This is a genomic window from Xanthomonas sp. NCPPB 2866 (genome assembly GCF_041475745.2).
In the GTDB taxonomy this organism is placed as follows: domain Bacteria; phylum Pseudomonadota; class Gammaproteobacteria; order Xanthomonadales; family Xanthomonadaceae; genus Xanthomonas; species Xanthomonas arboricola.
In genome coordinates, this window is the sequence record NZ_CM192975.1 from 113,671 (window position 1) to 171,341 (window position 57,671).

The window sequence follows — 57,671 nt, forward strand, 5'->3', positions numbered from 1 at the left end:
ACTTCGTTCTTCGACCCCAAGAACACCGGCACACGCTGATGCAGCTGCGTCGGCTGGAGGTCCAGGATGCGCTCGCGCCCGGTGGTGGCTGCGCCGCCGGCCTGTTCCACCAGCATGCTCATCGGGTTGGCTTCGTACATCAGGCGCAGCTTGCCCGGCTTGGATGCGTCCTTCTTGTCCCAGGGGTAGATGAAGATGCCGCCGCGGGTGAGGATGCGGTGCACGTCGGCGACCATGCTGGCGATCCAGCGCATGTTGAAGTCCTTGCCGCGGGTGCCGTCCTTGCCGGCCAGCAGGTCGCTGACATAGGACTGCATGGCCGGTTCCCAGTGGCGCTGGTTGGACATGTTGATGGCGTATTCGGCGGTGTCTTCGGGCACGCGCATGTTGGCCTGGGTCAGCAGGAAGCTGCCTTCCTCGCGCTCCAGGGTGAAGGCGTGGGTCCCGTGGCCGAGCGTGAGCACCAGCATCGTGCTGGGGCCGTAGATGCAGTAGCCGGCGGCAACCTGCTGGGTGCCCGGCTGCAGGAAGTGCTCGTCGCCGGGCTTTTCGGTGCCCTTGGGCGCGCGCAGCACCGAGAAGATGGTGCCCACCGAGACGTTGACGTCGATGTTGGAGCTGCCATCCAGCGGATCGAACAGCAGCAGGAAATCGCCGCTGGGGTACTGGTCGGGCACCGGCTGGCTGTGATCCATTTCTTCCGACGCGCACGCGGCCAGGTGGCCGCCCCAGGCGTTGGCTTCGAGCAGGATGTCGTTGCTGAGCACGTCGAGCTTCTTCTGCGCCTCGCCCTGCACGTTGCCGGTGCCGGCATCGCCGAGCACGCCGCCCAGGGCGCCCTTGCTCACGGCGATGGAAATGCGCTTGCAGGCGCGCGAGACGATGGTGATCAGCTGGCGCAATTCCGGGTCGATACGGCCGGCGTGTTGCTCTTCGATCAGGAAGCGGGTCAGCGAGGGACGCGACATGGGAGCGGGCAGCCTGTGTAGGAAGTGGTCCGCCATTGTCGCCATTGCGCCGTTAGATTTCGATCACTGGATGCGCGTTTTGCAGCAAACCTGATCGAACATGCGCGAATGTGGTGCCCAAGACTAGGGTTGCCGACATGTACCACGCGGTCTTGGCGCAGCTCTGCACATGCGCAGAGGCGGTGAATCACCCACAAAAAAAACCGGGAGGCTGGCGCGCTCCCGGTTTGCCGGCGTCGGCCGCGGTGGCCGATCGCGATGCGCTCGCTTACATGCGGCTGACGGTGGCCACGGCCTGTGCCACGTAGTCCAGGTTGCGCTGGCTCAGCGCGGCCACGCAGATACGGCCGGTGCCGACGGCGTAGATCGCGAACTCCTCGCGCAGGCGGTCCACCTGGGTCTTGGTCAGGCCCGAGTACGAGAACATGCCGGCCTGGCGCTGGATGAACGCAAACTCCGGCGCGCCCAATGTGTCCAGCTTGGCCACCAGGCCCGCGCGCAGGGCGTGGATGCGCTCGCGCATCTCGGTCAGCTCCTGCTCCCACAGATCGCGCAGCTCCGGGCTGGTCAGCACACCGGCCACCAGGGCGGCGCCGTGCGTGGACGGGCTGGAGTAGATCGTGCGGATGATGCGCTTGACCTGCGACTGCACGGCCTTGGCTTCGGCCGCGGTGGCCGAGACCACCGACAGCGCGCCCACGCGCTCGCCATACAGCGAGAACGACTTGGAGTACGAGCTGGCGACCACGTAGCTGTCGATGCCTTCGGCAGCGAGCAGGCGCACCGCGTAGGCATCGGCCTCGATGCCCTTGTCGAAGCCCTGGTAGGCGATGTCGACGAACGGGAACAGGTTGCGTTCCTTCAACAGCCCGGCAACCTGCTTCCACTGTTCCTTGCTCAGGTCCGCGCCGGTCGGGTTGTGGCAGCAGGCGTGCAGCAGCACCACCGTGCCCGGTTCGAGTTTTGCCAGGTCGGCGAGCATGCCGTCGAAGTTCAGCCCATGGCTGGCGGCATCGAAATAGGTGTAGTCCACGACCTCGAAGCCGGCCGCGCCGAACACTGCGCGATGGTTTTCCCAGCTCGGGTTGCTGATGGCGATGGTGGAGGTGGGCAGCAGCTTCTTGAGCAGGTCCGCGCCCACGCGCAAGGCGCCGCTGCCGCCGACGGTCTGCGAGGTCGCCACGCGGCCGGAGGCCACCAGCGCCGACTCGGCGCCGAACAGCAGCTCCTGGGTGGCCTTGTCGTAGGCGGCCAGGCCGTCGATGGGCAGGTAGCCGCGCGGTTTGGCGTCCAGCGCGAGCTGCTGCTCGATCTTGTGCACGGCGCGCAACAGCGGGATGCGCCCGTTTTCGTCGTAATAGATGCCCACGCCCAGGTTGACCTTGTTGGGGCGGCTGTCGGCGTTGTAGGCCTCGGTCAGGCCCAGGATGGGGTCGCCTGGAACCTGTTCCACGTTTGCAAAGAAGGACACGGCATGACTCGCTGAAGGACGAAAGAGTGAGGGACTTCCGGGATGTTCGGCCGCGGCTGGGCCAAACCACTTCATCGTAGCAGCCCATGGCCGGCGTAGCATGCTTCGTTCCGTACGCAACGATGCGGCCACAGTACGGATGAGGGACACTACGCCCATGCCCAGACTTACCTTGTTGGCCGCCGCCTGCGGCCTGTTCGCCACGAGCGCCGCGCCGCCCGTCCTGGCCGCCGATCCGGCGCCGCCCGCCTCCACGCCGATCCAGCGATTGCCCACCGTGCAGGTGGACGCCGCGCGTGTGCGCGGGGTGGACGACTTCGACCTGCCGGCCTCCTTCACCGTGGCGGCGGCCGATGCCGACAACCGCCGCGGCGCGCAGGTGTCCGAGCTGCTGGACGGCATCCCCGGCCTGGTGGCGCGCGATCGCCAGAACTACGCGCAGGATACCCAGCTGTCGATCCGCGGCTTCGGCGCGCGTTCCACCTTCGGCGTGCGCGGCGTGCGCCTGCTGGTCGACGGCATCCCGGCCAGCATGCCCGATGGCCAGGGCCAGCTCTCGCATTTCAACGTGCTGGGCGCCGAGCGGGTGGAAGTGCTGCGCGGGCCGTTTTCGGCGCTGTACGGCAACTCCTCCGGCGGCGTGCTGCAGCTGTGGAGCGCCGACGGCAAGCCGGGCGACCCGTGGCGGCTGCGCGCCACCTACGGCAGCAATGCCACCGTCAACGTGGGTGCGCAATTGCTCGGCCAGCAGGGCGCGGTGCACTACAACCTGGCCGCCAATCATTTCGAAACCGACGGCTTCCGCGCCCATAGCCGCGCAAAGCGCGATTCGGTCAATGCCAAGCTCGGCTTCGATCTGGCCGAGGGGCGCCGGCTGGACCTGGTGCTCAACTATCTGGACGCACCCGACGCGCAGGACCCGCTCGGCCTGACCCGCGCGCAGTTCAATGCCGACCCGGCGCAGGCCACGGCGGTGGCCACCCAGTTCAACACCCGCAAGTCGGTGCGCCAGTCGCAGGCCGGCGCCATCTTCACCCAGCAGTTCGACAGCCAGACGCTGCGGCTGATGGCCTACGGCGGGCAGCGCAGCGTGGAGCAGTTCCTGGCGATCCCGGTGGCGGTGCAGCGCAACCCGCTGCATTCGGGCGGGGTGATCGATCTGGACAGCAATTACGAAGGTGCCGATGCGCGCTGGGCCTGGCAAGGCGAGGCGCTGGGCCGGCCGTTGCAGCTGACCGTGGGCGCGAACGTCGATCGCCAGCGCCAGCACCGCACCGGTTACGAAAACTTCGTCGGCGACACGCTGGGCGTCAAGGGCGCGCTGCGCCGCAACCAGCGCGACCAGGTCGAGAACGTGGACCAGTTTGCGCAGGCGTGGTGGCAGTGGAGCGCGCGCTGGTCGGCTTTGTTGGGCGTGCGGCATAGCCAGGTGCGCTTCGACTCGGACGATCACTACATCCTCGGGCGCAATCCCGATGACAGCGGCCGGCGCGATTATTCGGCAACCACGCCGGTGGCCGGCATCGTGTTCCGTGCCGCCGAAGACCTGCGTTTCTACGCCTCGGTCGGGCGCGGCTTCGAAACGCCCACCTTCAACGAGCTCGGTTATCGCAGCGATGGCGGCGCCGGCCTGGCGCTGGATCTGGGCGCGGCGACCAGCCGCAATTATGAGATCGGCAGCAAGTGGCGCGCGCAGAGCGGCGCAGCGGTGGAAGTGGCGCTGTTCCGCGCCGACACCGACGACGAACTGGCCGTGGCCAGCAACACCAATGGGCGCAGCACCTATCGCAACATCGGCGCCACCCGCCGCCAGGGCGCGGAGCTGAGCTGGAATCAACCGGTGGGCACCACCCAGCAGCTGCAGCTGGCCTACACCTTCGTCGATGCCACCGTGCGCGATGGCTACCTCACCTGCGCCAGCAGTGGCTGCGCCACGCCCACCGCACCGGTGGCCAGCGGCGCGCGCCTGCCGGGCGTGCCGCGCCAGCAGCTGTTCGCGCGCTGGCAGTGGCAGCCGCTGCAATGGCAGTTCGCCGCCGAAACGGTGGCCTCCGACGCCACCGTGGTCAACGACCTGGCCAGCGAGCGTGCACCCGGCTACGCGCTGGTCAACCTGGAAGCCTCCCGGCGCTGGACCACCACGCTGGGCGGGCTGCGCACCTTCGCCCGCATCGACAATGCGCTGGACCGGCACTACATCGGCTCGGTGATCGTCAACGACGGCAACGGGCGCTATTACGAACCCGGTCCGGACCGCACCTACACGGTCGGCCTGCAGTGGGATTTCGGCGGCTGATCCGGCCGCAGGCGGTGCGCATTCAACAACACGCACCGCCCGTAGGAGCGCCCCCGGGCGCGACAAGGCCGTCCCGCCAATGCGCGCGTCGCCACGGCGATGCATCTCCAACAAACGCTCGGCCTGCAGCGTGCTTTCGGCGGCTGATCCGGCCGCAGGCGGTGCGCATTCAACAACGCGCACCGCCCGTAGGAGCGCCCCCGGGCGCGACAAAGCCATCCCGCCAACGCACGGTCTGCCATCGACACGCCACTGACCACCACACCAGGCCCCACCATGATCGTCATCGATCACGCCCCCGCAGACTGGTTTCTGCTGCGTGCGGACAATCGCTACTGGCTGGACATCAACTGCACGATCTCGGCCACCGGCTTCTCGCTTCTGCTGGCGTTGAACGCAAAAGAGCAGGCCGACGTGCTGGCAGACGGGCATGCCGCCTGCGCACGGCTGGCCGCACAGGTGCAATGGCGGCCGCACGATTTTGCCGCGCGTGATGCCAGCGCCAGCCACGGTGCGCAGGTCATCGCAGCGGTGCGGGCGTGGCGCGCGTCAGACGCCCGCAACGCGCGCGCATGAACCCATCGCGCCGGGCAAACCGCTTGCGCTGTTCGCCACGCGCGGCTGCAATGCGCCGCGTTGATGCAGCGGTGACTGCCGGTGATGCGATGCACTAAGCTTGCAAGCGCACTCCCTGCACAAGGATGTTTCCGTTGAACACGCGCTACGCCCCGATCGATTTCAGCGACAAGCTCGCCCTGCTGTCGCAGCACTGGTCCCCGCGTGTCGTCGCGGAAATGAACGACTACCAGTTCAAACTGGTCAAGCTGCAAGGTGCGTTCGTGTGGCATCAGCATGCGGACACGGACGAGGTGTTCATCGTGCTGGACGGCAACATGACCATCGAGTTTCGCGACGGCGTGGTGGCGCTGTCGGCCGGGCAGATGCACGTGGTGCCCAAGGGGGTCGAACACCGCCCGGCGGCGGAGCACGAATGCAGCGTGCTGCTGGTCGAGCCGCGCGGTGTGGTCAATACCGGCGATGCGGGCGGCGCATACACCGCAGACAACGACGTCTGGATTTGATGGTTGTGCAATGCGTGCTGGTGCACGGCGGCCGATCCGGCGCCTGGTTGCGGAGCCCTTGCCGCGTGCACGCGGATGATGCGCTGCAGCGCAACGTCCACCACGGCGCGGGGAAACACGGCTGCGCTGCAATGACGCAGCGCAACAGCGCATGACATGACATTGCGCTAGCGCTCGCGCGGGTATACACGTGCGCATCGGACCACCTCCGCAGGAGACCATGATGAACGCGCTTGCCTCTGCAAAACCGCTCAACACCGACCCGCAGTCCATCTTCAAACCGCGTTATGACAACTTCATCGGCGGCCAGTGGGTGGCGCCGCACAGCGGCCAGTACTTCGACAACACCACGCCGATCAACGGCAAGGTGTTCACCTCGATCGCGCGCTCCAACGCGCAGGACATCGAAGCCGCACTGGATGCGGCGCATGCGGCCAAGGACGCCTGGGGCAAGACTTCCACCACCGAGCGCTCCAATGTGCTGCTCAGGATCGCCGACCGCATCGAACAGAATCTGGAGCTGCTCGCCTATGCCGAGACCTGGGACAACGGCAAGCCTGTGCGCGAGACGCTCAATGCCGATGTGCCGCTGTGCGTGGATCACTTCCGCTATTTCGCCGGCGCCATCCGCGCGCAGGAAGGTGGCATCTCCGAGATCGACAGCGACACCATCGCCTATCACTTCCACGAACCGCTCGGCGTGGTCGGGCAGATCATCCCGTGGAACTTCCCGCTGCTGATGGCGTGCTGGAAGCTGGCACCGGCGCTGGCCGCCGGCAACTGCGTGGTGATGAAGCCGGCCGAGCAGACCCCGGCCTCGATCCTGGTGTTGATGGAAGTCATCGGCGACCTGTTGCCGCCGGGCGTGCTCAACGTGGTCAACGGCTTCGGGCTCGAGGCCGGCAAGCCGCTGGCCAGCAACCCGCGTATTGCCAAGATCGCCTTCACCGGCGAAACCACCACCGGCAGGCTGATCATGCAATACGCCAGCCAGAACCTGATCCCGGTGACGCTGGAGCTGGGCGGCAAGTCGCCGAACATCTTCTTTGCCGATGTCATGGCCGAAGACGACGATTTTCTCGACAAGGCGGTGGAAGGCTTCGTGCTGTTCGCCTTCAACCAGGGCGAGGTGTGCACCTGCCCCTCGCGCGCGCTGATCCAGGAATCGATCTACGACAGGTTCATGGAAAAGGCGCTGGCACGCGTGGCCGCGATCAAGCAGGGCAACCCGCTCGATCCCAACACCATGGTCGGCGCGCAGGCCTCCAGCGAGCAGCTGGAAAAGATCCTGTCCTATATCGACATCGGCAAGCAGGAAGGCGCGCAGGTGTTGATCGGCGGCGAGCGCAATACGCTCGATGGCGAGCTGGCCGAGGGCTTCTACGTCAAGCCGACGGTGTTCAAGGGCCACAACAAGATGCGCGTGTTCCAGGAAGAAATCTTCGGGCCGGTGGTATCGGTGACCACCTTCAAGGACGAGGCCGAGGCGCTGGCGATCGCCAACGACACGTTGTACGGCCTGGGTGCCGGTGTGTGGAGCCGCGATGCGTCGCGTCTGTACCGCATGGGCCGCGCGATCCAGGCCGGGCGCGTGTGGACCAACTGCTACCACGCCTATCCGGCGCATGCCGCGTTCGGCGGCTACAAGCAGTCGGGCATCGGCCGCGAGAATCACAAGATGATGCTCGACCATTACCAACAGACCAAGAACCTGCTGGTGAGCTATTCGCCGAAGGCGCTAGGGTTTTTCTGATGCGTAGGCCTGCTACTGCTCGACTGCAATGCGTGATGGATCGGGCACAGGAACGCCGGGCCGCTGCACCGGCTGTTCATGAACCGCGCACGCGCGAATTGACCTCGATCAAGGCACGGCGTCCTCAAGGCGCCTAGGGTCGGCCGCACTATCAGTGCGGAGTGCAGCATGGACACGACAATGAAAGCGGCGGTGGTGCGCCAGTTCGGCGCACCACTGGTGATCGAGGAAGTGCAGGTGCCACGGCCCCAGGCCGGCGATCTGCTGGTCAAAATCCAGGCCTGCGGGGTCTGCCACACCGATCTGCACGCCGCGCAGGGGGACTGGCCGGTCAAGCCGAATCCTCCGTTCATCCCCGGCCATGAAGGCGTGGGCTATGTGGTGGCGGTGGGTGCGGGCGTGCGCCACGTCAAGGAAGGCGACCGGGTGGGGATTCCCTGGCTGTACTCGGCCTGCGGGCATTGCGAGCACTGCCTGGGCGGCTGGGAAACCCTGTGCGAGGCGCAGCAGAACAGCGGCTACTCGGTCAATGGCGGCTTCGCGCAGTACGCGCTGGCCAATGCCGATTACGTCGGGCATCTGCCCGCCACCCTGGGGTTTGTCGAGGTCGCGCCGATCCTGTGCGCGGGTGTCACCGTCTACAAGGGCCTGAAGGTCACCGATACCAAGCCGGGCCAGTGGGTGGTGATTTCCGGCATCGGCGGGCTCGGCCACATGGCAGTGCAATATGCCAAGGCGATGGGACTGAACGTGGCCGCCGTGGATGTGGACGACGCCAAGCTGGCGCTGGCCAGGCGCCTGGGCGCCACGGTGACGGTCAATGCGCGCACCACCGATCCGGTGGCCTACCTCAAGAAGGAAATCGGCGGCGCACACGGCGCGTTGGTCACCGCGGTATCGCCCAAGGCGTTCGAGCAGGCGATCGGCATGGTGCGGCGTGGCGGCACGGTGTCGCTCAACGGCCTGCCACCGGGCCAGTTCCCGCTGGACATCTTCGGCATGGTGCTCAATGGCGTGACCGTGCGCGGCTCGATCGTCGGCACCCGGCTGGACCTGCAGGAGTCGCTGGCCTTCGCCGAGCAGGGCAAGGTCGCGGCGACCGTGGCCACCGATACCCTGGACAACATCAACGAGGTGTTCGCGCGCATGCACGCCGGAACGATCGAGGGGCGTATCGTGCTCGACATGGCGGCCTGACCGCGCCGCAGGAGGCAGACGATGCAGGACACCACCACGCAGACAGACCCGCCGTTGCAGGTGATGGCCACGCTGGCGGCGTTGCAGTTGATCGACACGCTGCGCGCACGCCACGGCGATGTGCTGTTCCATCAATCCGGCGGCTGCTGCGATGGCTCCTCGCCGATGTGTTTCCCGGTGGGCGACTTCATCGTCGGCGACCGCGACGTGCTGCTGGGCGAGATCGGCGGCGCGCCGTTCTACATCAGCCCCTCGCAGTTCGAATACTGGAAGCACACCCAGCTGATCATCGATGTGGTGCCGGGGCGCGGTGGCATGTTCTCGCTGGAAAACGGCGAGGGCGTGCGCTTTCTGGTGCGCTCGCGTCTGTTTGCCGATGAGGAATTTGCCCAGCTGCAGCGGGCAGGCCGGGCCTAACCCTCGCCCGCCTGGCGGTGCTGCCGGGCGGGGAATCAGCCGGCTGGTTTCAGCGGTCTGCCACGGTCGACGGTGCGGTGCCGGGCTTCTTGGCCGGGGTGTCGCCATCGGCAGGAACCAGCGTGTCGGGCGCATCGCCGGCGCCGCGGTCTTCATAGTGTTCGGCATCGCGCTTGCCGTGCTGTTCGCCCGGCTGGGTCGGTTGGTCGCGCAGTGGGTCGCGGGACATGCGGTGCTCCTGGTCATGGGATGGATGCGCAGTTCACCGCGCGCGTAGTGAAGGGGACGCAGTGGCTGCTGCAGACGCACGGCTCACGCATGGATCACGGTGGCCGCGCTACAGCTATGGGTCAACTCATACAACACCCGGAGTCACACGCCGATGGCACGACCGATCTGGACCGGAACGCTCTCGTTCGGCTTGCTCAATGTGCCGGTGTCGTTGATGTCGGGCGAGCGCAAGGTGGATCTGCATTTCCGCATGCTCGATTCGCGCGACAAGAAGCCGATCCGCTTCGAGCGCGTCAACGCCGACACCGGCGATGAGGTGCCCTGGAAGGAGATCGTCAAGGCGTTCGAGTACGACAAGGGCAGCTATGTCATCGTCGAGGAGCAGGACATCCGCTCGGCCTCGCCGGAAAGCCATGAGACGGTGGAAGTGGAAACCTTTGTCGACGCCGCCGATATCGACCCGCGTTATTTCGAAAAGCCCTACATCCTGGTGCCGGGCAAGAAGGCCGAAAAAGGCTATGTGCTGCTGCGCGAGACGCTGCGCGACACCGGCAAGGTGGGCATTGCCAAGGTGGTCATCCGCACGCGCGAATACCTGGCCGCGGTGATGCCGCAGGGCGATGCGTTGATCCTGCTGCTGCTGCGCTACCAGCAGGAAGTGGTGGACCCGCAGGACTTCAAGCTGCCGGCCGGCGCGGTGGGCGAGTACCGCATCACGCCCAAGGAACAGGAGATGGCCAAGCAGCTGATCGAGTCGATGTCCGGCACCTGGCAGCCGGAGGATTACCACGACGAGTTCCGCGGCAAGCTCGAGCAGATCCTGCGCAAGCGCATCCAGGCCAAGGGTGGCACCACCACCGTGGATGTCGAGCCACCGCAGCACGAAGACGCCAGCACCAACGTGGTCGACTTCATGTCGCTGCTGCAGAAGAGCCTGCAGGCCAACACGCGCACGCCGGCCAAGAAGAGCAGCGCGCCGGCAACCGGGTCGGCCAAAAAGACCGCCATCAAGAAAGTGGCCAAGAAGGCCACCAAGAAGACCGCGGCCAAGGCCACCAAGGCCACCAAGACCACCGCCAGCAAGGCGGCGCCGCGCCGCAAGGCCGGCTAGGCCCCGCCCATGTCATTGCACGATTACAACGCCAAGCGCCGCTTCGACCAGACCCCGGAGCCGGCCGGCGACACGCCGGCGCGCGCCAGCAAGCAGCCGATCTTTGTCGTGCAGTTGCACCACGCCAGCTCGCGCCATTACGACTTCCGTCTGGAAGCCGATGGTGTGCTCAAGAGTTGGGCCGTGCCGAAGGGCCCATCGTTGCGCGTGGGCGAAAAGCGCCTGGCGGTTCAGGTGGAGGACCACCCGCTGTCGTACGCCAGCTTCCAGGGCGACATTCCGCAGGGCCATTACGGCGCCGGGCATGTGGACGTGTTCGACCACGGGCATTGGCAGTGCGAAGGCGATGCGTTGGCGGCACTGGAAGCCGGCAAGCTGGAATTCGAACTGCAGGGCACGCTGCTGCGCGGCGGTTTTGCATTGGTGCGCACGCAGATGCGCGGCGGCAAACCGCAATGGCTGCTGTTCAAGCGCAGCGATGCGTACGCCGCAGATCTGGATGCCGATGCGCTGGTGGCGCAGCAGGCCGCTGGCGCATCGGCTGCAGTGGCGCCGGCAACCCGTGCCAAGGCTAGCCGGGCGCGGCGTGCGCCGGCAGCAACGGCGAGCGCCGGGACGACTGCAGCTGGCAAACGCGCGCGCCCGGCGCGTGCGGACGCCCGGCAATGGCGTACCCGCGCCCTGGCGCTGGACGGCGCGCGCGATGCGCCATGCCCAACCGAGCTGCGCGCGCAACTGACCTTGCTGCGCGAGCAGGCGCCGGATGGCGAGCGCTGGTTGCACGAGATCAAATGGGACGGCTACCGCCTGCTGGCCGACATGGTCGATGGCCAGGTGCAGCTGCGCTCGCGCAACGACCAGGCCTGGACGCAGCGCTTCCCGGACGTGGTGCGCGCAGTGCAGGCCCTGCCGGTGCGCGATGCGCGCCTGGATGGCGAGCTGGTGGTGCTGGATGCGCAGGGGCGCAGCGACTTCTCGGCATTGCAACGCGCGCTCGATGGCAGCGTCACGCAGCCGCTGCGCTACATCGTGTTCGACCTGCTCGGCGTGGCCGGGGTGGATCTGCGCGACACCCCGCTGCTGCAACGCAAGCAGTTGCTGCACGACGTGCTGGGCGATGTGCCGGGCACGCTGGCGTTTAGCGACCATGTGATCGGCCACGGCCCGGAGGTCTTTGCGGCCAGCGCCGGCACCGGCTGGGAAGGCATCGTCAGCAAGCTCGCCGATGCGCGGTATCGCGAAGGGCGCAGCGCCGATTGGGTCAAGACCAAGCACGAAGACAGCGACGAGTTCGTGGTGGTGGGCTACACCGACCCGAAGGGCGCGCGCAGCGGCTTCGGCGCCTTGCTGATGGCGCAGCGCGAGGGCAAGACGCTGCGTTACGTCGGGCGTGTGGGCACCGGCTTCGACGATGCCTTGCTCGGCAAGATCACCGCGCTGTTGCAGGCGCTGCATAGCGACACCGCCACGCTGGAATTGCCGACGCATATCCCGGGGCGGCCACGCGATGTGCATTGGGTACGGCCGGTCTTGATCGCCGAGGTCGCCTTCCGCGGCTGGGCGAAGGAAGGCCTGCTGCGGCAGGCAGCGTTCAAGCGTCTGCGCGAGGACAAACCCATGAGCGAGTTGGGCGGTGACCGCGCCGCGCCAGGCAAGGCGCGTGCTGCGGGTAAGGGCGGTGCTGCGACCATGGTCGCTGCACCTGCGCGCAAGGCGGCGACGAAGAAAACCTCCAGAACGACGGTCGACCCATCTACCAGCACCGCCAGCAAGCGCGTGCGGTCGACGGCATCGAAGACGACTGCGACGACATCCAAAAAGGCTGCAGCGTCCACGTCCACGGTCTCCAAATCCACAACATCCAAATCCACGTCCACGTCCACGGACGGCATCACCATCACCCATCCCGAGCGGGTAGTGTTTCCTGCAGCGGGCATCAGCAAGGGCGATGTGGCCGACTATTACCGCGCCGTGGCACCGCTGGTGCTGGCAGAGATCGCGCGCCGCCCCTTGTCGCTGCTGCGCTGCCCCGATGGTGCCGGTGGCGACTGCTTCTTCCAGAAGCACGAGGGCCGCCATCTGGGCACGCATATCAAGGCGATTCCGCTGCAGCAGAAGAGCGGCACCGAGGACTACATCTACGTCGAAGATGCCGCCGGCCTGCTCGAGCTGGTGCAGATGAACACACTGGAGCTGCATCCCTGGGGCGCGCAGGTCGACGATGCGGAGCATCCGGATCGGCTGGTGTTCGACCTGGACCCGGGCGACGGGGTGTCCTGGACCGACGTGGTGGCGGCTGCGCGCGATATCCGCGCCAAGCTGCGCAGTGCCGGCCTGGAAAGCGCGGTGCGCCTGTCCGGCGGCAAGGGCCTGCATGTGGTGGTGCCGATCGTGCCGGAGGCGGACTGGGAGCAGGCGCGCGATTTCTGCGAGGCCTTCGCCCAGGCACTGGCAACGCACGCCCCGGACCGCTACGTGGCCACCATGAGCAAGGCCAAGCGCCACGGCGTGATCTTCGTCGACTGGCTGCGCAACGGGCGCGGCAATACCAGCGTGTGTTCGTGGTCGCTGCGTGCGCGCGAAAAGGCCACCGTCGCCGTGCCGCTGCGCTGGGAAGAACTCGGCAAGATCAGCGGCCCGGATGCCTTCCCGATGGACAAGGCCCTGCAACGGGCCAAGCGTCAGCGTGCAGATCCGTGGGAATCGGTGCTGGCGTTGCAGCAATACTTGCCCACCGGTGACGACAACCACTAAGAGCCAACAAGACGACTGCGCCGCCACCAGGCGGGCGCGGTCGATGCTCGGAATTGGCATGTCCCCCGCGTGCGCCGGTGCTCCTCCACGGGCCCGCACCCACCCGACGACTGCTCGCTTATGCGATCAGATACGCATCACACATACAGCCTGACCAAACCCACCGACCATCGAGACTGGTCCTTGCCCGTCCACCGTCGCGGGACCTTACGTGGCATGGATGCCGCGTAAGCGCCTACATGGACGTACTTGCGGCGTGTCCTGCGAGGGTGGGCGGGCAAGGGCCCTGCAGCCAAGTCGCAGATCACCCGCTCTCAGCTACCAACGCATCCCAAATCCCAAATCCCGAATCCCATCAAGGCGAGACCGCGTTCTCCCGCGTCACCCGGCTCAACGCATCGCTGCTGATCTCGGCAATTGAATGGGTGCCGGTCAGGGTCATCGCCACGCGCATCTCGCGCTCGATCAGGGTCAGCAGATTCTCCACGCCGGCCTGGCCGCCGGCCGCCAGCGCATAGACGAACGCGCGCCCCAGCAGCACCGCGTCGGCGCCCAGCGCCAGCATGCGCACCACGTCCAGGCCGCTGCGGATGCCCGAGTCGGCCAGGATCTTCAGTTGCCCCTTCACCGCATCGGCAATGGCCGGCAATGCGCGCGCGCTGGACAGCACGCCGTCGAGCTGGCGGCCGCCATGGTTGGACACCACGATGCCGTCGGCGCCGAAGCGCACCGCATCGCGCGCATCGTCCGGGTCCAGGATGCCCTTGATCACCATCGGCCCGGTCCAGAACTCGCGGATCCATTCCAGGTCTTTCCAGGCGATGGACGGGTCGAAGTTGGCGCCCAGCCAGCCGATGTAGTCCTGCAGGCCGGTCGGGCTGCCGCGGTAGGTCGAGATATTGCCCAGATCGTGCGGGCGACCCAGCAGGCCCACGTCCCAGGCCCAGCGCGGATGCGTCACCGCCTGCAGCATGCGCCGCAGCGACGCGTTGGGCCCGCTCATGCCCGAGTGCGCATCGCGGTAACGCGCGCCCGGCGTGGGCATGTCCACGGTGAACACCAGCGTGGTCACCCCGGCCGCCTTGGCGCGCTCCAGTGCGTTGCGCATGAAGCCGCGGTCCTTGAGCACGTACAGCTGGAACCACATCGGCCGCGTGATCGCCGGCGCCACTTCCTCGATCGGGCACACCGACACCGTGGACAACGTAAACGGGATCCCGCGTGCGGCCGCCGCGCGCGCGGCCTGCACTTCGCCGCGCCGCGCATACATGCCGGTCAGCCCGACCGGCGCCAGTGCCACCGGCATCGCCAGCGTCTCGCCGAACAGCTCGGTGCCCAGGCTCAGGTCCGACATGTTGCGCAGCACCCGCTGGCGCAGCGCGATATCGGCCAGATCCGCGACATTGCGCCGCAAGGTGTGCTCGGCGTACGCCCCGCCATCGATGTAGTGGAACAGGAACGGCGGCAGGCGCGCCTGCGCGGCGGCACGGTAGTCGGAAGCGGCGGAAATGATCATCGAAGACGAACGGCAGCGGCGGGGTAGCCGCTGAGTGTAAGACCATCGGTGTGGCCGGTGGACCGCTGCGCGATCTGCAGGACGCAAGCCCGGCAAGGCCCAGCGCAGTGGTGCTGCGCCGCTGCCTTATCAACTCTTACCACACCAGCGGCAGTAGGCGCCGGCTCTGCGCTGCATAAGCCGGGTAAGCCAGCGGAAAGGCACGCTGCAATGCGGCCTCTTCGATACGGATGCGGTGCAGAAAGACCCAGGTCACCGGCACCACGATCGCCGCCACCGACAACGCATTGCCCATGCCAAGCGCCAGCCCGTAAAAGGCCATCAGCGCGCCGGTATAGGACGGGTGACGCAGCCAGCGGTATGGGCCGCTGCGCACCAGCTGGTGATCGGGCTGGATGGTCACATCCACCGTGAACCAGCGCGCCAGCACCTGGATGGCCCACACGCGCAACACCAGCCCACTGCCGATCAAGGCGCAGCCGGCCCATTGCAGCGGCGCGCCCCAACCCTGCGGCCAGTGGGCCAGGCCGCTGTAGGCCAGTGCCACCGCAACGGCCACCGCCGCAGACAACACGCGCCACAGGTGTTGCAGGGTGCCTTGATCGTGCGCGCCACCGTCGCCGGCACGGCGGCGGCGACTGAGTAGCAGTTCGTAGCCGCCCCATAACAGATTGAGCGCAAGAAACAGACTGGAAGCGGACATGGCGTGACTCCGTGGCGATGGATGGGCTGGTGATGCCAGTGTGCGCACGCGCCGCATGGATCGCAGGAGCCGCAGGTCATCGATCGCACCTGCCGGAAGTCACTTTCTGCACGCGCACCATTGCCGAGTGGCCGCGCGGCCGTCAGCATCGCCGCATGCATTCTTCCCTAAGTCATCTCTCGCATCCGCTGCGGCTGGCCGGCGCGTTCACCATTGCGGCGGTGGCGTTGTCGTTCATGCCCGATGCGTCACCGCAGGGCGCCTGGCGCTGGGGCGTGCTGGCCGGCTTCACCGCCTTGTTCCTGCTGCACACCGTGTTGCCGTCGCTGCATGCCTTGCGCACTGCCGCCACGCTGCTGCAGGCGGTCCTGGCCCTGCTGCTGGTGTGGATGGAGCCGCGTGCCGGCACCGCCCCGGTGCTGCTGGTCATGCTGGTCGCGCAGGCGGGCATGACCTGGCCGCCGGTGCGCGTGCTGTTGCTGGCGCTGGCATTGAACGCGGGCATGTATGCGCTGCTGGTGCAGGCCGGGTTCGAGCGCCCGTGGTTGATCGTCGGCATCTACGCCGGTTTCCAGGCCTTCGCCGCGCTGACCGCGCATTACGCGCGCAGCGCCGAGCGCGCGCGCGATGCGCTGGCCTACGTCAATGCCGACCTGCTGGCCACCCGCGCGCTGCTGGCCGACAGCGCGCGCGATGCCGAGCGCCTGCGCCTGGCGCGCGAGTTGCACGATGTGGCTGGGCACAAGCTCACCGCCATGCGCATCAACCTGCGCCTGCTCGGTGCCGACCCGGTGCTGGCGCGGCGCGACGAGGTCGCGGTGGTGGAGCAGCTGTCGGCCGAACTGCTGTCGGACATCCGCAACGTGGTGCAGTCGCTGCGCGACGATCAGGGCCTGGACCTGCAGACCGCCTTGCGCGCGCTGGCCGCACCGTTCCCACGCCCGGCGCTGCGCCTGCAGATCGACCCGGCCGTGCGCATCACCGATGCCCGCGTGGCCGAGCTGCTGTTGCGGCTGGTGCAGGAGGCGCTGACCAACGCGGTGCGGCATGCCGACGCCAACGAGGTCGCGGTGCACCTGCAGTGCGCGGGCGCGCAGCTGCAGGTGGACATCTGCGACGATGGCCGCCGCGCCGAGCGCATCCGCGAAGGCAACGGCATCACCGGCATGCGCGAACGCCTGGCCGCCCTGCACGGGCAGCTTGAGCTTGGCCGCACGCCCACTGGCGGCATGCATCTGATGGCGAGGCTACCGGCATGAGTGCCCATCGCATCGCGCTGGCCGACGACCAGATCCTGGTCCGCGCGGGCCTGCGCGCGCTGTTGCAGCAACAAGGCGTGGAGGTGGTCTGCGAGGCCGACGACGGCCAGGGCCTGCTGGACGCGCTGGTCAGCACCACCGTGGACGTGGTGCTCAGCGACATCCGCATGCCCGGCGTGGACGGCATCCAGGCGCTGCAGCAACTGCGCGCCCGTGGCGACCGCACCCCGGTGCTGCTGCTGACCACCTTCGACGACAGCGACCTGCTGCTGCGCGCCACCGAGGCCGGCGCGCAGGGCTTCCTGCTCAAGGACGCCGCCCCGGAAGACCTGCGCGAGGCGATCGAGCGGGTGGCCCACGGCGAGACCCTGCTGCAGCCGGTCAGCACCGACCCGGTGCGGGCGCGTTACCAGTTCCGCGACCAGCAGCCCCCGCGCGAGACCTTCAGCGAGCGCGAGGTGGCGATCCTGCGCCTGCTCGCCGGCGGCTATTCCAACAAGGAGATCGCCCGCACGCTGTTCCTGGCCGAAGGCACGGTGAAGAACTACGTCTCCACCATTCTGGAAAAGCTCGGCACCCGCGACCGCACCAGGGCGGTGTTGAAGGCGATCACGTTGCGGGTGATTTGAGGGCGGGGATTGGGGAGTCGGGAGTGGGGATTGGTCAGAGCGGACTCAGGAATCGGGAATCGGGAATCGGGAATCGGACACGATCTCGCCAGGTTGCATGGCATTGTTTCATAAGGAATTTCCCGGATTCGGAAGGATTGGGCAACAACCGTAAGGTTGCCGTCAGGTCGTGTGGGCGGCCCGGCGGGAAGGTCGTCCGGCGGCCACCGAGGTCGCTCGGGGACGCGCCGCGCTCCGGTCCGCTGCGGAGTGCGTCATGCGCCTGGTCCGGTATCTGTTCGTGTTGATCGTCGTGCTGTCCACCAGCGCCTGGGCGGCGCCCACCCAGGCCGACTTGCCGATCGCCTGGGTCCAGGCCGCACTGCACACCCAGCCGCCAACCGAGCGCGACCTGCGTGTCGGCGTGGCGCTTTGCGACCTGACCGCGCAGGGCGCGGCGGCACGAACCTGCGACAGCTTGTCCGCCCAGACCGACCAGGGCGGTTGCAGCCCGGGCCCGGCCTGTCGGTCATGGGCAGGGCGCGGCGTTGGCAGCACCCATCGCATCGGCACCGGCATACCCGGCGCGTGGTCTAGCCGCGGCCAGTTCAAGGTGGCTTTCAGCAACGGCTCCGAGCGCGATGACCGGCGCCACCCGGTGGCACCGCATTGCATTGCCGGCCTGGCGAACGCGCCGGCCGGCATCCAGCCGCGCGCGTGGGACTGCGTGGGATAAGTAAGAACGTCGCCAGGCGACGCGGGCGACACCGCGGCGGGCCTGCCTGCCGCGATCTACGGTTGGCCGGAGCGCCCGGCAACGCGCACGCCAGCCAGCTCGCAGCGCGATATATCGCGACCGCCAGGAGTCTCCTCCGTGGCAACTGGTCCAGTGTGCAGGTCGACCTTAGGTATCTGCGGCAGTGGCTCGGCCATCGCTGGCCCAAGCCCCGCGCATGCGCACGCTGTGCCGCAACAACACACCGCCTGGCGACGAGCCGCCAGACGGTTGTCGACGCAGGGCTTACGGCCGGGGCGGGGTTTCCTGCGGGTTGATCTGCGGATCGTTGCCCACCTGGGGGTCACAGCTGAACCAGGTCTTCTTGTCCTTCCGGCTTTCGTCCTCGACGATGATGGTCAGGAAGATCAGGGTCGGGACGCTATTGGCATTGGTGACCTGCACGCTGCGGCCGTCGGGGCTGATCGTGGGTTGCCCGATCTGTTTCAAGGCATCGGAACTCAGCAGGCTCCTGATCTTGAAATGCCGGGGGACGACGTCTTCATCGAAGTAATAGTGCAGCGTCGATGCCTTGTCGTGCTTGTCCACAATCAGCAGGTCCGGGGCGAAGCTGTAGAAATACTCGCCGGCACCGGTGTTGCCGCCGAATCCCACCCGCGCCACCGTGAGCTTGATCTTGAAGTCCGTCATGAGCTGTCCTGTTCCTTGAAAAGCGGGGCATAGAGGGAGACGAATCCCGGGTGGCGGTAGCCCGCGTGATACAGCCATCCGAGCTGTTGCGTAACGGCGCTGCGCTGGCCCAGATGCACCTGTGCGCGAATCCAGGGGTCCAGCAGGTTCTTGTCGCGGCTGTTGCCGATGTCCTTGCCCAGTACGGCCACCGCGCGCTGCCACGCCGCGCGTGCGCCGGCTGCGTCGCCGGCGGCGGCCTGGTGTTCGCCCTGCCAGACCAGCGCCTGGGCCAGCGCGGCCAGGCCGAGCAGATCGTCGGGCCTGGCGCGGTGCAGGGCATCCAGTTGCGCAACGATCGGCGCCAGGCCATCGGCGTGGTTGCCCGCGCGCGTGCGCTGCACGCGCTCAAGGCGCAGCGCGATGATGGCGTCCAGCCACTGCCACTCCGGCAGCGGTTGCGCCTGTGTCAGCAACCCGGCCATGGTCTGGCGGGCGCGCTCGAGGTGCCGCACCGCCAGTTCGGGCTGCCCGTCCAGCGCGGCCATCCAGCCGATCTGGGCGTCGGCATGCGCCAGATCGCGGCGCCAGGCGACATTGTCCGGCTGCAAGGCCACCAGCGCCTGCAGCATGCGCAGGCTGTCCTGCGCATCGGTCTGCGCCTGGTGCAGCTGGCCGCGCGCCAGTGCCAGGTTGGAGACGCGGATCAGTGAGCCGGCCAGACGCCTGCGCCAGGCATGCGCGTCGGGATCGTGGTCGACCAGCACACGCAGCATGGCGATCTGCTCGCGGTAACCCTGCTCGGCGGGGGCCAGCGAGCCCTGCATTTCCTGCGTCAGGCTCAGCCAGGACAGGCTGTCCACCAGCTCGTAGCGCAGCGCCGCGTTGTCCGGTGTGCGCGCCAGCAACTGGCGCTTGAGGGCGATCGAGCGTGCAAACAAGCCGATCGCCGCGCCGGTCCGGCCTTGCTCCTTGGCCAGCGTGCCGAGGTTGTTGAGCGCGTAGGACAGTTCCAGTTGCCAGTGCGGATCCTGCGGCGCGGCGCGCACCAGGTGTTCGCAGGCGGCCAGGTACTGCGACCAGTAGCGTTGTGCCACGGGCAACTGCTTGCTCCGGTAGGCAAGATCGCCCAGCCAATACGCGGTCTGCCCGGTTTCGGCGTGCGCCTCCAGCGACGCCGGTGCACGCGCACGCGCCTGCTCGGCAGTGGCGGCGGCACGCGTGAATGCCGCCTGCGCCTCGTCCAGCTTGCCCTGGTTCATCAGCACCTCGCCGGTGGTGCGCAGCGCACGGGCGTGGTTGATCAGATCGCCTGTCTGCATGCTCGCGCTGGGCAGGTCTTCCAGGTAGCGCAGCGCGCGGCTGCCCACGCTGTCGAGCAGCTTGAGGTTGCCCACCGTGCGCAACTGCTCGGCCAGGTCGCCCAGCATGTAGCTCACCAGTTGCTGGGCCTGGTCGCGCCGTTGTTCGGCCACCTGCTGCGCTTGCCGCGCCTGCCAGCCCAGCAGCATCGAGGCGCTCGCCAGCACCACCAGCAAGGTCGCTGCCGCTGCATACAGGCCGCGGCGGCGGCGTTGCGAGCGCTCGCAGGCATGCAGGAACGCGTGATCCAGCGCGTCCAGATCCTGCGGCATGCGCCGCGCCGCCTCGCGCGCTTCGCTCAACGGGCGCCCGCTGTTGAGCAGGTGATCGCTGCGCCGGCCTTCGGCTGCCCAGCGCTGTGCGGCCAGCTGCAGCCGCTTGCGTGCCTGCAGCAGACGGCGGTTTTCGTGGATCCACTCGGCCGCGCGCGGCCATTGCCGCAGCAAGGCTTCATGCGCAACCGCAAACCCCGGCTCGCCGGCCACCAGCTCGCTGACGAACAGGCGCGCCTGCACGAAGGCATCCACCAGCACGCGCGCTGCGCCGTGCGCCGGCAGCGCCGACCACAGCGCACGCCGCGCGGTCACCGCATCGCTGTCGGGATGGATCACGCTCAGCAAGCTCAGTACCTCGCCCAGCGCCGCCTGTGCGGCAGCCGGCAGGGCACGGAAGGTGTGTTCGGCATGGTGCGCCAATGCGCCTTCCAGCCCGCCCAATGCGCGGTAGGCGGCAAAGGTCAGCAGCCCGTCGTCGCTGCGTTGCGCGTGCAGGGCATGCAGCAGGTGCTGCAGCAGCGGCAGGGCATCGGGCTGGCGCGCGGTGGCATCGCGCAGCACATCGTCCAGCCGGCTGGCGCTGTCGCGGTCCTCTTCAAAACGCAGCCCGGCCATGGCCGCCGGCACGCGGATGATCTGGCCGATCTCGCCATCGCGCGGCGCCAGCAGATCCACGTGCCCGTCGCCGCGTTTGAGTTCGACGATCTGCGGCAAGGCGTCGATCAGGCGCGGGTAGAAATCGCTGCGGGTGAGCATCAGCACCGCCACCTGCGTGCTGCTGCACAGCGCCTGCAAGGCCGCGGCCAGTGCGGCGCGGTCGGCATCGGTGATCCCGGGCGTGGCCACCAGCGCTTCTGCGTGGTCGATCACCAGCAGCAGATGGCGCTGGGTCTGTGCGCTGTCGCGCGCTGGTGGGCGTTGACGCATCGCCTCGCCAATGGCCGCATGCAGCGGGGCAGGGCGCTGCAGCCACTCGGGCAACGCCGCCATCTGCGCCGGCGAAAACACCGCGCGCCCACCCGCTTCCCAGTCACCGAGTGCGCGCGCCAGTGTGTCGAGCACATCGCCGCCACGGCATTGCGCCAGGTTGCAGTACGCCACCGCAATGGCTTCCAGCCCATCCAGCCCGCCGGGCTGTGCCAGCAACGGCACCACGCCGGCGCGCAGCAACGAGGTCTTGCCGCAGCCGCTGGCACCGCTCACCAGCACCAGCCCGCGCTGGCTGTGCAATTGCGCGCGCATCGCGCCCAGCACCTGCGCAATCGCATGGCTGCGGCCGAAGAAGACCTCGGCGTGTGCGGGATCGAACGCCTGCAGCCCCACATACGGGCTGCCGTGTCCCCACACCTGCGTGCCCATCACCGCACCGCGATAATCGTCGGGAAACACCACCTTGGGCAGCAGCCGGTATCCGCGCTTGCGGATGGTTTCGATGTAGCGCGGTTGGCGGCTGTCGTCGCCCAGCTTGCGGCGCAGTTGGGCGATGGTCTTGTGCACCGGGTTGTCGCCGTAGAAGCTGCCGTGCCACACCTCGATCAGCAACTGCTCGGCGCTGACCACCTCGCCGGCACGTTCGGCCAGCGCGATCAGCACTTCCATCATGCGCGGTTCCAGCGCGATGGTCTGGCCGTCGTCGATCAGGGCAAGCCGTTCCGGCTCGACCAGCAAGGGCCCAAGCCGAAACCGCGGGACGGAGCCCAGCTGCGTGACGCGCTCGCTTCGAAGAGACATTCGCTCGGATACCGGTCGCACGGTGGGAGGAGCCTCGACGATCGCCATCAGGCGCGGCCAGGCACGGCACGGCAGGCGCAAAAGTAGCACAGGCGCTGACGCAGGAAATCGATGGTGATCGCCGTTCGTTCGCGTCCGTGCGCGGAAGATACATGCCCGGTCGTGCGGCATGCCAGGCGCTGTAGGCGGGCTTCATGCAACGCCATACAGCGGCGTGTGGTGCGCCTCAGGCTGTTTCGCCAGCAGGCCAGCGATTAAGATGCCGCCAGCATCTTGCTGACCAGGAGTCCACGTTGATCATCCATCCCAAAGTGCGCGGCTTCATCTGCACCACCACGCATCCGCTTGGCTGCGAGCGCAATGTGCTCGAGCAGATCGCGGCCACGCGCGCGCGCGGCGTCCGCAACGACGGCCCGAAGAAGGTGCTGGTGATCGGCGCATCCAGCGGCTACGGCCTGGCCTCGCGCATCACCGCCGCGTTCGGCTTCGGTGCCGACACGCTCGGCGTGTTCTTCGAAAAACCCGGCAGCCCGAGCAAGGCCGGCACCGCCGGCTGGTACAACTCCGCCGCGTTCGACAAGCACGCCAAGGCTGCGGGCCTGTACAGCAAGTCGATCAATGGCGATGCGTTTTCCGATGCCGCACGCGAAAAGGTCATCGAGCTGATCAAGACCGAGATGGGCGGGCAGGTCGACCTGGTGGTGTATTCGCTGGCCTCTCCGGTGCGCAAGCTGCCGGGCACGGGTGAAGTGAAGCGCTCGGCGCTCAAGCCGATCGGCAACACCTACACCGCCACCGCCATCGACACCAACAAGGACACCATCATCCAGGCCTCGATCGAGCCGGCCAGCGCGCAGGAGATCGAAGACACCGTCACCGTGATGGGCGGGCAGGACTGGGAGCTGTGGATCGACGCGCTGGAAGGCGCCGGTGTGCTCGCCGATGGCGCGCGCAGCGTGGCCTTCAGCTATATCGGTACCGAGATCACCTGGCCGATCTACTGGCACGGCGCGCTGGGCAAGGCCAAGGTCGATCTGGACCACACCGCGCAGCGGTTGAACGCGCGCCTGGCCAAGCGCGGCGGCAGCGCCAACGTGGCGGTGCTCAAGTCGGTGGTCACCCAGGCCAGCGCGGCGATCCCGGTGATGCCGCTGTACATCTCCATGGTCTACAAGATCATGAAGGAAAAGGGCCTGCACGAAGGCACCATCGAGCAGCTCGACCGCCTGTTCCGCGAGCGCCTGTATCGCGAAGATGGCCAGCCCGCCGAGGTGGACGCCGAAAACCGCCTGCGCCTGGACGACTGGGAACTGCGCGACGACGTGCAGGATGCCTGCAAGGCGCTCTGGCCGCAGGTCACCACCGAGAACCTGTTCCAGCTCACCGACTACGCCGGCTACAAGCACGAGTTCCTCAAGCTGTTCGGCTTCGAGCGCGACGATGTGGACTACGACGCCGATGTGGAGACGGACGTGAAGTTCGACTGCATCGAGCTGAGCTGAGAGCAGGGATTCGGGAATCGGGATTTGGGATTTGCAAGAGCGGTGGGTGGCTGCATCGCTGATCTTCGGCGGATCCAAATGCGTTGCGGCAAGGACAATCGGCACGCGATGCCGGCTGCCCTTGCTGTTACGAATCCCCACTCCCTAATCCCAAATCCCCGCCCCCAATGGACAAACTGATCGCCTTTCTGGTGCTGGCCGTTGTGGTCAGCGTGGCCTGTGCCGTGTTGCTGCGCCTCGTCAGGTTGCACTGGTCATTGAAGGCGATCGCCAATCTGTTGATCACCACGGCCGTCGTCTGCGCCGTGGTGATGCAGGACGGCTCTGCACCGCCCTGGAACCACGCCTTGCTGATCACGCTGTTCTTCAGCGTCCCGGCGTCGCTGTGTGTGGTGCTGCTGAGCGCAGGCTTCAAATGGATCACCAACAAACGCCGCAGCCGTGCGCCCGCCTGAAACGCGTGAGCGCAGCGAACAACACCTAGCAAGCACCTGCCCGCTGCCCACGGGCGCATCAGCCCTCAGCGCACCGCGCTCCGTTAGCAACAAGCCTGGACAGAGCGCCGAAAGCCAGCGCTCTTAAGCTCTTACGATTCCCCAATCCCGATTCCCGATTCCCGTAGCGTCAGCGCCGCACATCAAACCGCGCATCCCCCACGCAGGCCTGCACATCGGCCACCGACAGCGGATTGAAATCGCCGGGAATCGAGTGCTTCAGGCAGCCGGCCGCCAGGCCGAAGCGCACCGTGTCGTCCAGCGACCAGCCTTCGATCAGGCCGTGCAGTACGCCGGCGGCAAACGCGTCGCCGCCGCCGATGCGGTCGATGATCGGGCTCAGTTCCTCGCTGGGCGCGCGCGCCACCGCGCCACTGCGCGGCACCAGCAGTGCGCCCAGGCTGTGGTGATCCACGTTATGCGCCACGCGCTGCGTGCAGGCCATCAGCTGCAGCTGCGGGAATGCGGCAAAGGCCTGCTGCGCCGCCGCTTCCACACGCGCTTCCAGCGTCTCCTGCGGGAACTCGCCGCCCAGCACCACGCCGATGTCGCGGTAGTCGGCAAACACCACGTCCGCGCAGGCGAACAGCTGGTGCAGGATGCCGCGCGCATCGCCCTGCCAGCGTTGCCAGAGCTTGGGCCGGTAATTGCCGTCGAACGAGACCTTGACCCCGGCCGCACGCGCCGCGCGTGCCGCCGCCAGCGTGGCCTGCGCCACGTCCGCACCCAGTGCCGGGCTGACCCCGGACAGATGCAGCCACTGCACCCCGTCCACCAGGGCCGGCCAGTCGTAGGCGTCGGCCGGGGCCAGCGCAAACGCCGAGTCGGCGCGGTCGTAGACCACTTCGCTGGGGCGGTGGATCGCGCCGGTGGTCAGGAAGTACAGCCCCATGCGCCCATCCACCCGCCGCACATGCCGCGTGTCCACGTCGTGGCGGCGCAACTCGCCCAGCACCGCCGCCCCCAGCGGGTTGTCCGCCACCGTGCTGACCAGGGCCACGTCATGGCCGAAATGCGCCAGCGACACGCCGACATTGGCCTCGGCCCCGCCGCAATGCACATCCAGCCGCGGTTGCTGCAGCAGCAGCTCGTGACCAGGCGCCCCCAGGCGCAGCAACAACTCTCCAAAGCACAGGATACGGGCACGACTCATGCGGCAATTACCTCGGCTGTGTGGTGCGTCACGGTGTGGGGGAACCGTCGCGCGTCAGGATGACCATCGGTGTCATTCTAGCCGGCGCCAAACGCGCCGGGCGAGGCCCATGATGCGACGCGCAGTGACCGCTTGCACCCCTTTTGGGCAAATTTGGTGACGTTTTCTGCTGCGCTGCAAGATGTTACGGGAGGATTCAGCTGGTAACGTCGTTTTGACCAGCGGTGTCATTGCCGCTCACAACCAGACTTTCATGTTGTTCATGGACCCTTGGGAGGGGAGGACATGCAATTTCGGACCACCAGCCGGAAGACACCGGTTACCTTGCTGGCGTTGTCGATCGGCCTTGCGCTGAGCGGCCACCTGGCAGCACAAGAAACCACCCAAGCGCCCGCAGAACCGGCCGTCGACCTGGACACCGTCACGGTGACCGGCTATCGCGCCTCGGTGGAAAAGGCCCTGGACATCAAGCGCGGCGAAGCCGGCGTGGTCGATGCGATTGTCGCCGAGGACATCGGCAAGTTCCCCGACCTCAACCTGGCCGAGTCGCTGCAGCGCATCCCCGGCGTGGTGATCACCCGTGAGGCCGGCGAGGGCCGCGCCATCTCGGTGCGTGGCCTGGGCCCGGAGTTCACCCGGGTGCGCATCAACGGCATGGAAGCGCTCACCACCGTCGGTGCCGGCGACCAGAGCGGCGGCACCAACCGTGGCCGCGGCTTCGACTTCAACGTGTTCGCCTCGGACCTGTTCTCGCAGCTGATCGCGCGCAAGACCGCCTCGGCCGATGTGGAAGAAGGCTCGCTCGGCGCCACCGTCGACCTGCGCACCGCCCGCCCGTTCGACTACAACGGCTTCACCTTCGCCGCCAGCGGCCAGGCCGCCTACAACGCCATGGCCGAGAAGGCCAACCCGCGCGTGGCCGCGCTGATCGCCAACACCTGGGCCGACAACACCTTCGGTGCCCTGCTGTCGGTGGCCTACACCGAGCGCGAGGTGCTGGAAGAAGGCGCAAACACCGGCCGCTGGGCCAACGGCCCCAGCAACGGCAACTTCAGTGCCGCCTCGCCGTACGCCGCGGCGCGCTCGGCCGATGTCTACCACCCGCGTTTCCCGCGCTACACCCAGCAGATCCACGACCAGGAACGCCTGGGCGTCACCGGCTCGCTGCAGTGGAAGCCCACCGACCGCACCACGCTGTCGCTGGACGCGCTGTATTCCAAGATCGACGCCAAGCGCGACGAGCACTACATCGAAGCGATCTCCTTCAGCCGCAACCGCGACGGGCTCACCCCGCGCCGGCCGGAGCGCGACGGCAAGCCGGGCACCATCGTGCGCAACGGCGAGATTCGCAACAACGCGCTGGTCTATGGCGAGTTCGACAATGTCGACATCCGCTCGGAAAACCGCCACGACGAGTGGAACACCAAGTTCACCCAGGTCAGCCTGGACCTGGAGCATCGTTTCAACGACGACTTCAGCATCAATGCCCGGGTCGGCACCTCGCGCTCGGCGCACGAGAACCCGGTGCAGACCACCATCATCATGGACAAGTACGACGTCGACGGGTACAGCTACGACTACCGTGGCAACAGCCGCGCGCCGGTGCTGAACTACGGCATCGACCCGACCAACCCCGCCGGTTGGGAACTGGCTGAAATCCGCCTGCGTCCGCAGTCGGTGGACAACGACTTCGACACCGGCCAGATCGACTTCAACTGGAACATCAGCCCCGGCTTCCGCCTCAAGGGCGGCGTGCTGGCCAAGAACTACAGCTTCAGCACCGTCGAGCTGCGCCGCGCCAACGAACTGTCCGTGCCCACCTTCGCCAACGGCAGCACCATCGTGCCGGCCGACCTGACCGAACAGGCCGGGCTCAAGGGCATCAACGGCAGCCCGTCCAGCTGGGTGGTGCCCAACCTGGATGCGGTGGCCGACCTGTTCGGCATCTACAGCAACAGCGGCACCTTCGCCGTGGCGCCGCGCGTCAACAACAGCCGCAGCGTCGAGGAAAAGGACCGCGGCGTCTGGTTGATGGGCGAGTTCTCCACCGACCTGGGCGCCATCCCGCTGTCGGGCAACTTCGGCGTGCGCTATGTGCGCACCGAGCAGGAGTCCACCGGCTATGCGCTGATCAACAACGCACCGGCGCTGACCACCGTGGGCCGCAAGTACAACAACACGCTGCCCTCGTTCAACCTGGTCGCCGAGCTGGCTCCGGACCTGCTGCTGCGCCTGGGCGCGGCCAAGGTCATGAGCCGCCCCGGCCTGGGCAGCCTCACCCCCGGCGTGACCGTGGCGGTGGCCGGTGGTGCGCGCACAGTGGCCGGCGGCAACCCGGACCTGGACCCGATCGAAGCCACCAATGTCGACCTCGGCCTGGAGTGGTACTTCAACGAAGGCGCCATGCTCGGTGTCGGCCTGTTCTACAAGGACATCGAGAGCTTCATCCAGACCGCGCGTGAAGTGCGTCCGTACTCCAGCAGCGGCCTGCCGGCCTCGTTGCTGGAGGGCACCGGCGCCACCGTCAACGACGACTTTGCCTTCAGCATCCCGCTCAATACCCCGGGCGGCGAATTGAAGGGCGTGGAAGCCAACTACACCCAGCCCTTCACCTTCCTGCCGGGCAAGTGGGCCAACCTGGGCGTGCAGCTCAACTACACCTGGGTCGATTCGCAGATCCAGTACCTGGCCAGCAGCGGCGCACCGGTGATGAAGAACGACCTGCTCGGGCTGTCGCGCTCGTCGTGGAATGCCACGCTGTTCTACGAAGGCGACTCCTTCGCCGGGCGCGTGTCGGCCACCAACCGCGACGACTACCTCACCCAGGCACCGGGTGCGGAAACCGGCTTCAACGTCGACGGCGTGCACGGCATGACCGGCACCACCATCCTCGACGCCTCGCTGCGCTACAAGATCAGCAAGCAGCTGGAGCTGAGCCTGGAAGGCATCAACCTCACCAACGAAGCCTCCGACGAATGGGTGTCCTCGCCGCGCACCGGCCAGCTGCCGCTGCAGTACGCCGAAACCGGCCGCCAGTACCTGCTGGGCCTGCGCTACAAGTTCTGACCCGCTGTCTGCCCGCTGCGCACACGCGCAGCGGGCCCCGATCCGACGCCTGATCGCTGCGCATGCGTTGCCGTTGCTGCACGCATGCGACGCGGTGGGCGTGATGTTGGAAGCGTCAGGCACCACGCAGCGGACAGTCGCCCGACGACTGCGCAGCGGTGCTGTCGGTCGCTCATGTCGACGCCGGTGGCCCGTGGGGAGGCTGAGCGCGTCATTGCAGCCAGTGCCATTGGAGTGAGTGCATCATGCAAGCCCGTTTGCGTCGTCCCGCCGCCGAGGCAGGCGTCCGCCTGTCCGCCGCACGTCTGTCGGTGGCCATCGTCCTGGCCTTGCACGGCGTGAGCGCTGCCGCGCAAACCGTCGGCCCGCCGGCCACGCCTACCGATGCGGTCGACCTGGACCGCGTGCAGGTCAAGGCCACCTACCGCGAAAGCCTGCAGCAATCGCTGGATGCCAAGCGCTACAGCGTGGAGCAGGTGGATGCCATCTATGCCGAAGACATCGGCAAGTTTCCCGATCTGAACCTGGCCGAATCGATGCAGCGCATCGCCGGCGTCTCCATCGACCGCGAGGGCGGGGAGGGCAAGCAGATCTCCGTGCGCGGCCTGGGTTCGGACTTCACCCGCGTGCGCATCAACGGACTGGAAGCGCTGGCCACCGCCGGCAGCGGCAGCGATGGCGTCAACCGCAGCCGCGGTTTCGACTTCAATACCTTTGCCTCCGAACTCTTCAGCCGCGTCACCATCAGCAAGACCCAGTCGGCGCAGATGGACGAAGGCTCATTGGGTGCCACGGTTGATCTGCGCGGCTCGCGCCCGTTCGACTTCGACGGCTTCGAAGCGGCCGCGTCCACGCAATACGGCTACAACGATCTCTCGCGCGAAAAGGACCCGCGCTTTTCCGGCCTGATCAGCAACATCTGGGCCGATGGCCGCGTCGGCGCGCTGATGTCGGTGTCCTACAGCGAGCGCCACCTGCGCGAGGAAGGCTACAACCCGGTGCGCTGGGAACACGGCAACTACCGCAACTCCAACCAGAGCACCGCCACCAACAACGGCACCTACGGCTTCTGTTCGCCGGTGGGCTACAACCCGCAGACCCCGCGCAACCCGCTGGCCAACGAAACCCCTGCCGGGGTCGGCTCGCAGGCCAACCAGGACCGCAACAATGGCTGGGGCAGCTACGGCATCAGCGCCGCCAACTGCGGCACCGGCATCGCGCGCCCGGCCAACACGCCGGAGAACATCCAGGCCTACGAAACCGCCACCAACGCCTGGATTCCGCGCTACCCGCGCTATATCCGCACCGACCACGAGATCAAGCGCCTGGGCGTCACCGGCGCGCTGCAATTCAAGGTCAGCGACGACACCCTGCTGAACTTCGACATGCTGTATTCCAAGCTGGACAAGGACCAGCGCGAAGACTCGGTCGGCGCCAACCTGCACCGCACCGCCAACTTCGGCGGCAAGACCCAGATCGCCGTGCGCGAGGCGCAGGTGGACGACCAGAATCGCCTCACCTACGGCGTGTTCGACAACGTCGACTTCCGCACCGAATCCAGCAACATCGAAGAATCCACCGAGTTCAAGCAGTTCAGCCTGGACCTGCAGCACCGCTTCAACGACCAGGTGCGCGTGAATGCATTGGTCGGCCACTCGACCTCGGACTACGAACGCCCCGAGTTTTCGATGGTGAGCTTCGACAACACCAACCTGGACGGCTTCGTGCTGGACCGGCGCGGTGGCGGCGATTACCCCAGCATGAGCTTCCCCTTCGATGCGGGCAACCCGAATAACTGGCAGTGGCTGGGCTACGGCGCGGTGCCGGTCAACAGCAACGGCACCGCGCGCGGCACCAACATCAGCGAGGTGCGGCTCAACCCGCAGTCGGTGGGCAACACCTTCGACACCGCCAAGGTGGATCTGGAATTCAACATCAGCCCCACCTTCACCTTCCGCACCGGGCTGGCCTACAAGAACTACGACATGGACACGTCGGAGTCGCGCAACATCTCCTACGGGCGACTGGCGCAGGCATTGCCGGCCGGCGTGGGCGTGGGCGATTTGAGCACCAACCTGGACGGCTTCGGCCGCAGCTTGAACGGCAGCTTCCCCACCACCTGGGTGATTCCGGATTTCCAGAAGGTCGCCGACCTGCTCAACATCAATTGCGACTGCGACACCGGCGTGCCCGGCGGCGACTACCGCCTGGCCGATGTCGGCCACTTCGGCTCGTCCAACAACAATTTCGCCGTCAACGAAAAGAGCCTGGGCACCTACCTGCAGCTGGATTTCAACACCGACCTGTGGGGCCGCGCGCTGCGCGGCAACCTGGGCGTGCGCTATGTGCAGACGCAGATCGCCGCCAGCGGCTATGCGCCATGCACGGCCACTGCGGCCGGCGCGATTTCGCCCAACTGCCAGTCGTTCTTCGGCGTGGCCAGCGCCACCGCCGCGGCCGGCGAGCGCCTGCTGGTGCCCACCACCGTCAACCACAACTACCGCGACATCCTGCCCTCGTTGAACCTGTCCTGGGATGTCAGCGACGAGGTGGTGCTGCGCTTCGGTGCGGCCAAGACCATGGCGCGCCCCACGCTGGCATACCTGTCGCCCAGCGTCAGCGGCGGCCCCACCCAGTATTTCGACGACGGGCGCTTTTTCTCGATCAACCTGGGCAACCCCAAGCTCGACCCGTTCCGCTCCACCAACTACGACCTCAGCGCCGAGTGGTATTTCCGCGAAGGCTCGCTGCTGTCGGCGGCGGTGTTCTACAAGGACATCGACAGCTACGTGCAGCGCACCCGCGTGCTCACCACCTGGGAAGCGATGGGCTACTCGCTGGACCTGCTCCCCGCTGGCTTCACGCCGGACACCATCTTCAACGTGCAGAGCTACTTCAACACGCCCGGCGGCCCGCTCAAGGGCTTCGAGCTGACCTACCAGCAGGCGTTCGACTTTTTGCCCGGCTTCTGGCGCAACTTCGGTGTGCAGCTCAACTACACCCAGGTCGATTCCAAGATCAATTACCTGTTCAGTACCGCCGGCAGCAGCAATACCAGCATCACCACCACCGCCACCGAGCGCGACCTGCTCAACCTCTCGCCGCAGTCCTACAACGCCACCGTCTATTACGACGACGGCCGCTTCAGTGCGCGCGTGTCCACCAGCTACCGCGATGGCTACATCAACAACATCCTCGCCCAGGAAGACGTCTACGACCTGGATGGCAAGCGCCTGGTCACGGCCGACGTGACCGGCAAATACAGCGTGGAAAACGTGGATTTCAACATGTCCTACAAGCTCAACGACCAGCTGTCGCTGACCTTCGAGGCCATCAACCTGCTCGACACCCCCGACCGCCGCTACGTTGATTCCACGCTGGAACTGCCCGACAAGTACACCGTCACCGGGCGCCAGTACTACATCGGCGCGCGCTACAAGTTCTGACCAGGAGAGCGACATGCAAGTACATCGCAGAACCGTCTTACGTCAGTTGGCCGCCACCGCGTTGGTGGCCGTGGCAGGCCTGTGCAGCAACGCCGCCATTGCCGCCGACCCGGTCTACACCGTGGCCAAGCAGGGCAGCGCCGGCTACCGCACCGTGCAGGCCGCCATCGACGCCGCCGTGCAGGGCGGCAAGCGCGCGCAGATCAACATCGGCGCCGGCACCTACCAGGAACTGATCGTGGTGCCGTCCAACGCACCGGCGCTCAAGCTCACCGGTGCCGGCGCCACCCAGACCGTCATCACCTACGACAACTACGCTTCACGCATCAATCCGGCCACCGGCACCGAGTACGGCACGTCCGGCTCGTCCAGCGTCATCATCGCCGGCAACGACTTCACTGCCGAGCAACTGAGCTTCGGCAATCACGCCGGCCCGGTCGGGCAGGCGGTGGCGGTGCGTGTGGATGGCGACCGCGCCGCGTTCCGCAACGTGCGTTTCCTCGGCTACCAGGACACGCTGTATCTGCGCGGCGCCAAGCTGTCGTATTTCCTCGACTGCTATGTCGAAGGCACCGTGGACTTCGTGTTCGGCGCCGGCACCGCCCTGTTCGAGAACGTGCAACTGCACTCGCTGGGCGATGGCTATCTCACTGCCGCCTCCACTCCGCAGGAGAGCGCACGCGGCTTCGTGTTCCGCAACGCGCGCGTCACCGCTGCCAGCGGTGTGACCCGGGTGTTCCTGGGCCGGCCGTGGCGCCCGTATGCCAGCGTCAGCTTCATTGGCAGCCAGCTCGGCGCGCACATCCTGCCCGAGGGCTGGAACAACTGGGGCAACACCGCCAACGAGGCCACCGCCCGCTACAGCGAATACCAGAGCAGCGGCGCCGGTGCCAACCCGTCGCGCCGCGTGAAGTGGTCGCGCCAGCTCACTGCTGCGCAAGCCGCCGCGCTGGATCGCAACACCATTCTCGGCAGCTGGAGGCCGTTCTGATGCGCAAGCTCACCACCTTCGCCCTCGCCACCGCGCTGCTGCTGGTACCGCTGTCCGCACTGGCCGACAAGATCGCCGACAACATGCTGTTGCTGCAGACCGCCTCCGGCGGCTGGTCCAAGCAGTACAAGGGCGTTGCCGTCGACTACAACCGCACCTTCACCGCTGCGGAAATCGCCGAGCTGCAGCAACCCGGGCGCAAGGACGACGCCACCATCGACAACAAGGCCACCACCTACGAGATCGGCTACCTCTCCACGCTCTACAAGACCGACAAGAACGCCAAGTACGTGGCCGCCGCCAAGCGCGGCGTGGACTATCTGCTCACCGCGCAATACGCCAACGGCGGCTGGCCGCAGTTCTACCCGGACCTGTCGTCCTACCATCACCAGATCACCTACAACGACGATGCGATGGTGCGCGTGCTCAACCTGCTGCAGGACATCAGCGAGGGCAAGGGCGACACCGGCGCGCTGCTGCGTGCCAGCCATGGTGCACGCGCGCGCCAGGCGGTGACCAAGGGGCTGGAATGCGTGCTCGCCACCCAGGTCAAGATCGGCGGCACGCTCACCATCTGGGGCGCCCAGTACGACGAGGTCACGCTCAAGCCGGCCAAGGCGCGCGCGTATGAGCTGGCCTCGCTGGCCTCCAGCGAGTCGGTCAGCATCGTGCGCTTTCTGATGCGCCAGCCCACCCCGTCCGCGCAGATCAAGGCATCGGTCGAGGCCGCTGCGCGCTGGTTCGACACCCACCGCATGCGCGACCTGGCCACCAAGAAGATCGACGACCCCACCCAGGAAACCGGCCAGGACGTGATCCTCGTCGCGCAACCGGGTGCGTCACTATGGGCACGCTTCTACGACCTGCAGAATCAACGCCCGCTCTATGCCAACCGCGACGGCAAGGCCTTGACCGAGTACATGCAGGTGCCCAACGAGCGCCGCGTCGGTTATGCCTGGCACGGCACCTGGCCGGACAAGCTGTTGAAGGACGACATTCCCAAGTGGCGTACCGCCAACGGTCTGTAAGTGCGTCGTCGCCACCGCGTGCAAGCGCGCGGTGGCTGTTTTACGTTTTGGAATTGACGAGGTGAGCGTGTCGAAGTTCTTGTTGGGAATGCTGTGCCTGATCGCGCTGCCGGTGAGCGCGGCCACCACCACCGCGCCGGAGCTGTTGTTCCGGGTGTCGGCCGACCGCGACCTGCAGGCCGATGTGGCCCGCGGCGACGGCGTGCCAAACTTCCGCGACAAGATCACGCTGGTGCCCACCGGCAAGCGTGGCAACGCCATCGAATGGGCCGACGACGGCGTGCTGTCGTGGAATGCGCCCGGCAACCTCTACACCCAGCGCGGCACGCTCGGCTTCTTCTGGCGCGCGCGCTATCCCGTGGGCGAAGCGCCGTTCGTGATCTTCCGCGTCGGCTACGCCGACCACACCAGCTGGGACATGGCCTGGCTGCGCATCGACTGGAACGGCCACGGCTTCGATGCCTTCGTCACCGACGCCAACCTCGCGCGCACCCGCGTCTCCTTCAAGCTCGACAAGGCCCCGGCCGCCGGCGACTGGACCCATATCGCGTTTGCCTGGGACGAAACCCGCGGCGTGCGCCTGTACGTGGACGGCAAGGAAGCCGCGCGCGTGGATTGCGGTGCGCCCTGCACCAACGGCGGCGCGCTCGACTTCGACGCCGCGCTGGACCAGTTCGGCCTGGCCGGCCGCGTGATGTCGCCGCACCAGGTGCAGAGCCGCTACAACTTTTTGCGCGGCAGCGACTTCGACGAGATCCGCATCTACGACCGCATGCTCGACGCCAGCGGCGCCGCCGCGCTCGCACGCCTGCAGGAGCCCGCCACCGCCGAGCCGGCCACATCTGCATCGCAACACGCCGCCTTCCTGCACCGCTTTGGCTGGGACAACGGCTACGCACCGCCGTTGCTGGACGCACCGGTCACCCGCATCCGCAAGGTGGAGTTCGCCGACGCACGCGACCTCAAGCAATGGATGTGGAAGGCCACCGACGGCATCGCCGAAACCACCTGGCCCGGCGTCTACAACCGCTCCCGCCTGCCCGGGCGCGACGACTACTTCCAGCTGCCGGACTGGAATACCTATGTCGAAGGCGGCAAGGCGCTGGACCTCACCCTGCCGGACGAGGCCTTCAACCGCATCGAGCTGCGCGGCGCCGCCTACGGCCAGGCCACTTACGCCGCGCCCAACGCACAGGCGCAGCCGCTGTTCGCACGCAGCCAGGGCGTCGTGCGCAGCGTGGACCAGTTCGCCCAGCGCCGCGGCGGCACGCTGCGCTTTGCCAACACCGCGCAGGAAACCCCCATCCAGGAAATCTGGGCCTACAACGTGCAGCCCGGCGAGGTGCCCAAGGGCAGCGCGCAACTCAGCTACACCGTGCGCAGCGACATCCAGCCCGACTACGACAACCTCGCACCCTTGCGCGATGTCATCGCCGGGCGCTACCCGCCAGGCGAGCGCCAGACCGTCATCGCGCTGCCTACCAAGGCACCGGCGCGCAAGCGCCCCAGCGACAAGGCCGCAGCAGGCGCGCAGCAACCCATCGTGCACATCCTGGTGCCCTCCAGCCTGGGCAACCCGCCGCCGGACCAGGCGCTGATGCGCAGCTGGTCCTACGGCTGGGAGAACATGCACGACGGCCTGGACGGCATCGCCATCACCCTGCCGGCGCTCAATCTGCCGGCCACCCACAACGGCAGCATCCCGCTCAACATCCGCATCAAGGACCCCATCTGGCCCGCACGCGACATGATCGATGTCTCGGTCGCGGTCACTCCCGGCCAGGCCCGCACGCTGTGGCTGGACCTGCGCGACCGCATCCTCAGCAACGACAGCCTGATGCTCAGCATCGCCGCCGCCGCGCCCGGCTTCGATGCCAACGCGCTCGATGGCACCCAGCTGCAGCTGGTGTTCAAGCCGCGCGCCGAGGCCATCAAAGAGCACGTCGCCGACCGCTTCAACCAGGTCAAGGACAACTGGGGATTTCTGGTGGAAGAGCACACCACCTCCAAGCGCCAGTTGCTCTACAAGCGCCTGGACGCCGACATCACCGACCTGCTGCGCGTCGACCCGGACCACGCGCTCGGCCGCCAGTACTGGAACGACATCAGCTACGCCAACCAGGGCGCGTTGCCTGTCGAACTGCCCAGCGTGCCCAAGGGCGTGCCCGCCTGGGCGTTCTGGCAGCTGCAGGACCTCAGCGCTACCCGCCGCTACATCCGCTGGTGGATCGAGCAGCGCCAGGTGGCCTATGGCGATTTCGGCGGCGGCATCTCCGACGACTCGGACCTGGTGCAGCAATGGCCCGGCGTCGCGCTGATGGGCGTGGACCCGGACATGCTCAATGCCTCCATGCTGGCGCTGTCCGATGCCAACTACCGCAACGGCATGTTCACCAACGGCCTGTCCACCATCGAAACCGACGAGCTGCATTCCTACGAAGAGGGCATCAACCTCAACAGCGCCTTGCTGTACCTCAATTGGGGCGACCCGCGCACCGTCGAGCGCCTGATGCAAACCGTCAAGGCCTTCGACACCATCATCCAGGTCAACCCGCAAGGCCACCTGCTGTTTGCCAGCAACTGGTTCGGCGGCCGCAAGGTCTACCGCGAGCCCAACTGGCAATGGCAAAAACCGTACTCCTTCCCCATCGTGCACCCGGCCATCCTGCTGGGCGGCTATAACGCCGACCCCAACAGCCGCCGCATCGTCACCGGGTTAGCAGACGGCTATCTCGCCCACGCCTACACCAACGCCAAGGGCAACTGGGCCCTGCCCAACGAGATCAACTGGCAAACCGGCAAAACCCGCGGCGGCGAACTGTTCGAAGGCAGCGGCGGCGCCGACACCTTGCACACCTTCTGGGCCGCCTACCGCTTCACCGGCGATGCGCGTTATCTCAAGCCGATCGATTACCGCGTGGCCAACAGCGGCCCCAACGGCCTGTCGCTGCTCAACGAAAACTTTCTCGATGTCATGGGCAAGCGCAATGACTGGAGCGCCAAGCTCATCGATGCCGCAAATAAAGACGATGGCAGCGCCCCGGACTTCCCGCACCATGTGGCCTGGGAGCAGACCGGCAACCTCGAATATCTCGCCGCCATTTACCGCAGCGAGGCGCGGGAGAAACTGCAGAACTTCTACATGAACACCGAAGGCCACTGGTGGAGCGACCGCGTGGAATCCCCCACGGTCAACCTGCAACGCGCGCGCCTTGGCGGCGTGGCGCTCAAGCGCAACCAGACCTACCCCGGCCACACCGTCAGCTGGCGCTTCGCCGATCCAGAGGCCGCCACTCAGGTCGCCATCGCCATCCCCGCACCCCGGCAAGACCGCTTCACCGTCATCGCCTACAACACATCGAACAAAAACCAGCGCGCCAGCATGACCGGCTGGAACGTCGCCCCGGGCCAATGGCGCATCAACCAGGGCGTAAGTAAAGCCAATGACGGCAAGCTCGACAGCAACGCCAAGACGCAAGAGCTCGCTTTCGAAAAAAGCGCATCCATCGACATCGCCTTCCCCGCAGGCCGCACCACCGTCCTGCAGCTTGAACGCATCGCAGCCACCACCCCGGTCGAACTGCGCCCGGACCTGGGTATTGGTCATGGCGACGTACGCGTGACCGCGGACGCCATCGAAGTGACAGTGCACAGCCTCGGTCATGCCGATGCACCGGCCGGGTTTGTGGTGGTGGAAGACGCGCGTGGCAAGGAGCTGGCAAGAGCCCCATTCCCGGCACTCGCGGCACCACGCAATCTGCAACCGATCACCACGCAGGTGCGCCTGCCGCTAACCAACGCGGCAAATCTAAAAACCGCGCACTTGCGTGTGGTGACCGAGGGCAATGTCCCAGAGATTACCGAACTCAACAATAATCTCGCTCTACCCGCGCCGGTCAAGCCGGCAACCACAGAAAACAGCCAGTAACCAGAGACACCAATCCCTTCTCCCGCATGCGGGAGAAGGGGCCCGTAGGGCGGATAAGGGCAAAACCGATAACCCAGCAATCAATCGCGCAAGCGGATTGACGCAACCCAAAAACTCGGCGAGGATCAAGGCACGCAGTACTTAATGCAGCCGCAAAGCCACACATTTCTTCAGGGGGAAGAAACAATGTTGAGCAAGGCATGGAGCATCGTGGCACTGAGTGTGGTCGCACTGGGATTGTTCACCGCATCCGCGCAGGCGCGCGTCAGGGCCGCTGGATCGCACCACACCACCAGTCACGGCGGTCACTACAGCGCGGGCCACGGTGCTTCGCACAAGGGTGGCAGCTACCGCAGCACCAGTACCAACAACCACTATCGGCGCCACAAGTCCTAGCAGGCCTCAAGCCAACGCCACTCGGAAGTGCTGCGTAATGCAAGAACTAGGACGCAAAGAATGCGCTATCAAAAACTCCTGAAGCTGCTCGCCGGCCTTTCCGGCATCATGCTCGCGGCGACAGGCGCACTGCTGGTGGCGCTGGTTGCAGCAGGCCAGGTACGTGAGGGGCAGACGGGCGCATTGATCAGCGGCATCGGATTTCTGGTAATGGCCGCTCCCGCGCTGGCAATGCCGTTTTCCTTACGCTCTGCCAAGCGGTTACTGATGCTGACACTGTGCTGCCTCGCGGCACTCGCTATTTGGCTTTCCTTCTGGTCTAAAGAGGGCGTGGTGATGCCGAGTCCTCAGCTGCGAGTGGCTGTGCTTGCGTTCCCGGCACTCCTGATGTTCCGCATTCTTCTGAGTCGCCGTCCCAAGATGCGTAGTCCTGATGCTAATTGTTAATTTAAGTCGAAGCGTGCTCTCAAGCGCAGCTCAGTTAGGTGCTAGTTGAAAGGAAGTTGTCGCGATGGACCAGTATAAATTTGAAATGAAAGGCCGTGCATTTGACGGTGGTGATCGTTTAGATAAAGTTGCAGCCGGACTAGATGCCCTGCAGCATGTATTTGACGGCCAATTTCGCGTCCTCACGGATAAGAAACGCTTATCTGAGCAAGACCGGCGAATTTTCCAGGTGCGCATTCAACGGTATGAAGATGGGTCTTTCATTGCGATCCTAGGCGCAATCTATACCGGTGTTCAAGCCGTACTGCCGTTCATTTACGGCTCGCCGAATATCTGGGAAGCGACTAAGAGCGCTTTCGACTTCTTGGAGGCAATCTATACGGCGGCGCATGAAGGTAAAGAAGTCGAAATTTCACAAGACGGAGACGGTAACACAGCAGTTATTTCAGGAGATACGCATCAAGTGTTCAATGGCCCGGTTTATTATATCGGAACGCAGATCATTGGTGCTGTCCGCAGTTTTGACGATATGCTCGAAGGGGACGAGGTACGTGAGGTCGCACTGAAAGGTCCAGAGGATGAAATAGTGCTTAAACTAATATCTGAAAAGAAAGGACTATTTTCACCACCCATTCGCGTCGATGAAACACCAGTTAAAATCAGTTGCGACATATATGACTTCAATAAGTACGAGAACGTTGGAAAGGCACGAGTCCAAGCAGATCAGCTGATTCCCGCTGGAAACTATAAATTCAAGAACGTTGGCGATCAGCACGTCGAAGATTTTATACTTTCAATGACCGAGTCGCAGGTTTTGCTCACGTGTCTTATTAAATATCAACATGATCCCCTGTCTGAAAGTAAAATCGCAGAAATACTGGTCATAGGGGTTGCAGCCTAAAAAGCCTGAAGCGGGCGAAGAGCTCTAAGCGGGCGGCTGCGCAAATTAGATATTAGAAATTGGAACTCTCAGGCGTTAGCAAGACATGGGTACAATTGTGCTACCACATGTGATTACGGTGGGCCATGCGTGATTAAAGATGCAGCCCAAGTTAATTTCTAAGGTTTCTGGGATTTTTATGCAAAAGATAACTTCGTTTAATATTGAGGGTTTGCATGGAACACTTGACGTCAGTGTGCCAATAATTGACGGAAAGGTAATACTGGTAGGTGTGAATGGTTTAGGTAAAACCACTATTGTAAGTATGCTTTACTTTGTGCTGACTCGCCAATGGCAGAAGTTATTAGAATACGATTTCGAACGTTTAGCGCTTTATGTCGACGGCGAAAAAGTGCAGATCGAGCGTGCAATGCTTGATAACAATGAACTTTCTTATCAAACATCACTCTTTGAATCCCTTCCGCTCAGTGTCATGGAGAAGTTGAGAGAGTCTCGTGAATTTTCTCAGCTTCTTCGTCGTTCGGCAGCGGGAAGGATTCCGCGTGAGGAGATAATAAGAACTGCGCGCATTCTCGAAATGCCGCCCATAATTCTTGAAAGAGTTTTCCTAAATCAAGCTCGGCCATCTAAAAGGCAGCGTAAAACAAGTCATGCGCTCGATGAAATAGAAAAAAAACTTGCTACTTTTACGGCGCAGGTACTGTACCTTCCGACATATCGTCGTATTGAGCAAGATCTTAAAAGTCTATTTCCAGACTTTGAGGGCGATTTTAGAAAGGTGGTTAGGAGTCGAGTAAATCGAGGAGGACGGTCGGGCTATGTCGAACTCGTTGAGTTTGGCATGGAAGATGTTGAAGCAACTGTCACGACCAAGGTGGCTGCCCTTAAAGAAGGCTCACGTGTCGAGCTAAATAATCTCGCAGGCGGTTATTTGAGGGATGTTATTCGAGGTGAAGCTAGAGAATGGTCGGAAGAGAAAATCAATCAACTTAAAGACCATGAGGTAGCTCTTATACTCGGACGTGTAGAGGAAAAGCAACTTGAAGACCCGGATAAACAAAAGGTTTTCGATGTTATCAATCGGATACGAAACCGTTCACCACTTGATAATGACCAAGATCTTTTGGCTCACTTTTTCTCGAAGCTTGTTAGTATCCATGAGACTCAGAGAAAAGCAGAGGTCCCTTTAAGAAAATTTATTGATGTTAGCAATAAGTATCTACAATCAAAGCAATTTGTATTTGATGACGTAGGCTATGAGCTAACGTTAGAACTTGATAGGGGCGGAGAGATTCAGATGCGGGATCTTTCTTCTGGTGAAAAACAGATAGTTTCTCTCTTCGCACAACTTCATCTTGGGGAGTCAGAGAATTATGCGCTAATCATTGACGAGCCAGAGCTGTCTTTATCGGTTGAATGGCAGCAGAAGCTTCTTCCGGATATTATGAGCTCAGGCAGATGTAGCTTTTTAGCAGCAGTTACTCATTCTCCCTTCATCTATGACAACGAACTTGTGTCATTTGCACAGGATCTGGCTGAACTACAGAGGATTCGTGGGTGAGCCGGGTCCAGAAGCTAATCGCCGCGAGCCGTTCTCCGGTAGCTCGTTTCCACGAGTTAAGAATCAAGTACTGGAACACCGATCTGGATGTAATTTGTTGTGTGGAAGGCGGAGAAGATTTGGAATTTTTCTTGCCTCATGTGCAGCGGGAGCTTGGACTACATCGAAGTAGAATGGATTTCGTGAAATGTTCCGGTAAAAGTACAGTTCTAACTTTATGGATTTGGAGCGTTGAAAAAAACTGGAATCTTTCGCGACTTGGCTTTTTTGTAGATCGAGACATCGATGATTTTCTGGATGGGAACCTATCAGGCGCCCAGTTGTATGTGACTGATTATTACTCGATAGAAAGTCATGTTATAGATGAACAAGTTTTTGACGTTTTCTGGCAGGATATATTTCATCTTTCTCTATCGGACGAGCGTTACGGGAAGTGGCGTCAAAATTTTTACATTGGTGCTGATAAGTTGGCTGAAATCATGCGAAAAGTATCATGGCTTGCAATAGCAACAAAGCTAGCTGGTGGCGCAGTGGATTTCGAAAGAATTAATTTATCTGACTACATGAAGATCATCGATGAAGGTCAGATAATTTCAAAAGGCAATGTCGGTATACCGACGGATGCTTTCATGGGCTTCAAGCCAAAATTTAGTCATCTTAAGGATGCTAATATTTTAATGACTAGGGCCTCCTATAGATCATGGTTGCGAGGTAAGTTCCTACTCTCATATTTCATTACATTTATGGCAAGAATGAAGGCCGTGCTTGGCGAGCGAAAAGTCCGTGATCGAGTGGTAGTTCGTCTTCCTTTTAATGCTGATACTGCTATGTCTTGTCTCTGCGGGCGAGCAAGTCCTCCTGCTTCATTGGTAAGCTTTCTCAGGTCCTGGTCGCAATTGATTTTAAACAATGGACTATTGCCAAGCGAGGGGCGTGCGACACCTGCAGACTAACCAGGAAGCGGGGTCAGGTTCACTTTTGAGATAAGTCGAATAGATGACGACTCAGGGATATCCTTCGCCTGTCTCATCAGCATGGTAGTGCTCTCGCATCCTTATCAGTTCTCTGCCACCCCAAGCAGTTGACATCCCAACAAACCCACAGCAATCTCTACCACAAGGAGCGTAGAAACTCCTCACAGAGCGGTACCCACCTCCGTCAAACCGGTGGGTTTTTTGTCCCTGCAGCATCTTGCGGGTGCAACCGACGCGATGCCTGCGTCGGGAGGGCGGCTAATACAACACCCTTCGAGGAAATACGCCCGCCGGCTCTGTGCGGTTTCTAACCTCCCGACATCCCGTCGCCACCCGGCGGCGGGGCCTGTTCGTCAAGGAGGGCTTTGCCATGCGTCAACCCACGTCCCGTCCCAAGCCAGCGCGCAAGCGCGCCACCACCCACCGAAATCGGCTGGCACTCGCTCGATCCCTCGATCCCGCCGCGGCCCTACCTCGAGCGCACCCCCATCCCCGAGCCCCGCCCCGATCCCAACAAGCCGCGCCGCCCAGGCCACCCGCGTGCCCCGCAACACTGCACCGTCGGCTACGGCTACTACCCCGACAGCCACCAACGCATCCCCACACTGCGCCTACGCGGCCGCTGGCTGGAACAACTCGGCTTCACCATCGGCAGCAAACTCCACATCCGCATGCGCAACGGCGAGCTCGTTGTCAGCGTCGCACCTACGGACTAACCAGGTGCGCAGCGTACGCGCAGCACGCACCCGCACGCCCCGCGCCAATCGCCACACCGTGCGCGCGCCCCGCTCACCGCGCAGAGGAGGACACAGATGGAGCACCCCGCCGTCGTCTTGCATCTCACGTTGGACCAACGCGACCAGCTCGACCGCCTGCTACGCAGCCTCATCGCTCATGGCGACGTGATCGCCATGAGCAAACCAGAGTGCCTGGAGGCGCAGACGCTGCCCACGCTGGGCCAAGCCATCTTCGATGCCGCCAACGCCGTGCGCGCAATCCTTGATCGGCGAATGGAGCACAGCTATGGCGACCCATAAAAGCACCGTGCGATAACCTGCGAGCCTGGAATCGGAATTGGATAAGGCACGTGACCGTGCTGCGGGTCGGGCGGTGGTTACGCAGGCGTGGGGCGATTGACTGCGGTGAACGACTCGGCGAGGATCGCGCTATACCGCGCTTAGGCGGTCTGATAGCAGCTAGGCGCGTATGGCAACGATCTCAGTGGTTGGGTGGCGATTAGATGATGTTCAATGGCGAGCTGAAGGCGTGCATGCCGCTGCTGAGTTCTCACGCCGCCTTCGGCGAGGGATAAGTGCGTCGCCAGCACAGCGCCGGAAAATCGAAAGATCAGTACTCGCGCGCGAGCATGTTGAGATCCATGACATATCTGTAGATCACGTTCAATCGATGATGCATGTACTTGAGGCTTTGGGCGCAGAGATCTTGGTGGACATGGGCACAGGTGGTCAATGGCACCGGCAAGGCCCCTAGTAATGGATTTAAACCGAAGCCGCTTCGTAGCTCGAATCAAGCATCAGGCAAGTAAGCGTGCCAATGAGTTCGTTAGGCTGTATGTAGTTACTTTCAGTTGAATCCGCTTGCTATGAAAAATCGCTCCGTGCTTGAAGCGCTGAGATCAGAGCCAGGCACGGCCAGCCTGGGGCATGGCTCTAACGGGCAGCTGCTTTTCAGTGATTGTAAACGAAGCATAAGTGTGATCTGCTAGCTATATGGGCATGGCGTTCGCAAAAAAACCGAAAAAGTAACTACCTGTGAGGAAGCGATGGACCGCTGTTTTCCAGAGGATCTCGAGCATCTACGAAATCAGATCGAAGACCTTAACAAGGTTGATGATCCTACTGAGCGGGTATCAAAGCTAGTAAGAATTGCGGGGGATGCCGTAAGCGCCGCATTTCGGATTGCGCAGGACTCGTCCACGCTGCCGCTACAGCAGCGGGCATTGACTGATCTCTCCGAGCTACATGGTGCAATTGCTGAGGCCGCAAACCTTTTAACTGACCCCGATTATTTTGAAAGGCTTATAAGTTTAAAGGGTCATGTTCCAGAGGTCATGCTTCAACATCTAGCTGTCATGAAAATATTCGACAAGGCATTTTGTAGCCTTTTTATGCTGATGCAATACGACGCTGATGACCGTCATGAGTTGGATCCTGAAAATGGATTTATGATAACAAGCGGCAGCATGGCTTATGGCAGAGCTTCCTTTCGTCCCAGCTCAATAAAGTAAAATTTACCGAGAGGCTATTAATCTCGGGCAATGGAATTGCCCATCCTGGGTAATAATGACAGATGGTTGTCTGTCAATTCAATACGATCTATCGACACAAGGAGATGTTGTCGTGAAAGCGAATAAATATGCAATTTTGTTTATAGCAGCTAGCTTAGGCATTGGCTCAGCGGGAAAGGTGCGGGCTGAACCTCAGTTGCAAGAGGCACGCAATTATCCAGCACCGGAACTCATTGCAAGATCCAAGAACTTTTCTTCCCAGATGACTATAGAGCATCCGGAGACCGGGGTGATCCTCAAAAAGCTTGGACTAAAGTATTTGCATGAATTGGATCCGAACCTCGTCTATCAATTGAACACGCGTACAGGCGACGTGCGGACGCTTACTCGTGAGCAATCCGCTGCAGGTGGAAGTGTTGGTCCAGCAGCGATCTTCTGGGGATTTGGTACCCCAACAGTTCGGATATCGGGTGGTGCTGCCATCAACGGCGAGGCAGCGACAACGGTAACATGTCCTTTCTCTGCACAGACTGCAGAGGTCAGTGGCTTTATGGCTTCTACGGTGTCACGCGATCCGATTGCGGGTATCCGTAACGGCGTTCTTGTAGTAGACGATCCACTTACTAGCAGAGCGCAGGCTAATTTTACTATTCTCCGTGCTTCTGGTGGGGCACGCAATCCAATTAATCGTACAGTTTTAGAATCACTACATACGGGCTCTTGTGGTGACGAAGTCCGTATAAATAACCTGGTGACAACGTGGCCGCCTATCCGAGTAGAATTGACCATTGATGACACTGGCTCAATGGGTACACAGCTGAGTGGCGTTAAAACTGCAATAGCAAGCTTCATTGGTAATACTAATACCGGCGAAGATCAGCGTGCCGTTTCGTATGAACTCATTAGTTTCAAGGACTCTCCTACTCTTCGACTCGCAAACACTGAGGACACTTCAGCAGTCATAAGCGCTGTGCAAGCCCTTTCAGCTTCAGGCGGTGATGACTGTCCGGAAGACTCCCTTGGAGCTTTGGGACTGGCACTTTCACGAATCGACGCAGATGAAGACTCGGAGGGCTCTGTAATCCTAGCGACCGACGCGTCGCCAGGGACCGGAAATGTTGACGCCCTTATCGCACAAGCTCGCGCTAGCGGGACACGTGTAAATGTGCTCTTATCTGGCGACTGTGTCGCGGGTGCAGCCACGAAGAGTCGCGCGATCAATGGAAACACCGATGTAATCCCGGCGGCCACCCTGTCTTCGCGAGAAGTTTTTTCTCGCCTCGCAAAGGATACTGGCGGATTGTATTTTTATGCTCCTGGAGCCACAGCAGAAGTATATTCCGACCTGCTGGGACAAATATTTAGCAGTGTTGCGGAAGGAATTACTCCGATCAAGTCAGATGAGTTAGTTGAGGGGATTAAAGGTGATGCAGGTGAAGACCACCTATATAGACTTGACGTACCAGCTGGGGCAAAACTTCTGCGAGTTATGTCGTACGGCGGAACTGGAAATATATCTCTCTTCATGAAAAGAGAATCAATCCCCAATGAAACGGATTATGAGAGCCGCTCAGCTCGTCCTTCGACAAACAGTCAGACGATGCAAGTCGACAACCCGGTTGCGGGTACGTATTACATTAGACTATCTGGAGTAAGCGCGTACTCAAAGGTCGCTCTGAGGGCACTGGTCCGGAATTAATATTTTTATATGGTCGGCGCCTTGACATTTGTCTTGGCGCCGACACTACGGTAATAAAAAGATTCGTGAAGATAAAGGATTGGAGTTATTTTTTTAAAAATTATCGGTATGTTCAGCCGCATCATCTCATGCGGTAGGCAGCAATCCACGGCGCAGGCCTACTCCTCTGCTCAGCACGTGGTCTCTGCGCATGTTGAGAGGAGCTATGCGGCACCCGGTTTTGGTCGTGATGCTGTGCAGTTCGTCGAGCTTCGCGTGCTGAAGGTCTGGAAAGGTCAGCTGAAGCCAGGAGACCGTGTCCAGGCAACAGCGGAAGATTCAATCAATTTTGTCAGTGATGGGTTCGTTCCACTCTTGGGCTCCGATCTGTTGGTATACGCGAGCGGTTCCCAGCCTCTTATGCTGGGCAGTTGCTCAAGGACCGCACCACTGGAGACCACGCGTGACCTACAGGCGCTGGAGGCGCTATCCAGGCGGTCGCATGGCAGGTAACGTGAGCGGCACTGCCTCCACGGCGACGGCGAGGTGACGCGGGCATTAGGTCCTTTGGAGCATATGGTCACTTACCCATCAGAGCCGGAACTTGTTCTCGCCCTCGATCACCACGATGGGTTGGTGCGGCAGTGTGCTGCCGGTGCGTTGTCGTTCGGAGCTTTCTGTGCAGCGTACGATAACTTTTACTGGGCATACGCACTGGACGGGCATGAGTCCGACGCTGCAGGCCAGGCGCTGCTAGGCCGGCTGGCAGCCCGCGTAGCTCCACATCGCGCACTGGCCGAGACCGTCCTGGCTCATATCCATCCTGGGACCCCCGAGAGTCATGCCAGCTATGGCAAGGCCGGCAGGCTCGGTACCGATGAGGCCATGGTGCGTCTCAAGCTTATCGCTGCTGGCCTCCTTTCCTGGAGAGCCTGAAAATTCATTCAAGCCGAACCCGCCCCGCGACGCGGTTCAATTCAGGAGCTCATCCCTCATGACGTATCTGGCGAAACTTTATGAGGCCTGGCACGTCGAACGCGCATTGCATGACTTGGGATTGAGAAGTAAGGATTCACTGGGATCTCTCTGACCACGCATTCATACCGTCGCCACTGTGCGGCGCGACGTACCTCTGGTGTCAGGCGCCAAAAATATATGATCGCAATCGAGTTTGAACCACCAAGCGTTTCCTCCTGCGAGTGCTGCGGGAAAGAGACCGTTCGCCTCACGCGTTTCGTTACAGATGACGGTAACGCGCACGCTGTTTACTACCTTCAGTACACGCCCGGGCACGAACCGGAGCATATAAGCGGTTTGATCAGCCTCGGCGAGTGGGGTGAATCGGCCTCGCCAGCAGATCGCATTGCATTTCCGTTCCGCCTCTGGGCCACCGAGGGGACGTATAACGTGGGGCTCACCGATGCCGCAGAGTCGCCATGGTCCAAAGCAACGTTTCTTGGGGCCGTGCTCGACCGGGCTCAGGCACTGAATCACCCGTGGTGCAAGGAGGTGTTTCACATCACGGATCACATCACTAGCCAGGATCCAGAGGCAATTGCATTTCTTGCTGGGAAGCATCAACGGAGCGCCTGACAACTCGCTCAGGTAGGAATTGTCTCGCTGCAGCACTGACGTCCCGGCTATCACACCATGCTCGCCTGTCACCCCGTCTTCCTACGTCATTGGCGCACCGTAGGTAGGAGTGAATCGAGATTTGCTGTGCTTGCGGTGAGGAGAGAACTTTGTCGTCTCGACACAGCAGATTGCAGATTTCCTGGTAAGCAAAAGGGACGAGGATTTCATGGCTTTCTGCGTTGATTGGGGACAATAGATAGTTATGGCATACAGACCAAGCCCTACTGGTTTCCTGCTCTGGCTCCTCGCACTCGCAGGCGTAGTGGCCGGTTGTGTAGTGCTTGCGACTCATCGGCCGCCCCTGGTTACACCTGGCATCTGTAAGCCGCTACCTGTAGGCATCAAGAAGATGGGGCGAGCGCTTGCTCCTCCAGCGGCAGCTGCGGCGCTAGGTCCGCACAGTCAGGAGGAAGCCGAATTACGAAGCGCCATGCAGCCGGGTGACACGGTTCATGAGTTCGAGACGGAAGTGACGGGTGGGCACCTGGTTATGCGGGGAAGGTGCTACATCGGTCAGACCATTGGTTGGATACGCTGAGCGCCTGCACGTACTGCAGGTCTTGAGATTTGGCTGGTGCACCGAAGCAGGGACTCATTTGTTGAGTACCTTGGTTGTCCACACCTGGTCGTAGTCGGCATTGTGTGCCTTGGTGAATCCGTTGGCATCGCTGCGCCCATCGTCGACTTTCTGGCCATCCTTGTAGATCACGTAATGGCGCCCGCCGGCAGCCTGGTCGCCGTGGTAATGCAGCTGCATCCGGTACACCAGCCTGCTCTCTTCTACTGCTGGCGTCGCCTGTTGATGTTCACCGTTGCTGGCCATTGGCTTTATCTGTAACAGCGGTGTCGTCTGCTGCGGATGGGCCATCACCCAGCGCATGAAATTGGTCTGGTCCTGCGCTGACGCTTGCCCGGAAGCTGGCCAGATGTAGAGAAACGTTGCCGGCGTATTGGGTGCTGTACTGACGGCCGGCATGTGCCACTCGTAGACCTGTTGCTTGCCGTCGGCTGCCGTCATCTCGAGCAGGCGGGCACTGCCTTGCGATGGGTTGCCGGCGGCACCTGACAGTTCACTGATCGGTGCCAGGCCGGAGTCCGGTACGGCGCCCGCCAGGGCCAGTAGCAGGTCGCGCTGGTTCGTCACTTCCTGCGCGTTCAACGACAGCGAGCGCAGGTAGCGCGAACGCAGACTGAAACGGTAGCGCGTTTCCTGCAGGGTGAATTCTCCCTCGACCCTGGAGGCTTCGTGCCAGTCGTGTCCGGGTGCCAGATTGACGGTGCCGTGCATGATGCAAAACCCCTGCTGGGACTGTGCCGCTGGCGGGAAGAGCGATGCGCTGCTGGTGATCGAGGCCACGATTTCCTTGGTGCGCCGTTCGGTGACGTCCTGCAGGCGGCTGATGGCGGTCTTCTGGAAACGAAAGGTGGTGCCATCGCGATGGGTGAGGCCGGTGACCTGTACGACATTCGGGTCGAGCGGCAACGCGTCTTCCGCGTGTGCAACGATGACCCTGCCATCGTCCTGTGCCAGCGTTTCCACCGGCTTGACCAGTTGGCGCACCTTGCCATCGCTGGCCGATGCTTGTGCGCTCAGCAGGCGCTGCGCATAGCTGGCGGCGTCCTCGCGGTAGGTATCGATGTCGCCCCAGTAAAACTGCGCGGAACTCCCCAGAAAGTGCAGGGGCACATCGGTCGTCACGGCAAGACGCCCGATGCAGTAACTGGTGTTGACGGGATTGTCCGCCGACGGCAGCAACGATTTGTTGGTGGTGTTGGTTGTGCTGCAAGCGGCAAGCAACGCCATGGCAGCAAGCAGCGGTGCGCGCATCAAACGCGTGGCGGAACGTCTCAACGCAATTCCTTCAAAACAGCAATCGGCAATGATAGATGACGCCGCTCCACGCGGTGCGTCACGCCTGACAAGGACTTCTGGCGCGTCCTGCTGCTATCAGCATCCACCGTACCGCTGCGGGATCGAGCGAGCCGAACCCGTTCTGGTCGTCGCGGGCCACCGCAGACCGCAACGCGCTGCTTCGCATCGGCTTTTATGTCGCGCGGTGGTCGATGGCGTGCCTGACTCGATGCGCCTGCCACTGCAGGCGTGCGGCGCACCGGGTGGCTAGGCTTGCGATTACTTCTTTCGGTATACCCCGCCGAAGGAAACGTTCATTCCGCCGCATTCCAGGTTGTCGTCGGCCAGCAGCATGTCGCCCAGCAATTGCAGGCGCACCTTGCACGTGTCTTCGTTGACTTCGACGCGGTTGCCTTCTGGATAGCCGCGCGCGGTGACCGAGCCCGTGTGCGGACCGCCCGGCGTCTGTTCCGGGTCGGGAAAGGCGCTGGGCCAGTACGCATCGCCGTTGACGGTGATGCTGCCGTCTGCGTTGGTGGTCAATTGCAGCGTGTTGTCGCCGTCGTGCCAGTGGCCGTTCCACGCCTGCGCTGTGGGCGTGGCCGCGCTTGGCTGCATCTGCAGGCTCGACTGTGCGACCCAGCCAGCATTGCCGCCTCCCTTGTTGGGATAGAGCACGCAGACGTAGGCATTGCGGCGCTGCGCCGTCAGGACGATATCGTTCTTGACCACGTATGCGCGTCCCTGGCATGCGGCCCCGCCCGTGTCCGGGCAGCCATCGGTGTCCTTGAGCAGGTACAGGCGCGGCGGGATGACCTTGCCGAGTGAGAACGCCACCGGCGCACTGGTGAACAACCCATTGCGGCAGGTGGCATCGTCGTCGGCAGGCGCGGCGTGGACCAGCGGCGAAACGCCCAACAGGGCAAGCATCCAGGCCTTGTGCATGGCTATCACTCCAAATGTGGCGCGGTAGTGTGCGGCAAACCAGGCCGTCTTTCAGCAGGAAAGTGCCACCACACGCCACGCATGCCACAGCTGCGCTGACCACGTCCAGGTCCACGCCCGCGCGCAGGAGCGGGCCGCCGATTGCGGCGCGGTGACGCGTGTGGTGCGGCGTTGTGCATTCGCCTCCGGGAGATGCGTATGTCTGAATCACGCAGTGGACGTGTATGAGCCTTCTTCACCTGGGCAGGCAGATGCTGCTGTCTCCAATCGAGAGGGAGTGGAGCATGAAACAGTCACTGTTGGTCCTGTCCATCGTCGCGGCGCTGGCGCTCGCTGGCTGCAAGCCGAATGCCGACAAGGAGGCCGCAGCGCCTGCCGCGTCCACCGAGCCGACGCCGACCGGTGGCGCGGCGACCCCGACCACGCCGCCTGTCGGCGAAGCTAGCCCGGCGCCTGAAGGCGCGGCACGCGCGAGTTCCGGCGACGACATCGCCCTTGGCTTGCTCGGGGCGGTGGACAAGCACGAGATCGCCGCAGCGAAGCAGGCGCAGGACAAGAAGGTCACCGGCGCGGTGCTGGACTACGCGAAGTTGATGGAGAAAGAGCACACCGAGAATCTGGACAAGACCAAGGCGCTGGGGACGCTGGCCGAAACCCCGGACGTCAAGAAGCTGGAAAGCAAGGGCGAGCAGGACCTGTCCACGCTGGGGCAGAAGTCCGGCAAGGACTACGCGGCGGCCTACATCGATGCAATGATCGCCGGGCACAAGGACGCGCTGCAGCTGATCGAGACACAGATGATGACGGTGGCGTCGACCGAGCCGGTCAAGCAGCACCTGACCGAGACCAAGACGCACGTCGAGCAGCACCTGGCGAAGGCGGAGGCCATCAAGAAGGCGATGTGAGCGTGCGCGTGGCAGATCGCCGGTCTGCCACGCCTGGTCTGCAAGCGGCGAGTGAGCGTGACGTCGCCATCTTGAGCTCTAGGGACCTGCGCGGACGTCGATCAGACGTGCTCTGGCGATGCCTTCGAGCCCACGTCGCGTTGCCGTAAACGCGATGGCAATCGACTTTCTGCTCAGCGGCAACGATCGAAGGTTCTGACGCGCGTTTGCTCCGCAATGATCAGGCGGTCTTCCATCTGGCTCAGGATGAAGACTGCAGGAACGTCCTTCTTCGGCGCGTTGGCAGACGCGGTGATGATGCGCCATGTCCATGGTGTGCGTGCCAGCAGCGTGACCGCATTGGACCAAAGGTCTTCGCCCTTGCCGGTCATGTGATCCCAGCCGAACTGGATGAGGTGCTTGGGGTCGGCTGTCTCGGCATCGCGGCAGGCGATCCCTGCGGTGACCCAGGCGCCTCGCAGTTGCTCGGGAAAATGGGCCTTGGGGACGTGTGGTTCATAGCTGCCAGCGCCGGTAAGGCGCGTCAACGCGCCTGGCTTCCAGGTGTACGTCCAGCTGTAGCGGCCGGGGACGGGACAGCGCTGCGACCCGTCCGGATTGGGTTGTTCCCGTTTGCAGATTGGCGAGTTCTCCTGCACGACGAACACGACCTCGATGCGATTGCCCTGGACTGCAAGCGTCATCACTTCGCCAGGAATCTGCTCGCTGGCGTCTGGCGTGTAACCGGTCTTGCGTGCCCTGGTTTCCCATTGGTCGATCGGAGCGCTAACGTTGGGTGCCTTCCTGGGTGGGTGCTTGCGCAATACATCGATGCTGTTGGGGCAGTCGGAAGTGGAACCCGAGCAGTACGAAGAACTCAGATAGACGATCTCATCGACTCCATCCTTGTCCAGGTCGACGACCTGGACGAAGCCGGCGTAGTCCTCCTTGACGATGTCGTCGTTGACGCTGACGTCTTGCCAAAGCCCTACGATCTCTCCGGCACGACCCGGGCTCAGCCTCTGATCCTTTGCCGTTGCAATTGTGGCGATGGCCAGCAGCGCCGCCATGACGTAGCTCCGCATCCTTGCTCTCCCTGCAGGTTGAGGCCATAGCCTACAACCCTTGGGAGTTGGCCAGCGCTGCCTGAGCCCTCACCACTGCCGCGCTTGTTTGATTTTCGTCAATTCCACCGACACATGAAATTCGCAGTGGGGGTGCTTGACTGCATGGGTCAAGAATCGTTGCGGAGTTGCGCATGAGTGCAGTCACGGTAGAAAGGGTCGGCCAGGCCTTGAGTAGGCAGGGGTCGATCCGGACGGGAGTTGGACTGGTGCGTCGTGACCGAGCGCCGGTGGATCTGCGGGGTGGGTCGGCCCGCGTCGTTTCCTTCGTCACGGTGCGTGCGCGCGCCGTGGTCTGCTGAGGGGGCGCCATGCGGATCTGTGTTCTCAATGAGGCAACCGGCGAGCAGGCCGGGCTGGAGCAGCGCTGCAAGTCGGCGCGTGAGGCGGGCTTTGACCATGTGGTGCTCGCGCCGCCATTTGCACGCGACGCCGAAGGCCGGCTGAGCGAGGTCGCCACCACCGGCGAGGAAGACGCGCAGCGTCTGCGCGAGGTGGTGCAGGCCGCGCACCGGGCCGGCGTGAAGCTGCTGCTCGATGTGCGCCTGGATGAAGTGGGCGGCGCCAGCGCCGTGGTGCGTGACAACCCGCAGTGGTTCCGCGCACGCAGCACAGCGGTACCGGACCCGCGCCAGCCGCGCGCCACGCCGGAAGTGGCCGAGGCACGCTTCACCTATGCGCAGGAAGGTGCGGCGCTGGTGGAGTGGTGGAGCGCGCGCTTGCTGGACTGGGCCTCGCAGGGCGTTGCCGGCTTCCGCCTGTTGCAGCCGCAGCAGGTGCCGGCGCAGCGCTGGCGCGAGTTGATCGCCCGCGTGCATGCGCAGGCACCGGAGGTGGTGTTTGCGGCGTGGACGCCGGGCCTGGGCATCGAGGCCTTGCAGCAGCTGGCCGGTGCCGGGTTCGACGTGGCGTTTTCCTCGCTCGCATGGTGGGACGGGCGCGGCAGCTGGTTCTTCGACGAAGACACGGCGCTGCGCGCGTTGGCGTCGCAGGTTGTCGCAGTGGTGGGCGCGCCCGATGGCAAACGTGCCGCCACTGCCGGGCAGCACTGGCAACTGGCCCAGGCACTGGGCGGAGCATGGCTGCTGGACGAGACGCAGCTGGAGACATTGCCGTTGTCGATCAGGGCCCGCGACGGCGTGCCGCCGAGCAATGCCGGCTTGCGGTTGCGTCCGCTGCTGCGCGAGGGCACCGGCCTGACGGCGGTGGCGATCGAGCCGCTGGGCGGCTTGCCGTCGCTGCTGTTGATCAACGGCGATGCCGATCATGTGGTGCCGGTCCCGGCGCCGGATGTGCTGCGCCTGCTCGGCGATGCCGAAGCACTGGTGGGCGAGGACGGCAGCACGCTCTCCGGCGCGACGCTGGAAGCATTGGAGCCGGGCGAGGTGCGGGTCTATCGCAGCGTGCCGGCCCGGCACGTGCTGGCGGTGCCGCGTATGCGCCCGCGCCCGCAGACCGCGGCCGCCTGGCCGCGCGTGTGCATCGAGTCGGTGACCCCGTCGGTCGATAACGGCCGCTTCCCGGTCAAGCGCACCGTGGGCGATCGCATCTGCGTGGAAGCCGATGCGTTCTGCGATGGGCACGACCGTATCGCGGTGGCGGTGCTGTGGCGCCCGGCCGATGCCAAGACCTGGGCCAGCGCGCCGATGCGTGCGTTGGGCAACGATCGCTGGCGTGCAGAGTTCCCGCTGGAGCGCATCGGCACCTATGAGTTCCGGGTGGAAGGCTGGCGCGATGTGTTCGCCACCTTGCATGCGGATCTGGAAAAGAAGCGCGCCGCCAACACGGTGCTGCCGGTGGACGTGCAGGAAGCAGTGGCCGTGGTGCAGGCCGCGCATGCACGCAGCAGCGGTGCCTTGGCCGAGCGCCTGCAGGCCGTCCTCACCCGTATCGGCGCGCAGAGCGAGCCGCTGCAGCAGCTGGCGATCGTGCTGGAGCCGGACACCGCGCAGGCGATGGCAGCGGCCGACGACAAGCCGTTCCGCTCCGAGACGCCGGTGACCTTCCGGGTGGAATCCGAGCGGCGCGCGGCGCATTTCGCCAGCTGGTACGAATTGTTCCCGCGCTCGCAAAGCGGCGATCCGCAACAACACGGCACCTTCGACGATGTGATCAAGCGGCTGGCGCATATCCGCGCGATGAACTTCGACGTGCTGTACATGCCGCCGATCCACCCGATCGGCGCGAAGAACCGCAAGGGCCGCAACAACTCGGTCACCGCGGTCGATGGCGAGCCGGGCAGCCCGTATGCGATCGGCGCGGCCGATGGCGGGCATACCGAGGTGCATGCCGAGCTCGGCGGGCTCGAAGGCTTCCGCAGGTTGATCCAGGCCGCACGTGCGCATGGGCTGGAAGTGGCGCTGGATTTCGCCATCCAGTGCGCGCCGGATCACCCGTGGTTGAAGGATCACAAGGACTGGTTCACCTGGCGCGCGGATGGTTCGATTCCGTATGCGGAGAACCCGCCGAAGAAATACCAGGACATCGTCAACGTCGACTTCTACGCCAGCGGCGCGGTGCCGGATCTGTGGAACACGTTGCGCGATGCGGTGCTGTTCTGGGTCAACGAGGGCGTGACGCTATTCCGCGTCGACAACCCGCATACCAAGCCGTTCCCGTTCTGGGAGTGGTTGATTGCCGATATCCGCGGGCGCCGGCCGGATGTGGTGTTCCTGTCTGAGGCCTTTACCCGGCCGAAGATGATGTACCGCCTGGCCAAGTGCGGTTTCTCGCAGTCCTACACCTACTTCACCTGGCGCAACCACAAGCACGAGTTGCAGGAGTATGTGGAAGAGTTGAACCAGGGCGTGCCGCGCGAATGCTTTCGCCCGCACTTCTTCGTCAACACGCCGGACATCAATCCGCTGTTCCTGCAGACCAGTGGGCGCAACGGGCATCTGATCCGCGCCGCGCTGGCGACCACGCTGTCGGGGCTATGGGGCATGTACCAGGGCTTCGAGCTGTGCGAGGCCACGCCATTGGCGCCGGGCAAGGAAGAGTATCTGGACTCGGAGAAGTTCCAGCTGCGCGCCTGGCCCGAGCGTGCACCCGGCGACATCGTCGATGAGATCACCCGCTTCAATCAGCTGCGCCGCATGCACCCGGAGCTGCAGTCGCACCTGGGCACGCGCTTCTACCAGGCGCATAACGACCAGGTGCTGTACTTCGGCAAGTTCCTGGATGCCGGCTACCTGTCGCGTAGCCGCAGCATGGTGTTGGTGGCGATCAACCTGGACCCCAACGCTGCGCAGGATGCCGCAATCGAAGTGCCATTGTGGGAGTTGGGCCTGCCCGATCACGCCAGCGTGGCGGTGGACGACCTGTGGGACGGCCACCGCTTCACATGGCAGGGAAAACAGCAACACATCCGTTTAGAGGCGACGCGGCCGTTCGCGTTATGGCGCATCCGCGCAGGAGAGGTCGCATGAATGCAGTCCCATCGTTACAAGCCGACGCGGAACAGTCCGCGGTGGTTGCAGACCAGCTTTGGTACAAGGACGCGATCATCTATCAGGTGCACGTCAAGTCGTTCTTCGACTCCAACGACGATGGCATCGGCGATTTCCCGGGGCTGATTTCCAAGCTGGATTACATCGCCGAACTCGGCGTGGACACCATCTGGCTGCTGCCGTTCTACCCCAGCCCGCGCCGCGACGACGGCTACGACATCGCCGAATACATGGCGGTGCATCCGGACTACGGCAGCATCGAAGACTTCGAGCAGCTGGTGGCGCAGGCGCATGCACGCGGCATCCGCATCGTCACCGAGCTGGTGATCAACCACACCTCCGATCTGCACCCGTGGTTCCAGCGCGCACGCACTGCGCCGGCCGGCTCGCCGGAGCGCGACTTCTATGTGTGGTCGGACACCGACCAGGAATACGAAGGCACGCGGATCATTTTCTGCGACACCGAAAAATCCAACTGGACCTGGGACCCGGTGGCCGGGCAGTACTTCTGGCACCGCTTCTATTCGCACCAGCCGGACCTGAACTTCGACAATCCGGCGGTGCTGGAAGCGGTGCTGGAAGTGATGCGCTTCTGGCTGGACCGCGGTGTGGACGGCCTGCGTCTGGATGCGGTGCCGTACCTGATCGAGCGCTCCGGCACCTCCAACGAGAACCTGCCGGAAACCCACGCGATCCTGCGCAAGATCCGCGCCACGTTGGATGCCGAGTACCCGGACCGCATGCTGCTGGCCGAGGCCAACATGTGGCCGGAAGACACCCAGCAGTATTTCGGCCAGAACGCCGACGAATGCCATATGGCGTTCCACTTCCCGCTGATGCCGCGCATGTACATGGCGATCGCACGCGAAGACCGCTTCCCGATCACCGACATCATGCGCCAGACCCCGGAGATTCCGGAGAGCTGCCAGTGGGCGATCTTCCTGCGCAATCACGATGAGTTGACGCTGGAAATGGTCACCGACTCGGAGCGCGATTACCTGTGGCAGACCTATGCCGCCGACCGCCGCGCACGCATCAATCTGGGCATCCGGCGCCGGTTGGCGCCGCTGCTGGAGCGCGACCGCCGCCGCATCGAGTTGATGACCTCCCTGCTGCTGACCATGCCCGGCACGCCGGTGCTGTACTACGGCGACGAGATCGGCATGGGCGACAACATCCATCTGGGCGACCGCGATGGCGTGCGCACGCCGATGCAGTGGTCGATCGACCGCAATGGCGGCTTCTCGCGCGCCGACCCGGCGCAGCTGGTGCTGCCGCCGGTGATGGACCCGCTGTACGGCTTCCAGGCAGTGAATGTGGAAGCGCAGATCCGCGACCAGCATTCGCTGCTGACCTGGACCCGCCGCGTGCTCAGCGTGCGCAAGCGCTACCAGGCCTTCGGCCGCGGCAGCCTGCGCTTTCTGTATCCGGGCAACCGCCGCATGCTGGCCTACCTGCGGTGCTACCAGGACGAGACGGTGCTGTGCGTGGCCAACCTGTCGCATACGCTGCAGGCGGTGGAGCTGGACCTGTCCGAGTTCGAGGGCCGCGTGCCGGTGGACATCATCGGCGGCGGCAGCTTCCCGCCGGTCGGGCGGCTGACCTATCTGCTCACCGTGCCGCCGTTCGGCTTCTACGCATTCCAGCTGGTCAGCGAAGGCACCTTGCCGGACTGGCATGTGCCCAGCCCGGTGCCGTTGCCGGACTACCGCACGCTGGTGTTGCGCAGCGACACCGACGAGAGCAATGCGCTGCTGCCGCATCTGCCCACGCTGGAAGCGGAGATCCTGCCGGCCTGGTTGTCGGCACGGCGCTGGTTCTCGGCCAAGG

At 63.9% G+C, this 57,671-nt stretch carries 40 protein-coding genes and 1 pseudogene (2 of these 41 only partly in view); 30 read left to right on the top strand and 11 right to left on the bottom strand.

Features of this window, described 5'->3' with window-relative positions:
• Together ACCQ04_RS00475 and ACCQ04_RS00480 are read right to left on the bottom strand one after the other, a co-directional pair.
• Positions 1-968 carry the 5' portion of a class 1 fructose-bisphosphatase gene (locus ACCQ04_RS00475; RefSeq protein WP_154831160.1) on the bottom strand. The gene continues 49 nt to the left of window position 1, outside the view, so 968 of the gene's 1,017 nt are visible here — the first part of the coding sequence; it begins with the start codon at positions 966-968; its stop codon lies off the left edge, out of view.
• A 268-nt stretch (positions 969-1,236) separates the two neighbouring features.
• Entirely contained in the window at positions 1,237-2,439 is a 1,203-nt protein-coding gene (locus ACCQ04_RS00480; protein WP_226427105.1) for an amino acid aminotransferase, read from the bottom strand.
• A gap of 157 nt (positions 2,440-2,596) precedes the next feature.
• Here ACCQ04_RS00480 and ACCQ04_RS00485 point away from each other — a divergent pair, with 157 nt between their 5' ends.
• The 6 genes from ACCQ04_RS00485 to ACCQ04_RS00510 all read left to right on the top strand — a co-directional run bounded on the left by ACCQ04_RS00485 (position 2,597) and on the right by ACCQ04_RS00510 (position 9,184).
• Complete coding sequence (locus ACCQ04_RS00485) at positions 2,597-4,735, top strand: TonB-dependent receptor family protein (protein ID WP_226427104.1); 2,139 nt, start codon at positions 2,597-2,599, stop codon at positions 4,733-4,735.
• A gap of 276 nt (positions 4,736-5,011) precedes the next feature.
• A complete protein-coding gene (locus ACCQ04_RS00490) occupies positions 5,012-5,311 on the top strand; it encodes a hypothetical protein (protein WP_102255271.1) in 300 nt (99 codons plus the stop codon).
• Positions 5,312-5,436: 125 nt separating this feature from the next.
• Positions 5,437-5,817, top strand: a complete 381-nt coding sequence (locus tag ACCQ04_RS00495; RefSeq protein ID WP_039517928.1) for a cupin domain-containing protein — start codon at positions 5,437-5,439, stop codon at positions 5,815-5,817.
• A gap of 223 nt (positions 5,818-6,040) precedes the next feature.
• Positions 6,041-7,570, top strand: coding sequence for an aldehyde dehydrogenase (adh, locus tag ACCQ04_RS00500; RefSeq protein ID WP_102580204.1), 1,530 nt, complete (start codon positions 6,041-6,043; stop codon positions 7,568-7,570).
• Positions 7,571-7,738: 168 nt separating this feature from the next.
• Positions 7,739-8,767 (top strand): alcohol dehydrogenase AdhP, encoded by a 1,029-nt coding sequence (gene adhP, locus ACCQ04_RS00505; protein WP_184457670.1) that lies wholly within the window; start codon positions 7,739-7,741, stop codon positions 8,765-8,767.
• A 21-nt stretch (positions 8,768-8,788) separates the two neighbouring features.
• Complete coding sequence (locus tag ACCQ04_RS00510; protein WP_184457672.1) at positions 8,789-9,184, top strand: DUF779 domain-containing protein; 396 nt, start codon at positions 8,789-8,791, stop codon at positions 9,182-9,184.
• A gap of 49 nt (positions 9,185-9,233) precedes the next feature.
• Here the strand turns inward: ACCQ04_RS00510 and ACCQ04_RS00515 are convergent, their stop codons facing one another.
• A complete protein-coding gene (locus ACCQ04_RS00515; RefSeq protein ID WP_039529303.1) occupies positions 9,234-9,413 on the bottom strand; it encodes a hypothetical protein in 180 nt (59 codons plus the stop codon).
• 153 nt (positions 9,414-9,566) lie between these two features.
• On the opposite strand from ACCQ04_RS00515, the gene ku reads away from it, so the two are divergent.
• Together ku and ligD are read left to right on the top strand one after the other, a co-directional pair.
• Positions 9,567-10,526: a non-homologous end joining protein Ku gene (gene ku, locus ACCQ04_RS00520; protein ID WP_104609425.1), complete on the top strand. Its 960-nt coding sequence runs from the start codon at positions 9,567-9,569 to the stop codon at positions 10,524-10,526.
• Positions 10,527-10,535: 9 nt separating this feature from the next.
• Positions 10,536-13,280 carry a DNA ligase D gene (ligD, locus tag ACCQ04_RS00525; protein ID WP_226427102.1) on the top strand — a complete coding sequence of 915 codons (2,745 nt, stop codon included), beginning with the start codon at positions 10,536-10,538 and terminating at the stop codon, positions 13,278-13,280.
• A 355-nt stretch (positions 13,281-13,635) separates the two neighbouring features.
• Here the strand turns inward: ligD and lldD are convergent, their stop codons facing one another.
• Together lldD and ACCQ04_RS00535 are read right to left on the bottom strand one after the other, a co-directional pair.
• Positions 13,636-14,796: an FMN-dependent L-lactate dehydrogenase LldD gene (lldD, locus tag ACCQ04_RS00530; protein ID WP_046345257.1), complete on the bottom strand. Its 1,161-nt coding sequence runs from the start codon at positions 14,794-14,796 to the stop codon at positions 13,636-13,638.
• A 136-nt stretch (positions 14,797-14,932) separates the two neighbouring features.
• The gene (locus ACCQ04_RS00535) at positions 14,933-15,499 is read right to left on the bottom strand and encodes a methyltransferase family protein (protein ID WP_226427101.1); all 567 of its coding nucleotides are present in this window, start codon (positions 15,497-15,499) and stop codon (positions 14,933-14,935) included.
• Between the two features lie 59 nt (positions 15,500-15,558).
• Here ACCQ04_RS00535 and ACCQ04_RS00540 point away from each other — a divergent pair, with 59 nt between their 5' ends.
• From ACCQ04_RS00540 to ACCQ04_RS00550, 3 genes are all read left to right on the top strand, one after another.
• Complete coding sequence (locus ACCQ04_RS00540; protein ID WP_167763563.1) at positions 15,559-16,758, top strand: sensor histidine kinase; 1,200 nt, start codon at positions 15,559-15,561, stop codon at positions 16,756-16,758.
• Positions 16,755-17,387: a response regulator transcription factor gene (locus tag ACCQ04_RS00545; RefSeq protein ID WP_024939865.1), complete on the top strand. Its 633-nt coding sequence runs from the start codon at positions 16,755-16,757 to the stop codon at positions 17,385-17,387. Before ACCQ04_RS00540 ends, ACCQ04_RS00545 begins: the two co-directional genes overlap by 4 nt.
• A gap of 256 nt (positions 17,388-17,643) precedes the next feature.
• A complete protein-coding gene (locus tag ACCQ04_RS00550) occupies positions 17,644-18,102 on the top strand; it encodes a hypothetical protein (protein WP_226427100.1) in 459 nt (152 codons plus the stop codon).
• 285 nt (positions 18,103-18,387) lie between these two features.
• Here the strand turns inward: ACCQ04_RS00550 and ACCQ04_RS00555 are convergent, their stop codons facing one another.
• Together ACCQ04_RS00555 and ACCQ04_RS00560 are read right to left on the bottom strand one after the other, a co-directional pair.
• Positions 18,388-18,792 carry a hypothetical protein gene (locus ACCQ04_RS00555; RefSeq protein ID WP_024939867.1) on the bottom strand — a complete coding sequence of 135 codons (405 nt, stop codon included), beginning with the start codon at positions 18,790-18,792 and terminating at the stop codon, positions 18,388-18,390.
• The gene (locus tag ACCQ04_RS00560; RefSeq protein WP_226427099.1) at positions 18,789-22,139 is read right to left on the bottom strand and encodes an nSTAND1 domain-containing NTPase; all 3,351 of its coding nucleotides are present in this window, start codon (positions 22,137-22,139) and stop codon (positions 18,789-18,791) included. Before ACCQ04_RS00560 ends, ACCQ04_RS00555 begins: the two co-directional genes overlap by 4 nt.
• Positions 22,140-22,432: 293 nt before the next feature.
• On the opposite strand from ACCQ04_RS00560, the gene fabV reads away from it, so the two are divergent.
• Both fabV and ACCQ04_RS00570 read left to right on the top strand, forming a co-directional pair.
• The gene (gene fabV, locus ACCQ04_RS00565) at positions 22,433-23,641 is read left to right on the top strand and encodes an enoyl-ACP reductase FabV (protein ID WP_065033226.1); all 1,209 of its coding nucleotides are present in this window, start codon (positions 22,433-22,435) and stop codon (positions 23,639-23,641) included.
• A gap of 167 nt (positions 23,642-23,808) precedes the next feature.
• Positions 23,809-24,096: a hypothetical protein gene (locus ACCQ04_RS00570; RefSeq protein ID WP_184432662.1), complete on the top strand. Its 288-nt coding sequence runs from the start codon at positions 23,809-23,811 to the stop codon at positions 24,094-24,096.
• Between the two features lie 169 nt (positions 24,097-24,265).
• On the opposite strand, the gene ACCQ04_RS00575 is transcribed toward ACCQ04_RS00570, so the two are convergent.
• Entirely contained in the window at positions 24,266-25,288 is a 1,023-nt protein-coding gene (locus ACCQ04_RS00575; RefSeq protein ID WP_226427098.1) for a sugar kinase, read from the bottom strand.
• 285 nt (positions 25,289-25,573) lie between these two features.
• Here ACCQ04_RS00575 and ACCQ04_RS00580 point away from each other — a divergent pair, with 285 nt between their 5' ends.
• From ACCQ04_RS00580 to ACCQ04_RS00645, 14 genes and pseudogenes are all read left to right on the top strand, one after another.
• A complete protein-coding gene (locus tag ACCQ04_RS00580) occupies positions 25,574-28,354 on the top strand; it encodes a TonB-dependent receptor (protein ID WP_226427097.1) in 2,781 nt (926 codons plus the stop codon).
• Between the two features lie 245 nt (positions 28,355-28,599).
• Positions 28,600-31,800 carry a TonB-dependent receptor gene (locus ACCQ04_RS00585; RefSeq protein ID WP_226427096.1) on the top strand — a complete coding sequence of 1,067 codons (3,201 nt, stop codon included), beginning with the start codon at positions 28,600-28,602 and terminating at the stop codon, positions 31,798-31,800.
• Between the two features lie 13 nt (positions 31,801-31,813).
• Complete coding sequence (locus tag ACCQ04_RS00590; protein WP_104569341.1) at positions 31,814-32,791, top strand: pectinesterase family protein; 978 nt, start codon at positions 31,814-31,816, stop codon at positions 32,789-32,791.
• Positions 32,791-33,819: a pectate lyase gene (pelA, locus tag ACCQ04_RS00595; RefSeq protein ID WP_104569340.1), complete on the top strand. Its 1,029-nt coding sequence runs from the start codon at positions 32,791-32,793 to the stop codon at positions 33,817-33,819. Before ACCQ04_RS00590 ends, pelA begins: the two co-directional genes overlap by 1 nt.
• An 88-nt stretch (positions 33,820-33,907) precedes the next feature.
• Positions 33,908-37,747, top strand: coding sequence for a LamG-like jellyroll fold domain-containing protein (locus tag ACCQ04_RS00600; RefSeq protein WP_255618557.1), 3,840 nt, complete (start codon positions 33,908-33,910; stop codon positions 37,745-37,747).
• A gap of 186 nt (positions 37,748-37,933) precedes the next feature.
• A complete protein-coding gene (locus tag ACCQ04_RS00605; RefSeq protein ID WP_003491277.1) occupies positions 37,934-38,143 on the top strand; it encodes a hypothetical protein in 210 nt (69 codons plus the stop codon).
• 60 nt (positions 38,144-38,203) lie between these two features.
• The gene (locus tag ACCQ04_RS00610) at positions 38,204-38,590 is read left to right on the top strand and encodes a hypothetical protein (RefSeq protein WP_226427094.1); all 387 of its coding nucleotides are present in this window, start codon (positions 38,204-38,206) and stop codon (positions 38,588-38,590) included.
• Positions 38,591-38,654: 64 nt separating this feature from the next.
• Positions 38,655-39,491, top strand: a complete 837-nt coding sequence (locus ACCQ04_RS00615) for a hypothetical protein (protein ID WP_372358626.1) — start codon at positions 38,655-38,657, stop codon at positions 39,489-39,491.
• 139 nt (positions 39,492-39,630) lie between these two features.
• The gene (locus tag ACCQ04_RS00620) at positions 39,631-41,052 is read left to right on the top strand and encodes an AAA family ATPase (protein ID WP_372358627.1); all 1,422 of its coding nucleotides are present in this window, start codon (positions 39,631-39,633) and stop codon (positions 41,050-41,052) included.
• The gene (locus tag ACCQ04_RS00625) at positions 41,049-42,005 is read left to right on the top strand and encodes a DUF4435 domain-containing protein (RefSeq protein ID WP_226427091.1); all 957 of its coding nucleotides are present in this window, start codon (positions 41,049-41,051) and stop codon (positions 42,003-42,005) included. Before ACCQ04_RS00620 ends, ACCQ04_RS00625 begins: the two co-directional genes overlap by 4 nt.
• A gap of 391 nt (positions 42,006-42,396) precedes the next feature.
• Positions 42,397-42,742: pseudogene (locus tag ACCQ04_RS00630) on the top strand (SymE family type I addiction module toxin).
• A 96-nt stretch (positions 42,743-42,838) separates the two neighbouring features.
• Complete coding sequence (locus tag ACCQ04_RS00635) at positions 42,839-43,063, top strand: hypothetical protein (protein ID WP_218493173.1); 225 nt, start codon at positions 42,839-42,841, stop codon at positions 43,061-43,063.
• Positions 43,064-43,809: 746 nt separating this feature from the next.
• A complete protein-coding gene (locus ACCQ04_RS00640; RefSeq protein WP_101365241.1) occupies positions 43,810-44,274 on the top strand; it encodes a hypothetical protein in 465 nt (154 codons plus the stop codon).
• 112 nt (positions 44,275-44,386) lie between these two features.
• Positions 44,387-45,973 carry a pre-peptidase C-terminal domain-containing protein gene (locus ACCQ04_RS00645; RefSeq protein WP_226427089.1) on the top strand — a complete coding sequence of 529 codons (1,587 nt, stop codon included), beginning with the start codon at positions 44,387-44,389 and terminating at the stop codon, positions 45,971-45,973.
• A 2,206-nt stretch (positions 45,974-48,179) separates the two neighbouring features.
• On the opposite strand, the gene ACCQ04_RS00650 is transcribed toward ACCQ04_RS00645, so the two are convergent.
• Together ACCQ04_RS00650 and ACCQ04_RS00655 are read right to left on the bottom strand one after the other, a co-directional pair.
• Complete coding sequence (locus ACCQ04_RS00650) at positions 48,180-49,415, bottom strand: hypothetical protein (protein ID WP_226427088.1); 1,236 nt, start codon at positions 49,413-49,415, stop codon at positions 48,180-48,182.
• A gap of 303 nt (positions 49,416-49,718) precedes the next feature.
• Positions 49,719-50,384: a hypothetical protein gene (locus tag ACCQ04_RS00655; RefSeq protein ID WP_039529228.1), complete on the bottom strand. Its 666-nt coding sequence runs from the start codon at positions 50,382-50,384 to the stop codon at positions 49,719-49,721.
• A gap of 284 nt (positions 50,385-50,668) precedes the next feature.
• On the opposite strand from ACCQ04_RS00655, the gene ACCQ04_RS00660 reads away from it, so the two are divergent.
• Positions 50,669-51,289, top strand: coding sequence for a DUF4142 domain-containing protein (locus ACCQ04_RS00660; protein WP_226427087.1), 621 nt, complete (start codon positions 50,669-50,671; stop codon positions 51,287-51,289).
• A gap of 173 nt (positions 51,290-51,462) precedes the next feature.
• Here ACCQ04_RS00660 and ACCQ04_RS00665 read toward each other — a convergent pair whose 3' ends face one another.
• Positions 51,463-52,338, bottom strand: coding sequence for a hypothetical protein (locus tag ACCQ04_RS00665; RefSeq protein ID WP_226427086.1), 876 nt, complete (start codon positions 52,336-52,338; stop codon positions 51,463-51,465).
• A gap of 365 nt (positions 52,339-52,703) precedes the next feature.
• Here ACCQ04_RS00665 and ACCQ04_RS00670 point away from each other — a divergent pair, with 365 nt between their 5' ends.
• Both ACCQ04_RS00670 and treS read left to right on the top strand, forming a co-directional pair.
• Entirely contained in the window at positions 52,704-55,820 is a 3,117-nt protein-coding gene (locus tag ACCQ04_RS00670) for a maltotransferase domain-containing protein (RefSeq protein WP_226427085.1), read from the top strand.
• Positions 55,817-57,671 carry the 5' portion of a maltose alpha-D-glucosyltransferase gene (gene treS / locus ACCQ04_RS00675; protein ID WP_226427084.1) on the top strand. 1,496 nt of this gene lie beyond the right edge of the window, so the window shows 1,855 of its 3,351 coding nt (coding positions 1-1,855); the start codon lies at positions 55,817-55,819; the stop codon falls past the right edge of the window. The genes ACCQ04_RS00670 and treS overlap by 4 nt, the downstream gene beginning before the upstream one ends.

What these genes read in the sequence shown, in the direction of transcription:
- ACCQ04_RS00660 (WP_226427087.1), top strand. Translation starts at nt 50,669, where the DNA reads ATGAAACAGTCACTGTTGGTCCTGTCCATCGTCGCGGCGCTGGCGCTC.
- lldD (WP_046345257.1), bottom strand. Translation starts at nt 14,796, where the DNA reads ATGATCATTTCCGCCGCTTCCGACTACCGTGCCGCCGCGCAGGCGCGC.
- ACCQ04_RS00605 (WP_003491277.1), top strand. Translation starts at nt 37,934, where the DNA reads ATGTTGAGCAAGGCATGGAGCATCGTGGCACTGAGTGTGGTCGCACTG.
- ACCQ04_RS00600 (WP_255618557.1), top strand. Translation starts at nt 33,908, where the DNA reads ATGCTGTGCCTGATCGCGCTGCCGGTGAGCGCGGCCACCACCACCGCG.
- ACCQ04_RS00580 (WP_226427097.1), top strand. Translation starts at nt 25,574, where the DNA reads ATGCAATTTCGGACCACCAGCCGGAAGACACCGGTTACCTTGCTGGCG.
- ACCQ04_RS00655 (WP_039529228.1), bottom strand. Translation starts at nt 50,384, where the DNA reads ATGCACAAGGCCTGGATGCTTGCCCTGTTGGGCGTTTCGCCGCTGGTC.
- adhP (WP_184457670.1), top strand. Translation starts at nt 7,739, where the DNA reads ATGGACACGACAATGAAAGCGGCGGTGGTGCGCCAGTTCGGCGCACCA.
- ACCQ04_RS00490 (WP_102255271.1), top strand. Translation starts at nt 5,012, where the DNA reads ATGATCGTCATCGATCACGCCCCCGCAGACTGGTTTCTGCTGCGTGCG.
- ACCQ04_RS00670 (WP_226427085.1), top strand. Translation starts at nt 52,704, where the DNA reads ATGCGGATCTGTGTTCTCAATGAGGCAACCGGCGAGCAGGCCGGGCTG.
- ACCQ04_RS00640 (WP_101365241.1), top strand. Translation starts at nt 43,810, where the DNA reads ATGGACCGCTGTTTTCCAGAGGATCTCGAGCATCTACGAAATCAGATC.
- ACCQ04_RS00575 (WP_226427098.1), bottom strand. Translation starts at nt 25,288, where the DNA reads ATGAGTCGTGCCCGTATCCTGTGCTTTGGAGAGTTGTTGCTGCGCCTG.
- ACCQ04_RS00635 (WP_218493173.1), top strand. Translation starts at nt 42,839, where the DNA reads ATGGAGCACCCCGCCGTCGTCTTGCATCTCACGTTGGACCAACGCGAC.
- ACCQ04_RS00620 (WP_372358627.1), top strand. Translation starts at nt 39,631, where the DNA reads ATGCAGCCCAAGTTAATTTCTAAGGTTTCTGGGATTTTTATGCAAAAG.
- ACCQ04_RS00560 (WP_226427099.1), bottom strand. Translation starts at nt 22,139, where the DNA reads ATGTCTCTTCGAAGCGAGCGCGTCACGCAGCTGGGCTCCGTCCCGCGG.
- ACCQ04_RS00555 (WP_024939867.1), bottom strand. Translation starts at nt 18,792, where the DNA reads ATGACGGACTTCAAGATCAAGCTCACGGTGGCGCGGGTGGGATTCGGC.
- ACCQ04_RS00610 (WP_226427094.1), top strand. Translation starts at nt 38,204, where the DNA reads ATGCGCTATCAAAAACTCCTGAAGCTGCTCGCCGGCCTTTCCGGCATC.
- ku (WP_104609425.1), top strand. Translation starts at nt 9,567, where the DNA reads ATGGCACGACCGATCTGGACCGGAACGCTCTCGTTCGGCTTGCTCAAT.
- ACCQ04_RS00615 (WP_372358626.1), top strand. Translation starts at nt 38,655, where the DNA reads ATGGACCAGTATAAATTTGAAATGAAAGGCCGTGCATTTGACGGTGGT.
- ACCQ04_RS00665 (WP_226427086.1), bottom strand. Translation starts at nt 52,338, where the DNA reads ATGGCGGCGCTGCTGGCCATCGCCACAATTGCAACGGCAAAGGATCAG.
- ACCQ04_RS00485 (WP_226427104.1), top strand. Translation starts at nt 2,597, where the DNA reads ATGCCCAGACTTACCTTGTTGGCCGCCGCCTGCGGCCTGTTCGCCACG.
- ACCQ04_RS00515 (WP_039529303.1), bottom strand. Translation starts at nt 9,413, where the DNA reads ATGTCCCGCGACCCACTGCGCGACCAACCGACCCAGCCGGGCGAACAG.
- ACCQ04_RS00590 (WP_104569341.1), top strand. Translation starts at nt 31,814, where the DNA reads ATGCAAGTACATCGCAGAACCGTCTTACGTCAGTTGGCCGCCACCGCG.
- ACCQ04_RS00650 (WP_226427088.1), bottom strand. Translation starts at nt 49,415, where the DNA reads ATGCGCGCACCGCTGCTTGCTGCCATGGCGTTGCTTGCCGCTTGCAGC.
- pelA (WP_104569340.1), top strand. Translation starts at nt 32,791, where the DNA reads ATGCGCAAGCTCACCACCTTCGCCCTCGCCACCGCGCTGCTGCTGGTA.
- adh (WP_102580204.1), top strand. Translation starts at nt 6,041, where the DNA reads ATGAACGCGCTTGCCTCTGCAAAACCGCTCAACACCGACCCGCAGTCC.
- ACCQ04_RS00535 (WP_226427101.1), bottom strand. Translation starts at nt 15,499, where the DNA reads ATGTCCGCTTCCAGTCTGTTTCTTGCGCTCAATCTGTTATGGGGCGGC.
- ACCQ04_RS00570 (WP_184432662.1), top strand. Translation starts at nt 23,809, where the DNA reads ATGGACAAACTGATCGCCTTTCTGGTGCTGGCCGTTGTGGTCAGCGTG.
- ACCQ04_RS00550 (WP_226427100.1), top strand. Translation starts at nt 17,644, where the DNA reads ATGCGCCTGGTCCGGTATCTGTTCGTGTTGATCGTCGTGCTGTCCACC.
- ACCQ04_RS00495 (WP_039517928.1), top strand. Translation starts at nt 5,437, where the DNA reads ATGTTTCCGTTGAACACGCGCTACGCCCCGATCGATTTCAGCGACAAG.
- ACCQ04_RS00545 (WP_024939865.1), top strand. Translation starts at nt 16,755, where the DNA reads ATGAGTGCCCATCGCATCGCGCTGGCCGACGACCAGATCCTGGTCCGC.
- ACCQ04_RS00585 (WP_226427096.1), top strand. Translation starts at nt 28,600, where the DNA reads ATGCAAGCCCGTTTGCGTCGTCCCGCCGCCGAGGCAGGCGTCCGCCTG.
- ligD (WP_226427102.1), top strand. Translation starts at nt 10,536, where the DNA reads ATGTCATTGCACGATTACAACGCCAAGCGCCGCTTCGACCAGACCCCG.
- ACCQ04_RS00510 (WP_184457672.1), top strand. Translation starts at nt 8,789, where the DNA reads ATGCAGGACACCACCACGCAGACAGACCCGCCGTTGCAGGTGATGGCC.